This is a genomic window from Fodinicola feengrottensis (assembly GCF_039530045.1).
Lineage (GTDB): Bacteria > Actinomycetota > Actinomycetes > Mycobacteriales > HKI-0501 > Fodinicola > Fodinicola feengrottensis.
This window is the reverse complement of record NZ_BAAANY010000010.1, coordinates 195,581-248,900: the sequence shown is the minus strand read 5'-3', so window position 1 is coordinate 248,900 and position 53,320 is coordinate 195,581. Positions and strand designations below refer to the sequence as shown.

Annotated in this window: 58 protein-coding genes; 37 read left to right on the top strand and 21 right to left on the bottom strand. The window is 68.6% G+C overall.

Annotation, left to right across the window (positions count from 1 at the left end; translation table 11 throughout):
* A partial coding sequence (locus ABD301_RS17515; RefSeq protein ID WP_344311324.1) for a DUF222 domain-containing protein occupies window positions 1-574 on the bottom strand: 574 nt, incomplete at its 3' end.
* Between the two features lie 175 nt (window positions 575-749).
* Between ABD301_RS17515 and ABD301_RS17510 the strand changes: the two genes are divergently transcribed.
* On the top strand, window positions 750-1,103 hold the full coding sequence (locus ABD301_RS17510) for a VOC family protein (RefSeq protein ID WP_344311323.1): 354 nt from the start codon (window positions 750-752) through the stop codon (window positions 1,101-1,103).
* A 73-nt stretch (window positions 1,104-1,176) separates the two neighbouring features.
* Here ABD301_RS17510 and ABD301_RS17505 read toward each other — a convergent pair whose 3' ends face one another.
* Window positions 1,177-1,761, bottom strand: a complete 585-nt coding sequence (locus ABD301_RS17505) for a dihydrofolate reductase family protein (protein ID WP_344311322.1) — start codon at window positions 1,759-1,761, stop codon at window positions 1,177-1,179.
* An 11-nt stretch (window positions 1,762-1,772) separates the two neighbouring features.
* Between ABD301_RS17505 and ABD301_RS17500 the strand changes: the two genes are divergently transcribed.
* Window positions 1,773-2,447: a pyridoxamine 5'-phosphate oxidase family protein gene (locus ABD301_RS17500; RefSeq protein ID WP_344311321.1), complete on the top strand. Its 675-nt coding sequence runs from the start codon at window positions 1,773-1,775 to the stop codon at window positions 2,445-2,447.
* Between the two features lies 1 nt (window position 2,448).
* Here the strand turns inward: ABD301_RS17500 and ABD301_RS17495 are convergent, their stop codons facing one another.
* Window positions 2,449-3,642 (bottom strand): Gfo/Idh/MocA family protein, encoded by a 1,194-nt coding sequence (locus tag ABD301_RS17495; protein WP_344311320.1) that lies wholly within the window; start codon window positions 3,640-3,642, stop codon window positions 2,449-2,451.
* A gap of 53 nt (window positions 3,643-3,695) precedes the next feature.
* Here ABD301_RS17495 and ABD301_RS17490 point away from each other — a divergent pair, with 53 nt between their 5' ends.
* The gene (locus ABD301_RS17490; RefSeq protein ID WP_344311319.1) at window positions 3,696-4,559 is read left to right on the top strand and encodes a helix-turn-helix domain-containing protein; all 864 of its coding nucleotides are present in this window, start codon (window positions 3,696-3,698) and stop codon (window positions 4,557-4,559) included.
* Here ABD301_RS17490 and ABD301_RS17485 read toward each other — a convergent pair.
* Window positions 4,552-5,037 carry a carboxymuconolactone decarboxylase family protein gene (locus ABD301_RS17485; RefSeq protein WP_344311318.1) on the bottom strand — a complete coding sequence of 162 codons (486 nt, stop codon included), beginning with the start codon at window positions 5,035-5,037 and terminating at the stop codon, window positions 4,552-4,554. The genes ABD301_RS17490 and ABD301_RS17485 overlap by 8 nt on opposite strands.
* Window positions 5,038-5,175: 138 nt before the next feature.
* Here ABD301_RS17485 and ABD301_RS17480 point away from each other — a divergent pair, with 138 nt between their 5' ends.
* Entirely contained in the window at window positions 5,176-6,054 is an 879-nt protein-coding gene (locus ABD301_RS17480) for an RNA polymerase sigma-70 factor (RefSeq protein WP_344311317.1), read from the top strand.
* Between the two features lie 35 nt (window positions 6,055-6,089).
* On the opposite strand, the gene ABD301_RS17475 is transcribed toward ABD301_RS17480, so the two are convergent.
* Both ABD301_RS17475 and ABD301_RS17470 read right to left on the bottom strand, forming a co-directional pair.
* The gene (locus ABD301_RS17475) at window positions 6,090-6,794 is read right to left on the bottom strand and encodes a hypothetical protein (protein WP_163569097.1); all 705 of its coding nucleotides are present in this window, start codon (window positions 6,792-6,794) and stop codon (window positions 6,090-6,092) included.
* 22 nt (window positions 6,795-6,816) lie between these two features.
* On the bottom strand, window positions 6,817-7,257 hold the full coding sequence (locus tag ABD301_RS17470; RefSeq protein WP_163569096.1) for a nuclear transport factor 2 family protein: 441 nt from the start codon (window positions 7,255-7,257) through the stop codon (window positions 6,817-6,819).
* A 235-nt stretch (window positions 7,258-7,492) separates the two neighbouring features.
* On the opposite strand from ABD301_RS17470, the gene ABD301_RS17465 reads away from it, so the two are divergent.
* The gene (locus tag ABD301_RS17465; RefSeq protein ID WP_344311316.1) at window positions 7,493-8,086 is read left to right on the top strand and encodes a TetR/AcrR family transcriptional regulator; all 594 of its coding nucleotides are present in this window, start codon (window positions 7,493-7,495) and stop codon (window positions 8,084-8,086) included.
* Here the strand turns inward: ABD301_RS17465 and ABD301_RS17460 are convergent.
* Genes ABD301_RS17460 through ABD301_RS17450 form a run of 3 tightly spaced genes read right to left on the bottom strand, consistent with a single transcriptional unit; the run spans window position 8,083 to window position 12,037 of the window.
* On the bottom strand, window positions 8,083-9,402 hold the full coding sequence (locus ABD301_RS17460; protein ID WP_279580792.1) for a D-arabinono-1,4-lactone oxidase: 1,320 nt from the start codon (window positions 9,400-9,402) through the stop codon (window positions 8,083-8,085). The genes ABD301_RS17465 and ABD301_RS17460 overlap by 4 nt on opposite strands.
* Window positions 9,399-10,664, bottom strand: a complete 1,266-nt coding sequence (locus ABD301_RS17455) for an MFS transporter (RefSeq protein WP_344311315.1) — start codon at window positions 10,662-10,664, stop codon at window positions 9,399-9,401. The genes ABD301_RS17460 and ABD301_RS17455 overlap by 4 nt, the downstream gene beginning before the upstream one ends.
* Entirely contained in the window at window positions 10,661-12,037 is a 1,377-nt protein-coding gene (locus ABD301_RS17450) for a GH1 family beta-glucosidase (protein ID WP_344311314.1), read from the bottom strand. The genes ABD301_RS17455 and ABD301_RS17450 overlap by 4 nt, the downstream gene beginning before the upstream one ends.
* 130 nt (window positions 12,038-12,167) lie before the next feature.
* Here ABD301_RS17450 and ABD301_RS17445 point away from each other — a divergent pair, with 130 nt between their 5' ends.
* The gene (locus ABD301_RS17445) at window positions 12,168-12,839 is read left to right on the top strand and encodes a TetR/AcrR family transcriptional regulator (RefSeq protein WP_344311313.1); all 672 of its coding nucleotides are present in this window, start codon (window positions 12,168-12,170) and stop codon (window positions 12,837-12,839) included.
* 2 nt (window positions 12,840-12,841) lie between these two features.
* Window positions 12,842-14,062, top strand: a complete 1,221-nt coding sequence (locus tag ABD301_RS17440; RefSeq protein WP_344311312.1) for an amino acid deaminase/aldolase — start codon at window positions 12,842-12,844, stop codon at window positions 14,060-14,062.
* Between the two features lie 121 nt (window positions 14,063-14,183).
* Here ABD301_RS17440 and ABD301_RS17435 read toward each other — a convergent pair whose 3' ends face one another.
* Window positions 14,184-14,873: an IclR family transcriptional regulator gene (locus ABD301_RS17435; RefSeq protein WP_344311333.1), complete on the bottom strand. Its 690-nt coding sequence runs from the start codon at window positions 14,871-14,873 to the stop codon at window positions 14,184-14,186.
* 145 nt (window positions 14,874-15,018) lie between these two features.
* Here ABD301_RS17435 and leuC point away from each other — a divergent pair, with 145 nt between their 5' ends.
* From leuC to ABD301_RS17420, 3 genes are all read left to right on the top strand, one after another.
* The gene (gene leuC / locus ABD301_RS17430; RefSeq protein WP_344311310.1) at window positions 15,019-16,446 is read left to right on the top strand and encodes a 3-isopropylmalate dehydratase large subunit; all 1,428 of its coding nucleotides are present in this window, start codon (window positions 15,019-15,021) and stop codon (window positions 16,444-16,446) included.
* 3 nt (window positions 16,447-16,449) lie between these two features.
* Window positions 16,450-17,046: a 3-isopropylmalate dehydratase small subunit gene (gene leuD / locus ABD301_RS17425; protein WP_163569092.1), complete on the top strand. Its 597-nt coding sequence runs from the start codon at window positions 16,450-16,452 to the stop codon at window positions 17,044-17,046.
* Window positions 17,047-17,602: 556 nt separating this feature from the next.
* Window positions 17,603-18,088 carry an HU family DNA-binding protein gene (locus ABD301_RS17420; protein WP_344311309.1) on the top strand — a complete coding sequence of 162 codons (486 nt, stop codon included), beginning with the start codon at window positions 17,603-17,605 and terminating at the stop codon, window positions 18,086-18,088.
* A gap of 165 nt (window positions 18,089-18,253) precedes the next feature.
* On the opposite strand, the gene ABD301_RS17415 is transcribed toward ABD301_RS17420, so the two are convergent.
* Entirely contained in the window at window positions 18,254-19,165 is a 912-nt protein-coding gene (locus tag ABD301_RS17415) for an NUDIX hydrolase (protein WP_344311308.1), read from the bottom strand.
* A gap of 171 nt (window positions 19,166-19,336) precedes the next feature.
* A complete protein-coding gene (locus ABD301_RS17410) occupies window positions 19,337-21,520 on the bottom strand; it encodes an RNA degradosome polyphosphate kinase (RefSeq protein WP_425551957.1) in 2,184 nt (727 codons plus the stop codon).
* Window positions 21,521-21,641: 121 nt separating this feature from the next.
* On the opposite strand from ABD301_RS17410, the gene ABD301_RS17405 reads away from it, so the two are divergent.
* Complete coding sequence (locus ABD301_RS17405; protein ID WP_344311306.1) at window positions 21,642-22,181, top strand: hypothetical protein; 540 nt, start codon at window positions 21,642-21,644, stop codon at window positions 22,179-22,181.
* A 208-nt stretch (window positions 22,182-22,389) separates the two neighbouring features.
* On the opposite strand, the gene cofC is transcribed toward ABD301_RS17405, so the two are convergent.
* Both cofC and ABD301_RS17395 read right to left on the bottom strand, forming a co-directional pair.
* On the bottom strand, window positions 22,390-23,043 hold the full coding sequence (gene cofC, locus ABD301_RS17400; protein ID WP_344311305.1) for a 2-phospho-L-lactate guanylyltransferase: 654 nt from the start codon (window positions 23,041-23,043) through the stop codon (window positions 22,390-22,392).
* A gap of 99 nt (window positions 23,044-23,142) precedes the next feature.
* On the bottom strand, window positions 23,143-23,553 hold the full coding sequence (locus ABD301_RS17395) for a hypothetical protein (RefSeq protein WP_344311304.1): 411 nt from the start codon (window positions 23,551-23,553) through the stop codon (window positions 23,143-23,145).
* Here ABD301_RS17395 and ABD301_RS17390 point away from each other — a divergent pair.
* From ABD301_RS17390 to ABD301_RS17360, 7 genes are all read left to right on the top strand, one after another.
* Window positions 23,531-24,640, top strand: coding sequence for an efflux RND transporter periplasmic adaptor subunit (locus tag ABD301_RS17390; protein WP_344311303.1), 1,110 nt, complete (start codon window positions 23,531-23,533; stop codon window positions 24,638-24,640). The genes ABD301_RS17395 and ABD301_RS17390 overlap by 23 nt on opposite strands.
* Window positions 24,630-25,406: an ABC transporter ATP-binding protein gene (locus ABD301_RS17385; protein ID WP_344311302.1), complete on the top strand. Its 777-nt coding sequence runs from the start codon at window positions 24,630-24,632 to the stop codon at window positions 25,404-25,406. Before ABD301_RS17390 ends, ABD301_RS17385 begins: the two co-directional genes overlap by 11 nt.
* Complete coding sequence (locus ABD301_RS17380) at window positions 25,403-26,614, top strand: ABC transporter permease (RefSeq protein WP_344311301.1); 1,212 nt, start codon at window positions 25,403-25,405, stop codon at window positions 26,612-26,614. The genes ABD301_RS17385 and ABD301_RS17380 overlap by 4 nt, the downstream gene beginning before the upstream one ends.
* Window positions 26,615-26,642: 28 nt before the next feature.
* Window positions 26,643-27,272 carry a hypothetical protein gene (locus ABD301_RS17375; RefSeq protein ID WP_344311300.1) on the top strand — a complete coding sequence of 210 codons (630 nt, stop codon included), beginning with the start codon at window positions 26,643-26,645 and terminating at the stop codon, window positions 27,270-27,272.
* A 169-nt stretch (window positions 27,273-27,441) separates the two neighbouring features.
* The gene (locus ABD301_RS17370) at window positions 27,442-28,170 is read left to right on the top strand and encodes a lysophospholipid acyltransferase family protein (protein ID WP_344311299.1); all 729 of its coding nucleotides are present in this window, start codon (window positions 27,442-27,444) and stop codon (window positions 28,168-28,170) included.
* Window positions 28,167-29,168 carry an NAD(P)H-dependent glycerol-3-phosphate dehydrogenase gene (locus tag ABD301_RS17365; protein ID WP_344311298.1) on the top strand — a complete coding sequence of 334 codons (1,002 nt, stop codon included), beginning with the start codon at window positions 28,167-28,169 and terminating at the stop codon, window positions 29,166-29,168. Before ABD301_RS17370 ends, ABD301_RS17365 begins: the two co-directional genes overlap by 4 nt.
* Entirely contained in the window at window positions 29,165-30,310 is a 1,146-nt protein-coding gene (locus tag ABD301_RS17360) for a cystathionine gamma-lyase (protein ID WP_344311297.1), read from the top strand. Before ABD301_RS17365 ends, ABD301_RS17360 begins: the two co-directional genes overlap by 4 nt.
* A gap of 142 nt (window positions 30,311-30,452) precedes the next feature.
* Here ABD301_RS17360 and ABD301_RS17355 read toward each other — a convergent pair whose 3' ends face one another.
* Entirely contained in the window at window positions 30,453-30,992 is a 540-nt protein-coding gene (locus ABD301_RS17355) for a cupin domain-containing protein (RefSeq protein WP_344311296.1), read from the bottom strand.
* An 89-nt stretch (window positions 30,993-31,081) separates the two neighbouring features.
* On the opposite strand from ABD301_RS17355, the gene ABD301_RS17350 reads away from it, so the two are divergent.
* A complete protein-coding gene (locus tag ABD301_RS17350; RefSeq protein ID WP_344311295.1) occupies window positions 31,082-31,642 on the top strand; it encodes a TetR/AcrR family transcriptional regulator in 561 nt (186 codons plus the stop codon).
* A 16-nt stretch (window positions 31,643-31,658) separates the two neighbouring features.
* Here the strand turns inward: ABD301_RS17350 and ABD301_RS17345 are convergent, their stop codons facing one another.
* Together ABD301_RS17345 and ABD301_RS17340 are read right to left on the bottom strand one after the other, a co-directional pair.
* On the bottom strand, window positions 31,659-32,840 hold the full coding sequence (locus ABD301_RS17345) for a PucR family transcriptional regulator (protein ID WP_344311294.1): 1,182 nt from the start codon (window positions 32,838-32,840) through the stop codon (window positions 31,659-31,661).
* Between the two features lie 99 nt (window positions 32,841-32,939).
* Complete coding sequence (locus ABD301_RS17340) at window positions 32,940-33,815, bottom strand: esterase/lipase family protein (RefSeq protein WP_344311293.1); 876 nt, start codon at window positions 33,813-33,815, stop codon at window positions 32,940-32,942.
* Between the two features lie 196 nt (window positions 33,816-34,011).
* On the opposite strand from ABD301_RS17340, the gene ABD301_RS17335 reads away from it, so the two are divergent.
* Window positions 34,012-35,115 (top strand): D-alanine--D-alanine ligase family protein, encoded by a 1,104-nt coding sequence (locus ABD301_RS17335; protein WP_344311332.1) that lies wholly within the window; start codon window positions 34,012-34,014, stop codon window positions 35,113-35,115.
* Window positions 35,116-35,124: 9 nt separating this feature from the next.
* On the opposite strand, the gene ABD301_RS17330 is transcribed toward ABD301_RS17335, so the two are convergent.
* From ABD301_RS17330 to ABD301_RS17320, 3 genes are all read right to left on the bottom strand, one after another.
* Entirely contained in the window at window positions 35,125-35,529 is a 405-nt protein-coding gene (locus tag ABD301_RS17330) for a tetratricopeptide repeat protein (RefSeq protein WP_163569081.1), read from the bottom strand.
* A gap of 124 nt (window positions 35,530-35,653) precedes the next feature.
* Window positions 35,654-36,223, bottom strand: a complete 570-nt coding sequence (locus ABD301_RS17325) for a DUF3515 domain-containing protein (protein ID WP_344311291.1) — start codon at window positions 36,221-36,223, stop codon at window positions 35,654-35,656.
* Window positions 36,224-36,243: 20 nt separating this feature from the next.
* Window positions 36,244-36,477, bottom strand: a complete 234-nt coding sequence (locus ABD301_RS17320; protein ID WP_344311290.1) for an Lrp/AsnC ligand binding domain-containing protein — start codon at window positions 36,475-36,477, stop codon at window positions 36,244-36,246.
* Between the two features lie 72 nt (window positions 36,478-36,549).
* Between ABD301_RS17320 and ABD301_RS17315 the strand changes: the two genes are divergently transcribed.
* On the top strand, window positions 36,550-37,533 hold the full coding sequence (locus tag ABD301_RS17315; RefSeq protein ID WP_344311331.1) for a thiamine-phosphate kinase: 984 nt from the start codon (window positions 36,550-36,552) through the stop codon (window positions 37,531-37,533).
* On the top strand, window positions 37,530-37,997 hold the full coding sequence (locus ABD301_RS17310) for a GNAT family N-acetyltransferase (RefSeq protein WP_344311289.1): 468 nt from the start codon (window positions 37,530-37,532) through the stop codon (window positions 37,995-37,997). Before ABD301_RS17315 ends, ABD301_RS17310 begins: the two co-directional genes overlap by 4 nt.
* Before the next feature lie 213 nt (window positions 37,998-38,210).
* On the opposite strand, the gene rpmB is transcribed toward ABD301_RS17310, so the two are convergent.
* Window positions 38,211-38,402 (bottom strand): 50S ribosomal protein L28, encoded by a 192-nt coding sequence (gene rpmB, locus ABD301_RS17305; protein ID WP_163569078.1) that lies wholly within the window; start codon window positions 38,400-38,402, stop codon window positions 38,211-38,213.
* Window positions 38,403-38,594: 192 nt separating this feature from the next.
* Here rpmB and ABD301_RS17300 point away from each other — a divergent pair, with 192 nt between their 5' ends.
* The 15 genes from ABD301_RS17300 to ABD301_RS17230 all read left to right on the top strand — a co-directional run bounded on the left by ABD301_RS17300 (window position 38,595) and on the right by ABD301_RS17230 (window position 53,289).
* Window positions 38,595-40,253, top strand: coding sequence for a DAK2 domain-containing protein (locus tag ABD301_RS17300; protein ID WP_344311288.1), 1,659 nt, complete (start codon window positions 38,595-38,597; stop codon window positions 40,251-40,253).
* Between the two features lie 16 nt (window positions 40,254-40,269).
* Window positions 40,270-42,525, top strand: a complete 2,256-nt coding sequence (recG, locus tag ABD301_RS17295) for an ATP-dependent DNA helicase RecG (RefSeq protein ID WP_344311287.1) — start codon at window positions 40,270-40,272, stop codon at window positions 42,523-42,525.
* A gap of 36 nt (window positions 42,526-42,561) precedes the next feature.
* A complete protein-coding gene (gene rsmD / locus ABD301_RS17290) occupies window positions 42,562-43,125 on the top strand; it encodes a 16S rRNA (guanine(966)-N(2))-methyltransferase RsmD (RefSeq protein ID WP_163569077.1) in 564 nt (187 codons plus the stop codon).
* A gap of 20 nt (window positions 43,126-43,145) precedes the next feature.
* Window positions 43,146-43,652, top strand: a complete 507-nt coding sequence (coaD, locus tag ABD301_RS17285) for a pantetheine-phosphate adenylyltransferase (RefSeq protein ID WP_163569076.1) — start codon at window positions 43,146-43,148, stop codon at window positions 43,650-43,652.
* Window positions 43,653-43,676: 24 nt separating this feature from the next.
* A complete protein-coding gene (locus ABD301_RS17280; RefSeq protein WP_279580768.1) occupies window positions 43,677-44,306 on the top strand; it encodes an ATP synthase subunit B family protein in 630 nt (209 codons plus the stop codon).
* A 177-nt stretch (window positions 44,307-44,483) separates the two neighbouring features.
* Window positions 44,484-45,065, top strand: a complete 582-nt coding sequence (locus ABD301_RS17275) for a YceD family protein (RefSeq protein WP_279580767.1) — start codon at window positions 44,484-44,486, stop codon at window positions 45,063-45,065.
* 4 nt (window positions 45,066-45,069) lie between these two features.
* On the top strand, window positions 45,070-45,243 hold the full coding sequence (gene rpmF / locus ABD301_RS17270; RefSeq protein ID WP_163569074.1) for a 50S ribosomal protein L32: 174 nt from the start codon (window positions 45,070-45,072) through the stop codon (window positions 45,241-45,243).
* 18 nt (window positions 45,244-45,261) lie between these two features.
* Window positions 45,262-46,071, top strand: coding sequence for a ribonuclease III (rnc, locus tag ABD301_RS17265; RefSeq protein ID WP_163569073.1), 810 nt, complete (start codon window positions 45,262-45,264; stop codon window positions 46,069-46,071).
* A 164-nt stretch (window positions 46,072-46,235) separates the two neighbouring features.
* Window positions 46,236-47,111, top strand: coding sequence for a bifunctional DNA-formamidopyrimidine glycosylase/DNA-(apurinic or apyrimidinic site) lyase (gene mutM, locus ABD301_RS17260; protein WP_344311286.1), 876 nt, complete (start codon window positions 46,236-46,238; stop codon window positions 47,109-47,111).
* Window positions 47,105-48,157, top strand: a complete 1,053-nt coding sequence (locus tag ABD301_RS17255; RefSeq protein WP_344311330.1) for a bile acid:sodium symporter family protein — start codon at window positions 47,105-47,107, stop codon at window positions 48,155-48,157. Before mutM ends, ABD301_RS17255 begins: the two co-directional genes overlap by 7 nt.
* Window positions 48,120-48,605: an SRPBCC family protein gene (locus tag ABD301_RS17250; RefSeq protein WP_163569072.1), complete on the top strand. Its 486-nt coding sequence runs from the start codon at window positions 48,120-48,122 to the stop codon at window positions 48,603-48,605. The genes ABD301_RS17255 and ABD301_RS17250 overlap by 38 nt, the downstream gene beginning before the upstream one ends.
* A gap of 26 nt (window positions 48,606-48,631) precedes the next feature.
* A complete protein-coding gene (locus ABD301_RS17245) occupies window positions 48,632-48,922 on the top strand; it encodes an acylphosphatase (protein WP_163569071.1) in 291 nt (96 codons plus the stop codon).
* A 186-nt stretch (window positions 48,923-49,108) separates the two neighbouring features.
* Complete coding sequence (locus ABD301_RS17240) at window positions 49,109-49,312, top strand: hypothetical protein (RefSeq protein ID WP_163569156.1); 204 nt, start codon at window positions 49,109-49,111, stop codon at window positions 49,310-49,312.
* Between the two features lie 149 nt (window positions 49,313-49,461).
* Complete coding sequence (gene smc / locus ABD301_RS17235; protein WP_344311285.1) at window positions 49,462-53,034, top strand: chromosome segregation protein SMC; 3,573 nt, start codon at window positions 49,462-49,464, stop codon at window positions 53,032-53,034.
* Window positions 53,035-53,289, top strand: a complete 255-nt coding sequence (locus ABD301_RS17230) for a Smr/MutS family protein (protein ID WP_163569070.1) — start codon at window positions 53,035-53,037, stop codon at window positions 53,287-53,289.
* Window positions 53,290-53,320: the final 31 nt, after the last annotated feature.

Below are 53,320 nucleotides of genomic sequence, written 5' to 3'. Positions count from 1 at the left end.
CGTCTCTCCCGGTGTGCAGGTTTAGTTCGCGCCTGGGTTTCTCGTTTTCGCGTTCGGTGGGTGCGGGGCCGTCGGGGTCGAGGTGGTCGTGGATGCGTTGGCCGAGTTCGACGAGCCGGCGGGCGGGGTAGCTTTTCGCGTGTTCCACCAGGGAAGTCTCTGCGTCTTCGCGTTCTTTGATGTTGACGCGGGCGGGGAGTTTGTTGACGATGCCGATGATGGTGTCGATTTGGGAGTCCGCGAGCTCGTCTCGACGCATGGATTCACTGACAATGCCAAGCTTGGGTGCGAGTGTTTCACCGGTGAGGGTTTCGCTGTTGCACAGGTTCAGGGCTCGTTTGAGACGTCGACCGGCTTCGGTGGGCGATAGCAGCAGGTTGTCTTGGAGCATGCCGATGGTGGTTTCGTGCCCGAGAGCCTTCCCGACCTTGTTCTGGTGAATCGCCGCGACAATATCCAGCACCCGCGCTTGCCGGCGCCGGACGTCCTGTTCAGCTTCGCGCAGCAGGTCGGCCAGTTGCCGGGGGCGACACATCCAGAGCTCTGGAGTGGGGACTTCCTCGCCAGCGGCCATGACACTAATTCTACCGTCACCACTGACAGTTTGACCGCGTTTCGCCTATCAGGACATGCTCATTTTCTCAATGCCCCCAACAAAACGTAGAGCGTGCGCGTTCAAGGCCTAAGCACAACACAACCCGGCTATGTGTCGCTTCATCGTACGAGCGCGGTCCTGGCATGATACTGACATGGAACATGTGCTGGGAATTGGCGGATACTTCCTCCGGGCCACCGATCCGGCGGCGCTGGGTGCCTGGTATCGCGACTGCCTGGGCTTGGACACCGACGAGAACGGCATCTGGCGTCCGGAGGCCGGGGAGACGGTCTTCGCGACTTTCGAGTCCGGGACAGACTATTTCGGTTCTCGCGACCAACGCACGATGCTCAACTTCCGGGTCCGTGACTTGGCCGCGATGCTCGCTCAGTTGCGCGCCAAGGGCGCGGACGTGGCCGAGGAAACTCAGGAGATGGAGGGTGTCGGGCAGTTCGGCTGGGTCACCGATCCGGAGGGCAATCGGCTCGAGCTGTGGCAACCCAGCTGACTTCTGGCTCCCGGGCTACGCCTGGAACCAGGAGCCTGTTGAACCAGATGCAGGGGAGTCGACAACGACAAGATCACCGGCGTACGGGATAGCGCAGGTGTACGGCGCGCTTGCCCTGAATGACGGTCGGATCCTCGAGCAGTTGGTGGCCGCCGGCCAGCGCGCCGAAATAGCGGATACCTTCCCCGAAAATGACCGGTGCGAGACTCACCCACACTTCGTCGACCAGGCCGAGTTCCAGCGCCTGCCGGGCGACCGTCGTGCTCGCGATGCAGACATTCTTGTCGCCGGCGATCTCCTTGGCTCGGTCGACGGCCGCCCCGACACCGTTGACGAAAGTCGCCCGGGGCCACTTGCCCGCGTCGGACGGCAGTGAGTGCGTCACGACCACGACCGGCGCGCCGACGGGGTGGTGGTCTCCCCAGCCGTTGGTGATGTCGAAAAGGTGCCGACCCGCGACCAGTACGCCGGTGTTCGCGATGATGTCGCTGAGCATTTCGGCGCTCGCCGGATCAAGGGCGAACCCGATTCCCTCGTTGCCGCTGGGCACCACCACCTCGCCGGCGTCGTACCACTCGAACAACTCCCCAACTTGGTCATCTGGCTGGGCGATATATCCGTCTAGCGACATCGTCATGTGGGTGAAGACCTTGCCCATGGAACCCTCCGGTGATCGTCGACAGTGGAACAGACTGCCACCGACCACAAAACTCATCGCGACGCGGCGCGCAGCAGCTGGAAGCCGGCGTGGTCGCGGAGTCGCTGGCCGGCCACCGACAGATTGGGGCAGAATCCGTGGTGCCACAGATGCCGGTACGCCCGGTGGCGGAGATCGTCGGCGTACCAACCGAAGGAGGAGCGATGGCACTCGCTGCCGGTAGTCATGTGACCACCGCGGACCGTGTACGTGAACTGATCGCCGACCATAAATACTTGGCGTTGGGCACCGCCGACGCGGACGGAACGCCGTGGGTTAGCCCCATTTTCTTTTCCCATCAGGACTGTCGCGAATTCTTCTGGGTCTCCGGACCGGACACCCGGCATTCCCGCAACATCGCTCTGCGTCCGCAGGTCAGCATGGCGATCTACGACTCGCGGGTACCCATCGGGCAGGCCGAAGCCGTGTACCTCAGCGCGCGAGCCACAAAAGTGCCCGACGACGAAATCGAGGAAGCGGCCGCGATCTACCACCGCCGACTTCCGCGCGAGAAACATTTCACCCTCGCTGAGCTGCGTGATTCAGGGCTTTACCGGCTCTATCGGGCAACCGCCCTCGAACATTCCGTCCTCGTACGCGGCGGCGCCACCGGCGCCGACTCTCGAGTCACCGTCGACCTCGGGTAGGTCAGGCAGGGGCTTCGCCGAACTCCGGGATGTCCAGGCGGACGCCGCCTTTGAGCGCTGACTGGTGCGCGATGATGCCCGGCAAGGTGTAGCGGGCCGAAACCCAGGCGTTGACTGGCGGCAACGATCGGGTGTTCACCGCCGTCACGAAATCGTCGGCGAGGAAATGATGGCTGCCTTCGTGGCCGTTGCCCGCGGTGGCGAATTCCGTGGGCAACCGCGACCGGTCGTGTACGGGTGCGGAGCCCGACGTGAAGGCGTCGCGCAGAGCGGGCGCGACGTGGGCGAGGGAGGGGTCGTTGACATCTCGTACGGCACTGGGCAAAAGCTGATCGGTGATGTCCTCGACGCCGTTCTTGTCCTGCCAGAGGCTGACTGTCGCCAACTGCTCCATGCTGCCCTCGGTGCCGAAGAACCGAAAACGGGATTCCCTGATGTGAGACGGATAGCCGACCCGGCGGAATTCGTTCGTACGAAAGGATCCGCCGCCGGCTACCTCGAAAAGTCCGGTGGCGTTGGAAAAGTCGTTCTCGAACATGCTGACTTTCTGGTCGAAGACGCCGTCGCCGCGCTGGTCCACGACACCGATCGCGGACACACTGGTCGCGTACGTCTGCCAGGCACCGAGAATGCCGCCGATGGAATGCGTCGGATACATCAGCGGCGGATAGCTCGCGGTTGACTTCCACTGCTCGCCGCCGCTGTATTGGTACGCCTCGTAAAATCCGAGATCCATGTCGTGGATGTAGTCGCCTTCGGCGTAGAAAAGCCGTCCGAACGCACCCGCCGCGACCTGGTTGCGGGCATGCACGGTCGCCGGGTTGTAGTGGCTGGTCTCGCCCATCATGTACGTCAGACCCGTGTCGCGTACGGCGTCGATGATGTCCGCGATCTCCTGTTCCGTCACCGCCATCGGCACCGCGGAATAGACGTGTTTGCCGGCCCGTAGTGCCCGTACGACCAGCGGGCCGTGCAACCAGCGTTGGGTGAAGATCGCCACCGCGTCGACCTCGGAGTCCAGCACCACGTCGAATGACGGCAAGGCCCCGGCCAAACCATGGTCGGCGACCAGTCGCTCGGCGCGCTCGGGCAACAGGTCGGTCGCGAAAATGTCGCCCACACCCGGATGTAGGCGCCACAGCCGCGCGAACTGGCCGGCGAACTGGCCAGCTCCAACGACAGCAAGAGAAAACACGCTGAGCTCCTCGCTGGGGAACGAATCGTGGACGCCCTTGACGCTAGGAGCCTATGATCCGCGAAGTCTTCAGCGATGAAAGCGAGAAGGTCTTGGATCCTCAGGTCGCGTCCGGGGGACTGGTCGGGTGGGCCGGCGAGCCGGCCGTGATGCATGCCGCCCACCAGCACGATGACCTGGAGCTCAACCTGGTGGCCGACGGCGGCACGATGCTCTACCTGTTCGGTGGCGTCCCGGTCGAGGTCGGGCCTGGCTGCCTGGCCGCGTTCTGGGCCGCCGTGCCCCATCAGCTGGTGGCGAATTCCGCGACCCGCGCGCACTGGATCTACGTCCCGTTCGAGACGTTCCTGGGCTGGGGACTGCCGGATCAGCTGGTCACCCGCCTGCTGTCCGGCGTCCCGCTGGTGTCCGCGCCGGCGGCCGCCACCCCCACGGATCCGTCGCATTTCACCCAATGGGCTGCGGACCTGGCCAGCGCCGAGGTCGAGCGCCGGCAGATCGCGTTGCTGGAGGTCCAGGCGCGGGTCCGTCGCCTCGCGCTGGGTACGGTCGGCCAGCCCGTACGCCAGTATTCCGGGGCGGACCCGACGCTGCGCCAGGTCGTCGCGATGGTCCGGCACATCGCCGAACACTTCCGGGAGCCGCTCACGATCGCCGACATCGCCGCCGCCGTACGCCTGCATTCCAACTACGCGATGCCGCAGTTCCGCAAGGTCATGCACATGACGATCGGTGACTACCTGGTTCGGCGGCGGCTCGCCGAGGCCCGCCGCCTCCTGGTCACCACCGACCTACCGATCGAGCGGGTGGCCACTCGGTCGGGTTTTGGCTCTATCAGCCGCTTCTATACGGCGTTCACCACCACCTGCGGGATGCCGCCGGCGGCGTTTCGGCGGCACCATGATCCGGTCAGCTGACCAGAGTGTCGAACATCCCCGGCTGGTACGAACCCGCCGGCGTACGCACCATGACGTTGAGTCTGTTAGCCGCGTTGATCAGCGCGACCAGGCACAGCAGCGCGGCGGTCTGGTCATCGTCGTAGTGCTTGCGTACCTGCGCCCAGGTCTCGTCGGACACGCCGACGTGGGCATCCGCGATCCGAGTGCCCTCCTCTGTGAGCGCCAGCGCGGCCCGCTCGGCGTCGGTGAACACAGTGGCCTCCCGCCAGGCGGCGACCAGGTGGAGCCGGACCGCGGTCTCGCCGGCGGCCGCCGCGTCCTTGGTGTGCATGTCGGTGCAGAAGCCACAGCCGTTGATCTGGCTGGCCCGCAGGCTGACCAGCGCCTGGGTCGACTTGGGCAGCGGCGACTGGCCGATGACCATGCTGGTGTTGGCGAACCGCTTGCCGAACTTGGCGGCGAGCTCGTTGTCGAACAGGTTGAATCGGGGGTCCATGACTCGTCCTCACTCGTGGTCTTTGTGTGCGGTGGACGAACATGAGATGCCGGCTGTTCGACGGTTGTGACGGTGACCTACGCCACTGTCACAAGACGCTGGTGCTCGGCGTCTGATGGGAAAGCGAAGGAGCCACTTATGGATGGGGCCACCGAGGCATTCGTTGAGCACCGCAATCTGCTGTTCACCGTCGCGTACGAGATGCTCGGCTCGGCCGCTGACGCCGAGGACGTCCTTCAGGAAACCTGGCTGCGCTGGGCCGGCGTCGATCTCGACACCGTCCGGAACCAGCGCGCGTACCTGGTCCGGATCACCACCCGGCAGGCGCTCGGACGGTTGCGGACGCTGGGTCGCCGGAAGGAGTCGTACGTCGGCCCGTGGCTGCCCGAGCCACTGCTGACCACCCCCGACGTGGCCGAGGACGTCGAGTTGGCGGACAGCCTTTCGATGGCGATGCTGCTGGTGCTGGAGACCCTCACGCCCACCGAGCGGGCGGTGTTCGTGCTGCGTGAGGTGTTCGGGCTGGGGTACGAGGAGATCGCCGAAGCGGTCGACAAGAACGCGGCTTCGGTTCGCCAGATCGCCCATCGGGCCCGCGAACACGTCGCCGCGCGCCGGCCGCGTGGGGCGGTTTCCCGGGCCGAGACCAAGGACGCGTTCGAGGCGTTCCAGCGGGCGGTGGAAACCGGCGATCTGCAACAGCTGCTGGACGTCCTCGCGCCCGACGTGGTTTTCCTGGGCGACGGTGGCGGCGTCGTACAGGCCGTACGCCTGCCGATTGTCGGCGCCGACAAGGTGGGCCGGCTGCTGGCGGCCGGGCTGGGGCGGATCGCCACCACGATGTCGCTGCGGCCGGCGCAGGTCAACGGTTGCCCGGCGCTGCTCCTGCACCTCGACGGCGAGATCGACACCGTCATCGCGGTACGTGTCGACGACGGACTCATCACCGGCCTTTACGCCGTACGCAATCCCGCCAAGCTGTCCCGAATGGAGCACGAGACGACCCTGAGCCGCTAAGCGCGTGTCGGGTGAGGCGGTACGGGTCAATGGGACTAATGGGATAAGGACAATTTGCCAGAAATCGGTACTAATGGGACGCTGACCTGGTCAAGGATATGGCTGTGAGCTGCGGTAAGCGTGTTTTGAGCGTGCGGCGGCCGACGTATCCAGACCGAGAACCAGGGAGGACCGATGGAAGGCACGGAACGAAAGCGGTGGCCCAGGATCGTCACGTCCATCACTGTGGTGGCCGGCGCGTCTGTGGTGCTGGCGGCACTCGTCGGCGCGGGAATGTCCCGCGCGGGAGCGGCGTACGACCCCTGCCCGCCACCCGGCGCGTGCCAGCCTTGCCCCGTACCACCACCGACTGACACGGCGGCTCCGGCGCCGACCGACAGCACCCCGGCGTCCGCGATGCCAAGGCTCCGGGACAGCGACGACCCGTCGGCGCCGCCGGTCAGCGCACCGCCAGCGCCGCCCGAGAGCGTTCCGCCGGTGAGTGCACCGCCGGTGAGTGCCCCACCCGTCTCGGCCCCGCCGGTCAGTGCTCCGCCCGTGAGTGCACCGCCGTCGGCCCCGGGCAGCCCGTGCCCGCCGGCCTCGCCGCCGCCACCGTCCACTTCGGACTCCCCGGCGCCGCCGCCGGCCACCGACTCGCCGGCACCTCCGCCGGCCAGCGACTCGGCGGCACCACTGCCGCCTGCCGCTCGATAGAAAATCCCCGCAGCGAGGGTGACGTTTGATTGCTCAAACGTCACCCTCGCCTTTTTTTTTGGAACATCACTGACTTTCGTACGCGTCAACCAGTTCCTGTAGCCGACCGAATGCCACCGCGCTCGCCATCGGATTGGCGTAGTCGCGAGAATGTGCGATCAGGCCGTCCCGGACTGTTATCACCATGATGTAGTCACCGCTCATCGGCTTCCCGGTCGCGGTGACTGTCCGGTGCATAGTGAATTCGGCGATGACGACCTCCGGATCGGCGGTCTCGTGGATTCGTACCGGGTCGATGCCATCAATCGTCCACAGGCCCTCGATCGTCTTGGTACGGGCCCGGAACTCCTCCCGGCCGCCGTCCGAAACCCGCGGAAAACCGGGCGGGGCAAAAGGTATCTCGATGACCACGTCTTCTGCGTAGAAATCGACGAGCTCGTCGTACGCGCCTCGGGCCGAGGCCTCGATGAATCGCTCGACGACCTTGCGGGGGCTGTTGTCAACCATGGGATCTCCTGAGAAAAGGTCGGAATCAGGCGGTGAGTGCCGGAAGTTTCTCGCCGGTGCTGACCGTGACGCCGTACGCCTCGAATTCGACCACGACGACCTGGGGGTCGCCGCCGTTGTGCTTATGTCTCTCCTCGTCCCCCGAAAATGCAAGCGGAACGTACGCCCCGCTTCTTCAAATATACGGAACGCTCGCCCCGTTTGTCAAAAGCCGAGAAAAGGGGATACTCGGGTGATGGCGAAAGAGACCGCGGTTGCCGCTGCCGCGCCGGAAACTGCGGCCCCCCCGATGCGAGCCGACGCTCGCCGCAACCGGCTCCGAGTGTTGGCGGCTGCCGAGGAGGTCTTCGCCGAACAGGGTCTCGCGGTGCCGCTGGACGAGATCGCCCGCCGGGCCGGCGTCGGCGCCGGCACCGTCTATCGGCATTTTCCCACCAAAGAGGCGCTTTTTGAGGCGGTCGTCGCCGAGCGGGTGCAGGGGCTGCTGGGGGACGGGGAGGCACTGCTGGCGACGCCGGACGCGGGCGCCGCTTTCTTCGAGTTCTTCACCCGCAAGATCGAGCAGGCATCGCTGAACAAGGCGTTGGTCGACGCGCTCGAGTTGTCCAGCGGTTACGGATTTCGCGGCGGGTCCGAGCAGATCTGGAAGGTCGCCGGCCAGTTGCTCCGGCGGGCTCAGGCCGCCGGCGCGGTTCGCCCTGACCTGGATCTGGACGACGTGTGGGCGCTGCTGTTTGGCTGCCTGCGAGCCAAAGACCAGCTGCCCGATCCGAGCCGGGTCGGACACCTGGTCACCGTCGTCACCGACGGAATGCGCGCGAAGGTTTAGCTCCGACCGCCCAGCACCCGGTCGAGATAGGCGTTGGTGAACAGTCCGGTCGGGTCGAGCTTGTCGCGCAGCGCGACGAACTCGTCGAACCGCGGATAGCGCTCACGCACCGCGGACGCGTCGAGGCTGTGCATTTTGCCCCAGTGCGGCCGGCCTTGCACCTGACCGGCAATCGCTTCCACCGCGCGAAAGTACGGCCAGAAGTCGGTGCCAATGGGCAGGTGGACGGCGACGTAGCCGCTCTCCCGGCCGGCGGCCGTGGACAGTGCGATGTTGTCCGCCGCGGCCACTCGCACCTCGATCGGGAACGGAATCCGCAGGCCGGTGCTCTCGATCATGGACCGGATTTCGGTGACCACAGCCGCCAAGTCGGCGCGCGGCACGGCGTACTCCATCTCCACGAACCGCACCCGGCGAGCCGAGACGAAGATCTCCGAGGAGTAGTCGGTGAACGTACGGGCGCCCAGCGCGCGAGCGGTGAGCTGGTTCAGCCGCGGAATGCCAGCTGGCACCCGCCGGGACAGCCCGATCACGCCGGCGAAGGCCACGTTCGAGAGCAGCTCGTCGTCCACCATGGTTTTCCAGCGTGGCAAAGGCGAAAGCGGGGTGTCGTACGGCAGCCGGGTGTTGCGTTTGGTCAGCGCCACCTCGGTGTGCGGGAACCAGTAGAACTCGAAATGGTCGGTCCCGTCGGCGAGCGCGTCCAGACCGGACAGCACCTCGTCTAGAGGCATTGGTCCTTCTTCCGCGCAAATCGCGAAAGCCGGCTCGGTCTGGAAAGTGACCGTCGAAATGAGTCCCAGCGCGCCGAGCCCGACCCGGGCGGCGGCGAAGACCTCTGGGTTTTCCTTGGCCGTACAGGTCAGCACGGTGCCGTCGGCCACCACCAGTTCCAGCCCGCGGATCTGGGTGGCGATCCCGCCGAAGGTGGCGCCGGTGCCGTGCGTACCAGTGGAGACCGCGCCGCTGACAGTTTGCTTGTCAATATCACCAAGATTGGTCATCGACAACCCGGCTTGGCGCAGGATCGCGTTGAGCGTACGGATAGTCATACCGGCCTCGACGGTCACCAGGCCGGTCGCGCGGTCCAGCGCGACGAGTCCGGCATGCCGGTCGAAAGCCACCTGATGGCCTTCCGGCCGCCCGATCGCGGTGAAGGAATGGCCGCTGCCGATCGCCTTCAGCCGGCCACCGCCGGACCGGACCCGCGCCACCGTCGCGGCTATTTCGGCCGTACCACGCGGATGGTGCACGGTCACGCCGGTGGCGCGCTGGTTGCCGGCCCAGTTGGACCAGCGGGAGATGGGTGAAGTCATCGAACGCTCCGGATCGGGATGACGGCGAGGGCACCGAGCAAGGTGACGACCGCGGCGAGCAGGAACATGCCGCGATATCCGCCGAGATAGGTGATGGCCACCCCGGCCACCGCGGGCGCGAGCACCTGCGGCGCGGAGTTGGCGATGTTGATGATGCCGAGATCTTTGGCGCGGTCCTTGGCAACCGGCAGCACCTGGGTGATCAGCGCCTGGTCGACGCTCAAGTACATCCCGAATCCGAGGCCCAGCACCAGTCCGGTGATCAGGGTGGCCGGCCAGGTCTGCCAGCCGACCACGATCAGCGATCCGATCACCTGGACGATCGAACACCCGAAGACGAAGACCTTGCGCCGGCCCAGCCGGTCGCTGATGGCGCCGCCGGTGATGCAGGTGAGCAGGATGCCGGCGCTGAAAGCGGCCGTGACAATGAGAAAACCGGTCTGCGGATCGGGATAGTGCACGGCGTCGGTGAGGAAGTAGAGAATGTAGAGCGTCATCATGAAGTTGCCGAGCTGGACCAGGAAACGGCACGCCCAGGCCCAGGCGAAGTCCGGGTACGCTCGCGGGCTCACCCAGAAGCCGCGCAGAAATCGGCTCAGGGACCAGGCCGGCCGAGCCTGCGGGGGCAGCGGATCATCCTTGGTCAGCAACACAAACGGCAGCGCCAGCGCGATCAACAGAACGGCCAGCGCGGCGTACGCGGCAGATTGGCTGGCAATAAGGACAGTGACCAGCGCGATGCCGATCAGTGGGCCGATCACCTGCGGCAGGCTGGCCCACGCCGACACCAGGCCACGCTGTTCGGCCGGCACCCGGTCTGGCACCGCCGCGGTCAGCGTCGCGGTCATCGCGTTCAGGCAGAGTTGCACGGCCATCCAACAAATCGCGACGCCCAGCACGCTGGTTTGCAGGCCCACCAACACCACCGCGATCGCGCCGGTGATCATCGAGCACAGGGTCCACGGATGCCGGCGGCCAAAGCGGGAGACCGTACGGTCCGACAGCGCGCCGAAAAGCGGGTTGGCCACCACCGACACCGCGGCGCCCGCGCCGGTCACCCAGCTCAGCGCGATCACCTTGCCGGTCGGGTCCAGCGCGGCGATCTGGTTGGGCAGCAGGATTTCCACCGGCGTGAGGAAGGCCAGCCACAGCCCCACATTGGACAGTGACAGCAGGGCGATCCACAGCCGGGACACCCGGACTTTCGGCTCGGTCAACGCCACCGGATGATCGGCGAGTGGCACCGGTTGTACGGCGCTCACGAGGTCGCCTCGGATTGCTGCTTGATCAGATCTCGGTACCACTGGTAAGAGGCTTTGGGGGTGCGCTTGGCGGTTTCGAAGTTCACCTGCACCAGGCCAAAGCGTTTGGCGAAGCCCTCGGCCCACTCGAAGTTGTCCAGCAGTGACCACACCATCAGGCCGCGTACGTCCACACCGGCCTCGACCGCGTCGGCGACCGCGGCCACATGCGCGGACAGGAAGGCGATCCGCTCGGTGTCGTCACAAAAGTCTTCGGCGTCCGGCTTGTCGTCGTAGGCCGCGCCGGTTTCGGTGACGTACAAGGGCGGCAGGGCCTGTTGGTAGCGCTCTCGCAACATCTGCAGAGTGTCCCGCATCCCGACCGGCGCCACCGGCCAACCGGACGCGGTGTGCTCGTACCCGGGCGGATCTGTCAGTCGAAATGGCAGTGGGTCGCCGTCCTGCGGTGCGCCGGCACCAAGGACGGTGTAGTAGTTGACGCCCAAATAGTCCAGCGGGGTGGCGATTTCCTGCAGGTCGCCGGGCCGTACCAGGGCGCCGTGCGGGTCCATCCCGAACGCTTCCAGCCCGGCCGGATATCCGCCGAGCAGCACCGGATCGGTGAAAAGCCGGTTTTGGATCGCATCCAGCGCGGAAACGGCGGGGCCGTCGGCCGGGTCCGTGGATGCCGGTCGTACGGGTGCATAGCTGTTGATAAGGCCGACCTGCCGGGCGCCAGTGGTCCGCAGCGCCTGCGCGGCGAGGCCGTGGCCAAGCAGAAGATGGTGTGCCACCGAGAAAGCCTCGTCGCCGGTCAGCGTCTGGCCGGGCGCGTGCAGGCCGATCACGTGGCCCAGCGCGAAATGTTCGAACGGCTCGTTCATGGTCGCCCAGCGGCTCACCCGGTCGGCCAGCGCGGTGCCGATTTCCAGGGCGTAGTCGGCGAAAGCGTAAGCGGTGTCGCGAGCGGTCCAGCCGCCCGCGTCCTGCAGGTCCTGCGGCAGATCCCAGTGAAAGAGCGCGATCACCGGGTCGATTCCGGCGGCGAGCAACGCGTCGACAAGACGGTCATAGAAAGCGAGTCCTCGCGGATTGCCCGTACCACGACCGCCCGGAATCACCCGGGACCAGGAAATCGAGAACCGGTACGAGTGGACGCCGAGCCCGGCCAGCAGATCGAGGTCGTCCCGCCACCGGTGGTAGTGGTCGCAACCGGGGTCGGCGAGGTCGCCGCCGGCGATCCGGCCGGGCTCCGCGGCGAAGGTGTCCCACACCGATGGCGTGCGGCCGTCGGCGTCGCTCGCCCCCTCGATCTGGTACGCGGACGTGGCCACGCCCCAGTCGAAGTCCGCCGGCAGGCGGCCCGGTCCGTTGGCTGTCACAGTGGCTCTCAACAGGGCATCCTCTCGCCGCGATGCCGGCAAGTGTGAATGGGTCAACCGTCTTAGTCAAGTGTCCGAAACGCTTGACTAAGACGGTTGGCCGACCGCATTCTGGGATCCTGCGACGGACGAGGAGGCCCCCGTGGTACGAATCCCGGCCGAGGAGCGGCGGCGCCAGCTGGTCGCCGCCGCCTTCCGGGTGATGGCCGCCGACGGCGTCGGCGCGGCCACCACCCGGGCCATCGCCGCCGAGGCAGGCATGCCACTTTCCAGTTTCCACTACTGTTTCCGGTCCAAGAACGAGCTGCTCGGTGAGCTCGCGGAGCAGATGGTGGCCCGCGAGGTGCGGGCCGCGGCCGACGTGCTGACGCCCGAAGACGGTCTTGAGGTGACCATTCGCGGCGCACTCCGGGCGTATTGGCAGCTGGTCGAGGAAGCCCCTGGAGAGCATCAGGTGCTGTACGAGCTGACTCAGGTCGCGCTGCGTACGCCCGGGCTGGAGGACCTGGCTCAGCGGCAGTACGCGCGGTATCAGGCCGGCTGCCGGGAGATGATCGAGCGGATCGGAGTCGCGTGCGAGGTCGAGTGGCTGCTGCCTTTGGACGTACTGGCCCGGATGTTGGTGACGTTGCTGGACGGACTGACGCTGAATTGGCTGGTGGACCGGGACTCCGCGCAGGCCCTCGCGGTGCTGGACGCGAGCGCGGACCAGTTCGCCGCGCTCAGCCGGGCGAACCGACTGGCACCGTCGACGCGGGCCGCTCGGCCGGCCCGTCGAGAACGTCGCCGGCCGGCCGCGGCGGGCCGGGCGTGACGATGACTGTTACTTCTCCCGCAAATCCCGTCCCGCAGCTCAGCCGCGCCATCCTGGACGAGGCCACCGCTGGTCTCGCGCCCCCCTTCGCGGTGGTGGATGTGCCGTCGTTGCGGGCAAACGCGGCCGACTTGGTCCGCAGGGCCGCCGGCCGGCCGATCCGGGTGGCCAGCAAATCGGTGCGCTGCCGGGACATCCTGCGCCAGGTGCTGGCGATCGACGGTTTCGCCGGGATTCTGTCGTACTCGCTGGCCGAATCGCTGTGGCTGGCAGCGGATTTCGATGACGTGGTGGTGGCCTACCCGACCACCGACGCGGGATCGTTGCGGCGGCTGGCGATGGACGCGAGGCTGGCTGCCCGCGTCACATTGATGGTCGACAGCACCGAGCACCTGGACCTGATCGAGGCCGCGGTCGCCGGGATTTCCGGGCCACCGCTGCGGTTGTGCCTGGACCTGGACGCCTCCCTGCGGCTCGCCGGTGGCCGGGTGCACCTGGGCACCCGGCGCTCCCCGGTGCACAGCGTCGCCTCCGCTGTCACGCTGGCCCGCAAAATCGTGGACCGGCCGCGATTCCGGTTGGTCGGCATCATGTCGTACGAAGGGCAGATCGCCGGCCTGGGCGACCGGCCGCCGGGCAATCCCTTGCGTGGCCTCGCGATCCGGGCCGTGCAGGCGGCGTCCGCGGCCGAGCTGATGCAGCGCCGGGCCGCGGTGGTGGCGGCCGTGGCGGTGCTCGCCGACCTGGAATTCGTCAACGGTGGCGGCACCGGCAGTGTCGAGCGGACCGTACGGGAGTCTGCGATCACCGAGGTGGCCGCCGGGTCCGGCCTCTACGCGCCGCGACTTTTCGATGAATACCGGGCCTTCAAGCCTTATCCGTCAGCGCTGTTCGCGCTCGCGGTGACCCGCCGGCCGGCGGCCGGCATCGTCACCGTCGGCGGCGCCGGTTGGATCGCGTCCGGCCCGCAGTTGCCGAACCGGGTGCCGGCGCCGGTTTTCCCAGCCGGGCTGCGGATGATCGACTCCGAGGGCGCCGGCGAAGTGCAGACGCCCTTGCGCGGCGCTGCAGCCGACTCGCTGCGGGTGGGGGAGCGGGTCTGGTTCCGGCACGGCAAGGCCGGCGAACTTTGCGAGCACGTCAACGATCTGCACCTCATCGACGGCGGCCGGATTGTCGACACGGTGCCGACCTATCGCGGCGAAGGTCAGGCTTTCGGGTAGACGTAAGGCTGTGCGGGCAGGTGCAGTGCGGGCAGGTCCAGCGCGAGCTTGAACGCGGTGGCGATTTCCTGGTCCGGCGGAGAAGTGCTCATGTCACTACGGCAGCTGGCCTCCGGGCTTTCTACAGACCGGAAAGTCGGTGGCCGGCTCGTACGACCGAGACGGCGTGCCGGTCGCCGGGGCGGCGGCCGAGGCGCTCGATCGGGCCGGAAATGCTGACCGCGGCGATCACCCGGCCACCGCGGTCCCGAATCGGCGCGGACACGCTGGCCACTCCCGGCTCCCGCTCGCCGGCGGTGGCGGCCCAGCCGCGGCGGCGCACTTCGGCGAGCGTACGGCCGGAAAACCGGGCCCGTGGCAGCAGCGGCAGCACCGATTCCGGCGGTTCCCAGGCGAGCAGAATCTGCGCCGCCGAGCCAGCTGTCATCGGCAGCCCGGCACCCACCGGAACGGTGTCCCGCAGCCCGCTGGACCGCTCGGCGGCGGCCACGCAGATGCGTTCTTCGGCGCGGCGCAGGTAAAGCTGCGCGCTTTCGCCGGTCGCGTCCCGCAAAGCGGTCAACACCGGACCAGCGGCATTGAGCAGCACGTCGGGCGCGGAATTCGCCAACTCGCCGAGCCGCGGTCCCGGCCGCCACCGGCCCTGCGCGTCCCGAATCAACAGCCGGTGCACCTCCAACGCCTGCGCGAGCCGGTGCGCCGTCGCCCGCGGAAGACCACTGCGATCGACGAGTTCGGCGAGGCTGGCGCCGTCCACGGTGGCGGCCAGAATGGCGACCGCTTTGTCCAGAACGCCGACGCCACTGGCGATCGATCGGCCGACCGACCTGCCCGTACCGTCCGCGTTGGCAGGCGCACTGCCATTACCGGCGATGCCGGAGGTCGCTGTTCCGCTGGTAGTCTGTCCCACAGTACGAAATTATCATCCCACTATGCAGGATGACAAGCTGTGCACGATGACAAGACAGACGGGAATTGGCATGGGACGCACCCTCGCCCAGAAAGTCTGGGACAGCCACGTGGTTCGGTCCGCCGCTGGCGAGCCGGATCTGCTCTACATCGATCTTCACCTTCTCCATGAGGTGACCAGTCCGCAGGCGTTCGACGGGCTGCGGATGGCCGGCCGTCCGTTGCGCCGTGCGGATCTCACCGTCGCCACTGAGGACCACAATGTCCCCACTGTCGATTTCGACCAGCCGATCGCGGACCCGGTGAGTCGTACGCAGGTGGAGACGCTTCGGCGCAACTGCGAGGAATTCGGGGTGCCGCTCTATCCACTCGGCGACGCCGAGCAGGGCATCGTGCATGTGATTGGCCCGCAGTTGGGCTTGACGCAGCCCGGAATGACCGTGGTTTGTGGAGATAGTCACACTTCCACCCACGGCGCTTTCGGCGCGCTCGCCTTCGGGATCGGCACCAGCGAGGTCGAGCACGTGCTCGCCACCCAGACTTTGTCGCTGAAGCCCTTCAAAACGATGGCCGTCGAGGTTTCCGGTTCGCTGGCCGAGGGCGTCACCGCGAAGGACGTCATTCTCGCCTTGATCGCCAAGATCGGCACCGGCGGCGGCCAGGGATATGTCCTGGAATACCGCGGCGACGCGATCCGGTCGTTGTCCATGGAAGGCCGGATGACGGTCTGCAACATGAGCATCGAGGCCGGTGCGCGGGCCGGCATGATCGCCCCGGATGACACCACCTTCGACTATCTGCAGGGCCGCCGGCACGTGGCGCGAGGCGAGGATTGGGACGCCGCGGTGAAAGCGTGGCGCGAGCTGGCCACCGATGTGGACGCCGTTTTCGATGAGGTGGTGGAACTCGACGCGTCCGTGCTCACCCCGTATGTCACCTGGGGCACCAATCCCGGGCAGGGCCTGCCGCTGGGCGGGACGGTGCCCGATCCGGAGTCTTTCAGTGATCCCTCGGCCCGTTCCTCGGCCGAGCGGGCGCTGGCGTACATGGACCTCACTCCCGGCACCCCGCTCCGGGACATTTCCGTCGACACGGTTTTCCTCGGCTCCTGCACGAATGGCCGCATCGAGGACCTGCGGGCCGCGGCCGCGGTGATCCGTGGGCACAAGGTCGCCGACAGCGTGAGAATGCTGGTCGTACCAGGCTCGGCGCGAGTGCGGCTGCAGGCTGAAGAAGAAGGACTGCACGACATCTTTACCGCGGCCGGCGCCCAATGGCGTGGCGCCGGTTGTTCGATGTGCCTCGGTATGAACCCGGACCAACTGGCTCCGGGGGAGCGCTCGGCGTCCACGTCGAACCGGAATTTCGAGGGCCGGCAGGGCAAGGGTGGCCGTACGCACCTGGTGTCGCCCTTGGTGGCGGCCGCCACCGCGGTAACCGGGCACCTGAGCGCCCCGGCGGATCTGGAGGACTGAGCGATGGAAAAGATCACCGTGCACACCGGGCGGGCCGTACCGCTGCTTCGGTCCAATGTCGACACTGACCAGATCATCCCGGCGGTCTACCTGAAGCGGGTCACCCGGACCGGCTTCGCCGACGGGCTGTTCTCGGCCTGGCGCAACGATCCCACCTTTGTGTTGAACGACGAGCGCTACTCGGGCGCCTCGATTCTGGTCGCCGGCTCCGATTTCGGCACCGGCTCGTCTCGTGAGCACGCGGTCTGGGCGCTCATGGACTACGGCTTCCGGGTGGTGCTCTCGTCCCGGTTCGCCGACATCTTCCGTGGCAATTCAGGCAAGGCCGGTCTGCTGGCCGCCGTGCTGCACCAGAAGCACATCGAGCAACTGCAGAACGATCTCGTCGATGAGCCCGAGACTGAGGTCACTGTGGACCTGGCTGCCCGCGAGGTGCGGTGGGGTTCTGAGGGCGTGCCCTTTGAAATCGACGACTACACCCGCTGGCGGCTGATGGAGGGGATCGACGACATCGGCCTTTCGCTGCGGCACGTGGACGAGATCGACGCGTACGAACGAAACCGGCCGTCCTATCTGCCCCGGACGACCGTCGACGCCTGACCTCATCGGCTCCAGATGGTGCCCTGCCCGCGAAAGCGGCAGGGCACCTTCGCGTTTTCGGCGCCGCGTTTTGTCGGTCGGGACAGCGGCGGATCGCCGGGTCGGCGTCCGTCGGTCGGGCAGTCGCGGACGCCGAATCGGCCCGGTTGGGGGGATCTGAGGCCGCTGACACGGCCGCGACACGCCAGGACTGGAAAAATTTTTCCGTGGCACTTGGGGCGCGGTCGCGGCGCCGGTCCGATGGCTGTTCAAGGTTGGCCGTCGAGGGCATCGCCGGTGGTCCGGCCACTTTCCTTGCTTGAGTCGATTTTCCTTGTATGGTAATGATCCTGGGGCATGACTGGAACGCCCCGGCCGGTCTTTTGGGCCCTCGCAGGGTCACCGGAGCGTGCGCCCCGGTTTGCCAGTAAGGGCCCCGATCGGGCCCGCCGAGGCCCCCCAAACCGTTGCTGAGCAACGACTTCCGGCCGGCAAATATTTGTGTCTTTGGCGCTTTGGCCTTACGGTTCCCCGGTGAGCGGCCTCGATGGGGCCGGTATGTACCCTGGAGGGGACAATGGTTAACAAGGCCGAGTTCATTGAGGCGCTGACGACGCGCTTCGATGACCGCAAGACCGCGGCGAATGCTCTGGAGCAGATCGTCGACGAGATCCAGCGCACCGTGGCCAAGGGCGACCGGGTGGCGATCACCGGTTTCGGTGTGTTCGAGAAGCGCGTTCGCGCGGCCCGTACCGCCCGCAACCCGCGCACCGGCGAATCGGTGAAGGTCAAGAAGACCGCCGTTCCGGCTTTCCGTCCGGGCACTGGCTTCAAGACCGTGGTGGCCGACCCGAAGAAGCTGCCGAAGACCCCCGGCGCGAAGGCGACCACCAAGGCCACCGCCGTTGGTGCGAGCCGCGGACCGGCGCCGGTCGCGAAGAAGGCCGCCCCGGCCAAGAAGGCCGCTCCGGCCAAGAAGGCCGCCGCGACCAAGGCCACCGCCGCGAAGAAGGCTCCGGCCAAGAAGGCTCCGGCCAAGAAGGCCCCGGCCCGCAAGCGGTAACTCACCGCCGTAAAACGCAAACGCCGGACCGACCCACTGGGTCGGCCCGGCGTTTGCGTGAGTCACCAAAAAACTCTTGGCAATAGCTGCCTTTCCCGGCACGGTTCGGCCGTGTTTAGCCCGCTTCAGCCTAGCGGTCCTTTCACTGCCCGCCACGCTTTGTGGTTAGGACTTCTCCGGCTTCAGAGTCCGGTAGTAGTCGGCGGCGATCAGGCGGCGGCCGGTGAAGCTCAGTGCCCACACACTTCCCTTGCGGGACGGCACATCTTCGAGTGCTATGCCGTCGGCAGCGGCCAGTTCGGCGACCGTGTCGGGAATAAGCCCGCCCTGGCTGCAAATCGCCACCGGCTCGCCGGCCATCGCGAGAGCGCGTACGAGTTCGCCAGCACGCGTCGAGTTCCGGGCGTGCCGCTCCTCACCGAAATCGTCGTCGACGACCACCGGCAGCCCGAGCACTGTCGCAAGTGGACGGATGGTCTCCACGCATCGGACTTTGTCGGCCGAGATCACCCGTCGCGGGCCAAAACATGGCAACACGGTGGCCGCGCGCTTCGCCTGCCGGTGTCCGGTCGGGTCGAGCGGTCGCAGGTCGTCGGTGCCGCGCCACTGGGTCCGGTCGCCGGCGCTGCCGTGTCGTACGAGCAAAATCGTGGTGGTGTCCGGCTCGGCTTGCGCGAAGGCGGCGAGCACGGCCCGGTCGTGCCGGTACGAGACCGCGTCGGTCGCTTTCTCGACGGTCAGCCACCTCAGCTCGTCGACCTCGTCATTGGCCTGGAAATCGCCGTCAGCGGCGCGCATGGCCCAATAGTCGACGACCTTGCGGGCGATTTTCTCGCTGATCGACACCGGATATTCGGTACGAACCAGCCGCCGGCCAAGCGTCGGCGTGATGCCGGTCTCCTCGAGGACTTCCCGATATCCGGCGGTGAGGGAATGCTCGCCGGTGGCCAGCTTTCCCTTAGGCAGCGACCAGTCGTCGTAGCGCGGGCGGTGGACGAGGGCGATGACGGTGGCACCGCTGGGATCGCGGCGCCACAGCACCCCGCCGGCGGCGCGTAACTCGGGTCGCGGGCTCACTTGGCCACCATACGTCCAGCCGTGCCGCTCAGCCTGACCGAGGGCCACCGCAACGCCGGGCCGCGACAATGACGAACAGTGGCACCACAAAGTCGCGCAGGGTGGCTCTGAGCGGGCGTGGTGGCCGTACTGGAGCCGGCCGCCATCGTTGCGGTGATGGGCAAAGTCACCTCAGTCCGCGCGAGATGCGGTGCGGTGCAACAGTTCCTCCTGCGGATCGTGCAGCGGTTCGCCGCCCGGCCCGGTGCGCTGGCGCCACGTGTTGTCCGGCAGCAGGTCGAAACCACCGGTGTCCGCGGCCAGCAGCAGCTCGAAAATGTCGCCCAGGCGCTTGCGGGCGGTGGTGTCGGTGACCTGTACGAGGTCTTCCACCCGCCGGTCCAGGTTGCGGTGCATCAGGTCCGCTGAGCCGATCCAGAACTCCTGGCGGTAGGTCGATCGGTCCGGGCGGTCGGCACTTTCGGCCGGATTCGAGCCGTTCCCGAATCGCAGCACCCGGGAGTGTTCCAGGAATCGGCCGAGCACCGAGCGAACGGTGATGTTGTCGCTCAGCCCCGGCACGCCGGCGCGCAGCGCGCAGATTCCGCGAATGAGCAGATCGATGCGTACGCCGGCTTGCGAAGCCCGGTAGAGCGCGTCGATGATCTGTTCGTCCACAATGGAGTTGGCCTTGATCTGGATCAGTCCCGGCCGGCCGGCTTTCACGTGGCTGACCTCACGTTCGACCCGCCGGATAATGCCCGAACGGATGCCGTAGGGCGCGACCATCAGCGAGCGGTAGTGGGTCTGCCGGGAATATCCGGTCAGTACGTTGAAAAGGTCGGTGAGGTCGGCGCAGACCGCCGGATCCGCGGTGAACAGCCCCAGATCCTCGTAAAGTCGGGCCGTCTTGGGGTTGTAGTTCCCGGTGCCCACGTGTGCGTAGCGACGGATTTGCGAGCCCTCCTGGCGTACCACCAGGCAGACCTTGCAATGCGTTTTGAGGCCCACCAAGCCATAGACGACATGGCAGCCGGAGCGCTCCAGGGTTTTCGCCCAGGCGATGTTGGCCTGTTCGTCGAACCTGGCTTTCACCTCGACCAGCACGACCACCTGCTTGCCAGCCTCGGCGGCGTCGATCAGCGAGTCGACGATCGGGGAATCTCCGGACGTACGGTAAAGAGTCTGTTTGATCGCCAGCACATTCGGGTCGGCCGCGGCCTGCTCGATGAAACGCTGGACGCTGGTGGAGAAGGACTCGTACGGATGGTGCACGAGCACGTCGCCGTCCCGCAGGGTGGCGAAAACGCTGCGCGGCGTCTCGCCCTCGGCGAACCGCGGATGGGTGGCCGGCACGAAGGGTTTGTCTTTCAGATCCGGCCGATCGATGCCGTAGATCTGCCACAATGCCGTCAAATCCAGCAAACCGGGGACCCGCTGCACGTCCGCGGCGCTCACGTCCAGCTCTCGTACGAGCAGATCCAGGATCCGCTCGGTCATCGTCTCCTCGACCTCCAGGCGGACCGCCGGGCCGAACCGGCGGCGGGCCAGTTCTCTTTCCAACGCCTGCAAAAGGTCCTCGTCGCGGTCTTCCTCGACCTCCAGGTCGGCGTTGCGGGTGACCCGGAACACGTGCTGTTCGGCGACCTCCATGCCCTCGAAAAGCTGCGAGAGGTGCGCGGCGATGATGTCCTCCAGCGGCAGGAATCCGCCGTCCGTGACACTCACGAACCGGGGCACGTTGTTGGGCACCTTGACTCGCGCGAACCGCTCGATGCCGTCATCGGGATCCCGTACGGTCACCGCGAGATTCAACGACCGCCCGGAAATGTAGGGGAACGGGTGCGCCGGGTCGACCGCCAGTGGCGTTAGCAGCGGGAAAACCTGCTCGCGGAAATACGTGTGCAGGCGGTCCTGTTCGCTGGCGTCGAGGTCCTCCCACCGGACCAGTCGGACGCCTTCGGTTTCCAGCGCGGTCTGCACCTCGGTGGTGAAACAGGTGGCGTGCCGGGACGCGAGGTCCCGCACCTCGACCGAAATCCGTTCCAGTTGCTCGCGCGGCGAGAGTCCGTCGGGGGAGCGGACCGACAGCCCGGTCGACTGGCGGCGCTTGAGCCCAGCCACCCGAACCATGTAGAACTCGTCCAGGTTGGACGCGAAGATCGCCAGGAACTTGGCCCGCTCCAGCAGTGGGGTGTCCGGCATCTCGGCCAGCCGCAGCACCCGGGCGTTGAAGTCGAGCCAGGACAGCTCCCGGTTGATGAACCGGTCGTCGGGCAGCGGTGCCGGCGCAGGCCGGGTCGGCTGTTCGGGGCGGTCGGTCGGCTCGGCGGCCTGGTCAGCGGTCTGATCCGTAGTCGTACTCACGGCGGCCATCATCCCCCGACTTGGTGAACACCACACCATCAAGTCGCGAACGCTTCGGCCGCCGTCAGCGGCGTAAGTCACGTCCGCGATGATGGGGGACCCCACGCCGACTTGTTCAGGAGGATGCCGCATGTCCCATGTCAGACCGGAATCGAGCGCAGCCAGGTCCGGTCGGCGATGGATCGTGATGGCGGCGATCGCGGTCGTCGCGGTGATAGCCGTCGCGGCGGCGGCCTTCCTGTTCCTGCGTCCCAGCGGCAGTCCCCGCGCGGCGGCGCCGAGCACCCCGGTGGCCCCGACCGGCTCGGCCGCGGCGGTCACGCCGGCCAGCCCCACGCCCGGCCCGGTCCAGTCCGGCCCGTGCCCGCAGGCCGCGAGCACCCTCAAGCCGAAACTGATCGAGGCCGCCTACGCCGCGATCGGCGGCAGCGCGGTGGCCAAGAACGTGACCTTCGTCAACGGCCCGGTATGCGACGGCGGCTCGTACGCGTGGGGCCTGCTCAAGGCCCAGGACGCCGGCGGCGAACCGCTGGACCAGCTGGCGATGCTGTTCAAGGTGGACGGCGGCAAGGTCACCGTCCCGATATGGGCCGCCCAGTGCCTGCAGCCCGCCCAGTTCCCGGCCGGCGCCCCGGCCGGCTCCAAGCAGTCCCTGGCCTGCCAGGCATAGCGCTTTCGTACGCTCCGGCGGCTCGGCCCGCTCCCGCGGCGTTCCGCTCCCCATGACCTGCCAATGCCGTCGACTGCCGCACTTTGTCCCGCACTCGACGTCGAGTGCGGGACAAAGTGCGGCACTCAACGACCGAACCGACTAACTAAGCTCAACACCAATACGTGGGTACGACAGTTTCGCGCCGCAGTCGGTCAACGAAACCGACCTAGCAGGTGGCGGCGACCACTGACACGGCGGCGACGAGCATGCTCGTACGAGGGCCGAGGCCCAGTTCCGCGGCCGTGCCGAGATCGGCGAGCGTGTCCGTGTCCCGGCGCAGGGACGGCCACTCGCCGCCGAGTGCGACCGCGCCGGAAGCGACGTGGGCGGCCGCTGATCCGGAGCCGAAAGCGGGTCGAAGGGGCACTCCGGCCGACGCGGTGAGCAGCGCGGTGCCGGTGCCGGGGGTGTCGGCGACCACGGCGCGCTCGGCGATCCGGGCGGCGGCCAGGGCCGAGGCCAGCTCGGCTGGGCGCAGCGCCGGCCGGTCGCCGCCGAGGGCGGCCACGCCGTCCAAAGGGGCCAGCTCGGCGGCCACGGCGGCGCCGTACGTGAGGGCCGGGTTCAGGCCGGAATCCGGCACGTCCGGAACGCAGATCGCGCCGAGTTTGGCCAGTACTGGGCCGATTTCATCATCGTCCGTCACCACGATCACCCGGCCCACCGCGGCGCAGGCGAGGGCGGCCGCGACGGTGTCGGCGGTGATGGCTGTCACCAACTCGAGGTGACTGACTCCGGGCAGGCCTGGGCGCAGCCGGGTCTTGGCGTACGCGAGCCGTTTGACCGGTACGACGACCGACCATCGCAGTGACGACGACACCGTTTTATTGTCCCACTCGAGCGATGTGACAGGCCGGAGACGGCCTCTGGGAGTTCCCAGCCGGCCTCTCAGGGTCCGCTCAGTCGTTTCATACGGCATTCACAGGCTTGCTCCATAGAAACGTGGAATGCAACGTCGCATCCGGCTGAAGCCGGCATGGGTAATCGCGGGTGTCGTCGTAGTCGTTGTTGCAGTCGGGGGCGGGGCTTGGGCCGTCACCACCGGGTCGAGCGCCAGCAGCAAACCCACATATCTCACTGCGAAGGTGGCCAAAACCACCGTCTCGGACACGGTCCAGGCGACCGGTACGGCCCAGGCCTCGCAGACCGTCGCGCTGTCCTTCGGCGGGTCTTCGAGCTCCAGCGGCGGCTCGTCCGGTGGCGGTGCCTCGGGCGGTTCCAGCGGCGGTACGTCGGGGGCCAGCGGCTCCAGCGGCGGCTCGTCCGGCGGGGTGTCGGCGTCCAGCGGTGCGGCGAAGGTGACGGCGGTGTCCGTCGCGGTGGGCGACACCGTCTCGGTCGGCGAGCAGCTCGCGACCGTCGACGCGACCAGCCAGCAGGCGCAGCTGACGCTCGCCAAGGCACAGCTCGCGCAGGCCCAGGCTGGTACGAGTACGAACTCGACCGGCCAGAGTGCCAGCGGTGGCTCATCCGGCGGGGGCGGCGGTGGCGGCGGTCGTACGAGCACCACCAAACCGACCGGCGGCAAGCCGACGACGAAGCCGACCCCCAAGCCGTCCAGCAGCCCGAGCGCGCACCCGACGCCGAGCCCCACCGCCACCCCCACTGCCCGTCCGGCGATGAACACCGACTCGTACACAGTGGTCGATGTCGACACCACCGACGCCCAGCAGATCGCGATCCAGCAGGCCCAACAGGCCGTCGACCAGGCGCAGGCCGCGGTCGACGCGGCCACCCTAAAAGCGCCCTTCAGCGGCGTGGTGACCGCGGTCAACGTCAGTGTCGGCGTCCCGCCGCCCAGCTCCGACGCGGTGTCTGTACGTACCAGCACGATGACCGTGCAGGCGTCGGTGCCGGAGGCGGACGTCAGCCACATCTCGGCCGGCCAGTCCGCGAGCGTCACCTTCCCGGCACTGGGCAGCGGCTCGACCCCGTCGACCGTGGTGTCCCGGCCGGTCGAGGCGAACACCAGCAGCGGTACGTCGTCGGTGGTCACCTTCCCGATCTCGCTTAGCCTCTCTTCGCTGCCGTCCGGCCTGCTGCCCGGGATGTCCGCGGACGTAAACGTCACGGTCACCTCGCACGCCAACGTGCTCGCGGTGCCGACCTCGGCGATTGGCGGCACCGACGACGCGCCGACCGTGCAGCTCATGGGCGGCGACGGCCAGCCGGTCACCACGCCGGTGGAGATCGGCCTGACCACCAGCCAGTTCACCGAGGTCGTGGTCGGTCTCACGGTCGGCCAGACGGTGGTCACCGGCGTGGTCAACCCGCAGCAGTCGACCGGTACGACCACCGGCGGGACTGGTGGCGGACGTACCGGCTTCGGCGGTGGCGCCGGCCTCGGTGGTGGCGGCGGGGGCTTCGGCACCGGCGGCACCGGCGGGCGTCGTACGGGCGGCACCGGTGGCAACTGATCCGTACCAGGCCGGCTACCAGCCGGTCGACCTTCAGGCCACGTACGAATACCCGGAAATGACCGCGCCCCCGGCGCCGGTGCTGCAGGCGATCCAGCTGACCCGTGACTACCAGGTGGGCGACGAGATCGTCCGAGCCGTCCGCGAGATCGACCTCGCCGTGCACCGTGGCGAGTCGGTCGCGGTGATGGGCGCGTCCGGCTCCGGCAAGTCAACGCTGCTGCACCTGCTCGGCTTGCTCGACCGGCCGACCGGCGGGCGGCTGCTGGTCGACGGCGTGGACACCGTCTCGCTGACCGACGACCAGCTGGCGGGCCTGCGCAACCGGGCCATCGGGTTCGTCTTCCAGAGCTTCAACCTGGTGGCGGGGGAGTCGGCGCTGGAGAACGTCGCCGCGCCTTTGGTCTATGCGCGCGTACGCCGGGCCGAGCGCCTGGAGCGGGCGACCGCGGCTCTGCTGGAGGTGGGCCTCGCCGATCGGTTGAAGCACGACCCGTCGCGGCTGTCCGGTGGCCAGCGTCAGCGGGTCGCGATCGCTCGCGCCCTGGTCACCCGGCCGCAGCTGCTGCTCGCGGACGAGCCGACCGGCAACCTGGACACCACCGCCGGAGCGTCGATCCTTCAGTTGCTCGCCCAGCTGCACGCGGACGGCATGACACTGGTGATGATCACCCACGACCCGGGGGTGGCCGCGATGGCCAGCCGGGTGCTGCAGCTCACCGACGGCCAGTTCACCGACCCGGCGCTCGCTGCGGGGTGGATGTGAGCCTCTTCGAAGCGCTCCGGCTTGCACTGCGCAGGCTGAGCGTCAACAAGCTCCGGACCGCGCTGACCGCGTTGGGCGTCATCATCGGCGTCGCCGCGGTGGTCGCGCTGCTCGGCGTCGGCGACGGCGCCCGTACGCAGCTCACCCAGGGCGTCGCCAGCCTCGGCACCAACCTCGTCTCGGTCCAGGCCGGGGCCGCCACCACCGGCGGCGTCCGCGGCGCGGCCGGTACGGCGACCACGCTGACCACCGACGACGCGACCGCGATCGGCGGGTTGCCGGGCGTGTCCGCTTTCGCTCCGGAGGTCTCGACCAACGCGCTGGTCGTACGTGGCCAGTCGAACACCACCACGACCGTCACCGGCACCACCGCCGCGGAGTCGCAGGTACGCGGCTACACGCTGCAGGTCGGCACGTTCATGAGCTCGCTGGAGTACGACCGCAAACTGCCGGTGGCGGTTCTCGGGCCGACAACGGTGACGGACCTTGGTCTGACACCGGCGTCAGCGGTCGGCTCCAGCGTCAAAATCAACGGCATCCCGTTCACGGTCATCGGGGTCACCCAGCCCAAGGGCGGCGGCGGCATCAACCCGGACGACTACGTGCTCGTACCGCTGACCACCGCCGCCGACCGGCTGGTCGCCGGCGGGACGCTACGCTCGGTGTCCCTGTCGGTGTCCGACCCGTCGGTGACCACCTTCGTCAGCGCCGAGATCACCGCGCTGCTGCGCCAGCGGCACGGCATCGCCGGCACCGCGCAGGACGACTTCAGCATCGTCAGCCAGGACCAGCTGCTCGCGGTCGCCGACCAGCAGGCGTCCATCATCAGCAACTTCCTGATCGGCATCGCCGCCATCGCGCTGCTGATCGGCGGGATCGGCATCGCCAACACCATGTTGGTGGCCGTCCGCGAGCGGACCCGGGAGATCGGCACTCGCAAGGCCATCGGCGCCCGCCAGCGCGACCTGCGGCTGCAGTTCCTGGTGGAGGCGGTGCTGGTCACCATCGGCGGTGCGATCGTCGGGGCCGTCATCGGCGCGATCGCCACCAGCCTGGTCGGCCGCGCGATCAACGTGTCCGCGCACGCCAGCCTCACCGGCGTCGGGATCGCCGTCGCGGCCGCCGTCGTGGTGGGCATCCTGGCCGGCTACTGGCCGGCCCGGCAGGCCGCCCGGCTCGACCCGGTCGAGGCCCTCCGGCACGAATGACCTCGTCACAACAAGGAGAGAAAAGACCATGTCCCAGCCACCCGTGAACCCACCCACGCCGACCGGTCCGCTCGGCGGCCAGCCCGTACCTCCGCCACCTGCCGCCGCGCCGCAGCCCGGCCCGTATGCCGTCGCGCCGGCGCAGCCCGGCATCGTGGGCAGCACGGTGGGCGGCCCGAAGCCGGCTGGCGGCGCCCGCAAGCCGCTGATCATCACGGCCGCGGTCGTCCTCGCCGTGGTGCTCTTCGGCGGCGGTTTCGCGAGTGGTCGGTTCACCGCGCCGACCGGCTTGCAGCGCGGCCAGTTCCGCGGCGGGGAGGGCTTCCCGAACGGCGGCGGCACGCGCGGGGGCGGCGGTGCTGGTGGCGGGCAGGGCGCGGGACAGGGCGGTGGCGGCCAGGGTTTTGGCGGCGGCCGGAACGTGGCCCTCACCGGCACCGTCACCTCGGTGTCCGGCAACACCGTGGTGATCACCACCCGGGCCGGCAACGTGACCGTCACGCTCGCCGCTGGCGGCAAGGTCTACACGTCCACGCCCGGTGCGATCACCAATCTCAAACCCGGCGACAACATCTCGGTCGCCAGCCAGCCCGGCAGCACCGGCACCTCGCGTACGGCTTCGCAGATCACCGTTCTCCCGGCCCCCAACGGCAACTAACTGCCCGCTGTGGTTGTCCGCATGGCGCCGTGCGTGTGTCCAACGCACGCACGGCGCCTATGCGGACAATCCCGCGTACGCAAAGCTGGGCGCCCGCCTCGACAGTGGCGTACGGGGTGGGTGATGATCGGGCGATGCCGATGGGTGTGTCGACTGGGGTGACGGGCGCGTGACGCGGGTGCGGCGGGGTTTCTGGCTGGGACTGGCGATCGCCGTCCTCAAGCCGGCCATCTTGGTGATGACCAGGCACGAATGGCGCGGGCAGGAGCTGATCCCGCCGGACGGCGCGGTGGTGGTCACCAACCACATCTCCAAGATCGACCCGCTGGTGCTCGGGCACTTCATCGTGGACCTGCCCCGGAACCCGCGTTTCCTGGCCAAGGACACGCTGTTCCACAAACCGTTCATCGGGATGGTTTTTCGCGGCGCGCACCAGATTCCGGTCCACCGCAACAGTGCCGACGCGGCCAAGGCGCTGGCCGCCGCGGTCGACGCGGTGGCCGACGGCAGCCTGGTCCTGATGCACCCCGAGGGCACTTGTACGAAGGATCCCGACCTCTGGCCGATGAAAGGCAAGACTGGCGCGGCCCGGCTCGCGCTGCTGTCCGGCGCGCCGATGATCCCGGTCGTGCAGTGGGGCGCGCAACGCATCCACCACCCGGTCACCGGCAAGTTCCGGCCGCGGTGGCGTACGCCGGTCACCGTTGTCGTCGGTGAGCCGATCGACCTCAGCGAATACGCCGATCGCCCGGTGACCGTCGAGCTGCTGGACGAGCTCACCGAGAAGACCATGCTCCGGCTGCGCGAGATGCTGGCCGAGATCCGTGGCGTACCGGCGCCGACCGGTCCGCTGTTCACCCTGCCCAAGGCCGGCCGGAAGCGGGAAGCCACTTCATGACGACGCACAGCGCGGTGCTCGGAGCCGGCTCGTGGGGTACGACGTTCGCCAAGATCCTCGCCGAGGCCGGCAACCACGTGACGTTGTGGGCTCGCCGGCCGGAGGTGGCGGACGCGATCAACGCCTCGCACCGGAACGAGGAATACCTGCCCGGCATCGGGTTGCCGGCCACCCTGACCGCGACCACGGACGCCCAGGAGGCGATCACCGGCGCTGACCTGGTGGTGCTCGCGATCCCGTCCCAGACGCTGCGCGGGCAGCTGGAGGGATGGCGTGCGGCAATCGACGCCGAGGCGACCCTGGTGAGCCTGATGAAGGGCATCGAGCTCGGCACCACCATGCGGATGAGCGAGGTGATCGTCGAGGTCACCGGGGTGTCGCAAGACCGGGTCGCGGTCGTCTCGGGCCCGAACCTGGCCCACGAGCTGGCCGACCGGCAACCAGCCGCGACCGTCATCGCCTGCACCGACAGCGGCCGGGCGAAGCGGCTGCAGCGTACGACGACGACTCCTTATTTCCGCCCGTACACGAATGTCGACGTGCTTGGCTGCGAGCTCGGTGGCGCGGTGAAGAACGTGATCGCGCTGGCTTGCGGGATGGCCGAGGGGATGGGTTTCGGCGACAACACCAAGGCGTCGCTGATGACCCGCGGACTCGCCGAGACCGCTCGGCTCGGGCAGGCGCTGGGCGCCGATCCGCAGACCTTCGCCGGCCTGGCCGGGCTCGGTGACCTGGTGGCCACCTGCTCCTCGCCGCTGTCCCGCAACCACTCCTTCGGCGTACGGCTGGGCCAGGGCGCCAGCCTCGCCGAGGCGACCGCGGCCACCAGGACCGCGGAGGGCGTGAAGAGCTGCCGGTCGATCCTGGACCTGGCGATCAAGGCGGGCGTCGACATGCCGTTGACCGAACAGGTCGTCCGGGTCTGTCACGCCAGCGTGCTGCCGGCGGTCGCGGTGAAGCAGTTGATGGGCCGCGAGACCAAATCGGAGACGGCGTGATCTCGGTCGATGGCACCGCGCCGGACAGCACCTGGGGTGACGGCACTCGGGTGGTCACCGGTGGCGCGTCGCCGGCTGAGCCGGGCCAGCCGCTGATCCCCAGCCCGGTCTTCGCGGCGCCCTTCCACCTCGGTGACCAGCCGGTGGGTACGGCCGACGGCTACGCCCGGATCAGCCATCCGTCGATCCGTGCGTACGAGCGGGCGCTGGCCGGCCTGGACGGTGGCCCGGTGGTCGCCTTCCCCACCGGGATGGCGGCGATTTCGGCCCTGTTGCTGGATTTCCTGCGTCCGGGCGAGGTGCTCGTGCTGCCCAGTGACGGGTATTACACGACCCGTACCCTCGCCGCCAACCACCTGGCGCCCCGCGGTGTCGAGGTCCGTGAGGTGCCCACCGCCGGCGACTATCTGAGCGCGCTGGCCGGTGCTGCGCTGGTGCTGCTGGAGACGCCTTCGAACCCCGGCCTGGACGTGTGCGACATCGCCGAGATCGCCGCCGCCGCGCACCGCGAAGGCGCGCTGGTGGCGGTTGACAACACCACCGCCACCCCGCTCGGGCAGCTGCCGCTGGCGCTGGGCGCGGACTTCGCGGTCTACAGCGACACCAAGGCCATCGCCGGGCACTCCGACCTGCTGCTGGGCCACGTCGCCTGCGCGACCCAGGACCTCGCCGACCGGCTCTCGCTCTGGCGCCGGCTCGCCGGCGCGATGCCCGGCCCCTTCGAGGTCTGGCTCGCGCACCGCTCACTAGGCACCCTCGACCTGCGGCTGGGCCGACAGGCGCAGAACGCGCTCGCCCTGATCCCGGTACTGTCCGAGACCCCGGGGGTGACCGGCCTGCGCTATCCCGGCTGGCCGGCGGACCCCGCGTACGAGCTGGCCAGCCGCCAGATGCGCCGGCACGGCGGCGTCCTGTCCTTCGCCCTCCCCTCGGCCGCCGCGGTCGCCCGCTTCGTCGCCGCCTCCCACCTGGTCGCCGCCGCCACCTCCTTCGGCGGCCTGCACTCCACCGCCGACCGCCGCGCCCAATGGGGTCCCGGCGACGCCGTCCCCGAGGGCTTCGTCCGCTTCTCCGCCGGCTGCGAAGACCCAGCAGACCTCATCGCTGACGTAACAGCGGCCCTGGAACACGCGCTCACCTGATCTCGCCCCGAAGTCACCCTCCGGGACGCTCGGTGTTGATCTTGGTTAGTTGGCCCGTACATAACGGGCATCAGTCCGGAATGTCTTTTTCGTACCGACCAACTAAACAAGATCAACAACGCAAACCACCGATAGTGACCGGTCAGACCCGGTCCGCGCCGATAGCGACGCCGACGATCATGCAGGTCTCGGTGCCATGGTTGCGCCAGGCGTGCCGGGTGCCGTTCTGGACGACCACGTCACCGGCCCGCAACACCGTCCGCTCGCCGTCGTCGAGTTCCAGGGTGACCTCGCCGGAGACAATCAGGACGTAGTCGAGGCTGTCCGTGGTGTGCATCCCTGGCGCGTCGGGCTCCATGGCGGCCATCGCGCCCGGCATTTGCCGCTCCAGTTCGGCCAAAGCCGCGGCCGTGTCGACATTCGTCGGCGGGACCAGCTCGCCGGGCGGGATCGTGTTGATCATGAAACGCGATCCGTCTCGGGGCGGGTAGTATGCCTCGGCGCGGTGTGGCGAGCCGTCGTCCGGGAGCGTGGGTCGCTCATCGCGGCCCCACAGCCGGTAGGCCGCACAGTCGGGCATCAGCCCGGAAGTGATCGGCTCGACATCGCGGTCGTCGACGACGCGGGCCTTGCCTTGGAAGTCGTGGCCAGTGACCACTCGGCGAACCTTCATGTGCTCCATCCCTACCTCCTTAATACTGCACAGTATGGATACGCCACCGTATCCTGCAGTCGTCGAACTGGTCAATACGGTGGCGTATCCTGCTGGCCATGGTGAACGAGTCGACCCGGCTGTCCGCCCAGGACTGGGCGCGGGCCGCGCTGAAGGCGATGGCGGACGGCGGGTTGGCCGCGGTCGCGGTCGAACCACTGGCGCGGACGCTCGGCGTGACCAAGGGAAGTTTCTACGCGCACTACCGGAGCCGGGACGAGCTGATCGCGGCGGCTCTCGCGGAGTGGGTACGAAGTCACGGCGACGACGGACTTGTCGAATTCACCGCGATCGCCGATCCGGCGCGGCGGCTGCGCGAGCTCCTCGTCACTGTCGTGCACGCCGCTCGGCCGCTGGCGCCCTCGGTGCACCTGAGCCTGCTCGGCGACCGCAATGATCCTCGGGTCAGGGACGCGGTGGGTCAGGTGAACCAGGCTCGGCTGCGGGTCCTGACCAGCACCTACCGCGAACTCGGCCTGCCACCGGACCGCGCCGCGTCTCGGGCACGGGTCGCTTACGCGGCCATCCTCGGGCTGTCGCAGCTGGCCCAAACCGATCCAGCGGCCCCACGATCGGACGTGCTCGCCGACGAGGCGGTCGCGGTCTTCTTGTCGCCGTGACAGGCACCGCACGTCGTTACAATCGGATTCCGATTGTGCGCGCCGTGGTGATGTCGTAGGCCGTCATCGCCGCGGCGAGTTGTCGAGCGTCCGCTGGTTTTGTCGCGTCGTAGCCGGTGAGCGTACGAATGCGGCCGAGCCGGTAGGTGAGGGTGTTCCGGTGGATGTTGAGCGCTACAGCGGCCGCGCCGCGGTTGTAGCCGGTGGTGATGAAGGACCGCAGAGCCTCGATGAGATGCGGATGTTCCCGCAATGGCGCCAAAATATCGGCGAGGCTGGTGCGGGCCGGGCTCGGCTGGGCGAGTTGGTATTCGATGGCGAGGTCGGCCAACCAGTAGACGCCCGGTCCGCGGTGCAGATTTTCGGCCAGCGTAAGAATTTCGGTGGCCTCCTGGTGGGCGGCCGGGATACCGGAGTGGTCCGGCGCGGCCGCGGCGCCGGCCGTGCAGGATGACCGCGCGGCCTGGTCGATCCGGCCGAGCAGTTGGCCGACCCGGGCTGCCGGGCCGGGGACCAGCAGCACTCCGCCGTCTCGTTCGAAGGTTGCGAGAACGTCGTGCTCTGCGTCGAGTTTGCTTTGGACCGTACGGAAAAGCTCGGTGGCCGCTCGGCTGCCCGCCGCCGCCTCGACGCCCGGGAGGTGGAACACGACGACGTGATAGCGGTCCGCGAGCTTGCGTCCCGATCGCTCGGCGGCGCGGTGCGCGGGACGGCCGGCGAGCAGCGTACCGGCCAGGTTCTGCCGGCTTTCGCGCTGTTCCCAGTCGATCGCCTCGCGTTCGCGCAAATACGCGGCGGCGACCCTGGGCATCACGATGGTGAGGAAATCCAGGATCCTGGCGCCGAGATCAGGCAGATCCAGGCCGTCCTGCCGGATCGCGAAAGTCCACGCGTCGCGAGCCCCGAGCGGATAGATCTGCAGGACCGCGTCCAGCGGCAGGCCGTCCCTGGCCCGCTCGGCGCCCCATGCGACCGGGAGCGCCAGCTCTTCCTCAGTAGGTGCCCGTTTCGCAGCGAGGGTGCTGAAAAACAGCTCCAACACCGCGCGGGCGTTGGCGACCAGGTCTCCCTCCAGGACGCTCTGGGGGAGCAGTTGGTACGCCGGGATCTCGGTCGCGCAGTGCGCGATCATCTCGGTCGCGATCTCATCGATCAGCGGCCACAGCACGTCCGCCGCATTGGGTGGCTCCCACTCCATCCCGCATTGTCGCCATGCACAAACCCAGAAGGCAAGTCCTCGGTACGTTTAAAAGCCGGTCGCGATAGTCGCGACCGGCTGTGACGAAGGTGCGGGCGATCAGCCCGGCGAGCCCAGGACGCAGACCGCGATCGGCGTCGCGTTTGCCGGGTCGAGCGCGTTGTCGATCAGGTGCCAGACATTCAGGTCGTACGCCTCGCCGATGTGCCCGACCGGGTCGAAGGGGCAGAAATCCTGGACGTACCAGTTGGTGACCCCGGGCTCGCGGACGAAGGAATTCTCCGTCGGCGTCACGAGCTCGTCGGTACGAGACGTGAGGATCGTGTATTTCACGCCTGGCTGGGCGACCGGTCCGTCGTTGAGCGCCACGACGGCCGATCCGCCGGTCAGCTCGTCGGCGAACACCGGCATTCCCAGCGTTTTCACGATCTGGTCGAATTCGGCTTTGCCGCCGGGCAGGATTTTCTCCGCCAACGTCAGCAAACCCGAGGCGGTGGCGCCCTTGGTCGGCGGCGCGAGCGCGACCACCCGGTTGATGTGGCTGGAGATGCCCTCCATCTTGGTCACGTAAAGGGACTGCAGCCCGCCCTCGGAATGGCCGACGATGTCGACCTTCGCGGCACCGGTGTTGGCCCGTACCTGCTCGATGTAGTTCTTGATTTCCACCGCCGACTGGGCGATCGGCGCCAGCCCGCCGACCAATGGGAATTGCGGATAAGCGCCGTACGTCAAGGAAAACGTGCAGTAGCCCTTGCTGGCGAGATCGGCCTGGAAGAAGTTCAGATCTTCGTAGTAGGTGGCGAAAGTCCCGTGCAGCAACACGACCGGGTCCGGATGGGCAGCGCTTGGCCGGCACGAGAAGTCGTTGTTCCCACCGGTCGCTGCCTGCGCCGGCGCCGCCGCGGCGACCGCGCCGACGCCCAGCGCGAGGGCCACCGTCAGTGCCAGCCCCGCTCGTACGAACCACCGTTTCATGCTTCCTCCAGGGCCGGGACGTGCGCGGTTTAAGCACAGGATGCTCCCTTTGTGACCTGCGGCACTACTGGCAGTAGGCGCAGAAAACCGCGGCCGGGGTTTGTGCACGGTGACAGTCCGAGCAGTGGGCGGGGTCGAGTAGCCGACAGGCCGGCGGGGGCCGCCGGGTAGGGTCGCAGCGATGAGCGATGGACCGGTGGGTGGGCAGCGAAAGATCCGGGTCGCGGTGATCTTCGGGGGCCGCAGCACCGAGCACGGTGTGTCGGCCCTGAGCGCCTCCAGTGTGCTCGCGGCACTGGCCGGCAGCGACGAGATCGAGGTCGTACCGGTCGGCATCACCCGCCGCGGCCAGTGGATGCTCACCAGCGGCGACCCGAAGGAACTGGCCCAGAGCGGCCGGGAGATGCCCGAGGTGTTGACCGGCACCGAGGTCGTGTTGCCCGCCGACGCGCAGACTCGCGGGCTGCTCGCCGTACGCCCGGAAGAGGGCGTCGCGGCGCTGTCCGACGTGGACGTGGTCTTCCCGGTGCTGCACGGCGCTTATGGCGAGGACGGCACGATCCAGGGGCTGCTGGAGATGGCCGACATCCCGTACGTCGGGGCCGGTGTGCTCGCGTCCGCGGTCGCCATGGACAAGGAGTATGCGAAGAAGCTGCTCGCCGCCGAGGGGCTGCCCAGCGGCCCGTACGCGGTGCTGCGGCCGCACGAGAAGACGCTGAGTGAGAGCGAGCGGGAGCGGCTCGGCCTGTCGGCCTTCGTGAAGCCGGCCCGCGGTGGTTCCAGCATCGGCATCAGCCGGATCACCGACTGGTCCGAGCTGGAGACGGCGATCGCGACCGCTCGCGCGGTCGACCCGAAGGTCCTGGTGGAGGCCGCGATCATCGGCCGGGAGATCGAATGTGGCGTGCTGGAGGGCGAGGACGGCGGGCCGCCGGAGGCCAGCCTGCCGTCCGAGATCCGGGTGGTGGGGTCGCGGCAGGGTTGGTACGACTTCGACACCAAGTATCTGGACGACGCGACCGAGTTCGACATCCCGCCGAACCTGCCGGCCGATCTGATCGCGGAGATTCGCGAGACGGCGTGCCGGGCGTTCACCGCGCTGGACGGCGCCGGGCTCGCGCGGGTCGACTTCTTCCTCACTTCCGAGAACGAGCTGATCGTCAACGAGATCAACACACTGCCCGGCTTCACGCCGATCTCGCAGTTCCCGAAGATGTGGGAAGCCACCGGCCTCCCGTATCCGGCGCTGGTCGCCCGCCTGGTCCGTACGGCCCTTCGCCGCGGCACCGGCCTGCGCTGACCGGCTGAATCAGACCGAGTCGCGGACCATGCCTTCGAGGCGGTTCTGGGCGGCCTGGTAGTCGGGATGGTCGCGCATGGCGGCGGCGAGCCGTACGTGCCCCAGGGCTTCCGGATAGCGGCCCTGGCGCTCCAACGTACGACCAAGGACGAAGCGGGCCCAGTGGTCGGCGGGAGCGACCTCGACGAGCTGGCGGAGGGTCTCCTCGGCGCGGTTGAGCTGCGCGGAGTGGAAGTACGCCTGCGCGAGGGTGGTCAGCACCTGCGCGTTGGACGGGTGTTCGGCAGCCACCGGCTCGAGGATGCGGGCGGCCTCGGCGGGCTGGCCGGCGGTCCGGAAGAGCTCGGCGCGCGCGTAGACCTCGGCGGCGCTGTCGCTGCCGTTCCCGTTGGCGAAGGGCGCCTGGTGGGTCATGAGTCCTCCCTCGCTTGAAGTCCCGCTCACCAAGATCGACGCCCGGAGGGATCCGGGCGTCGATCGGCGAAGCTGACGTGGCGTATGGGTGAACAGTGAGTCTGCCGCCGGAATTCCGGTCGCGCTAGCGGCTCGGCGACGGATGTGGTGAAGCGCTGGCGGGGACGGTACGCGCGATCGGTGTCGACAGGGTGGCGATCGGGTCGGAGGGGTTGCCCTTGGCGGCCGGCACGGTGATCTCGATAGGGACCTCCCGGTCGACGCTGGTGAAGACGACGGTGCTGCCGACGGCGTGGCCGTACCAAGTCACCCCGTTGATCGCCAGCAGCTGCGCGTCGGGTGGGTACGTGACGGGCGCGACTCCGCAGCGCATGACGACCGGCGGATCACCCCAAGCGACCACTCGCTCCGGCGCCGTGGTCACCGCACGGGAGTGCTGGCCGTTGAGGGTGATCGGCAACGCGCCGATCGCTTTGCCGCAGACCGCGGTCGAGGCGGCCGACGCGCTCGGCGGCGCGGTGACCGGCACCGGACCAGAGGCAGCGGGGCTCGGGCTCGCCGCCGGCGACGGGACCGACGCCGAGCGGAAGGCGAAGAAGGCGAGTCCCGCCACCACGGCTACCGGCAGAGCGACGAAGGCCGCCGTACGGGCCGCGCCGCGGCGAGTGGGGGCAGGGGTGGACGGGGAAGGCACGCAAGCAAGAAAACCAGGTGCTAGAGATGCACCACCGAGCAGGTCAGGGTCCGCGTGATGCCCGGCACGTTCTGTACTCGACTCACTACCAAACTGCCCAGCTCGTCGACGGTCTCGGCCTCGGTGAGGACGATGACGTCGTACGGGCCGGTGACCGAGTCCACCTTCGACACGCCGCCGATATCGGCGATCGTGGCGGCGACGTCGCGGGCCTTGCCCACCTCGGTCTGGATCAGGATGTACGCCTGGACCACCGGGACGCTCCTTGTCGTCGACTCCGCTTCCAACGATCGGACGCTACCGTATGCGCGTTGTCCGGTGATCGGATGCAGGCACTTCGGCGGCCGGGAGGGTCAGTGTCGGTGGGGGAGCTCGGCGAGTTTGGCTTGATTGCGGGGATTTTGGCCAGGTTGCCACAGGGGGCGAGCAGCCTGTTAGGGCCCGGTGACGATGCCGCTGTGGTGCGCGCCACTGACGGCCGGGTGGTCGTCAGCACCGACCTGATGCTGGAGGGCCGGCACTTTCGCCGCGACTGGTCGTCCGGCCGGGACGTGGGCCACAAGCTGGCCGCGGCCAATCTGGCCGACATCGTCGCGATGGGCGCGACCCCGACCGCGCTGGTGGTGGGGCTCGCGTGCCCAGCGGACACCGCGGTGGACTGGGTGAACGACTTCGCCGACGGGCTGCGCGAGGAGTGCGCCCTGGTGGGCGCTTCGGTGGTCGGCGGGGACGTCTCGCGGGCGGATGTGATCATGCTCTCGGCGACCGCTTTGGGCGACCTCGCCGGGGTGCCGCCGGTGACCAGGGCCGGCGCACGGGCCGGCGACGCCGTCGCGGTCGCTGGCAGGTTGGGGCACGCGGCGGCCGGCATAACGGTGCTTACCCGTGGATTCCGGTCGCCTCGAATGTTGGTGGAGGCCCATCGTCGGCCGCAGCCGCCGTACGCCGCCGGGCCGCAGGCCGCCGCGGTGGGGGCGACCGCGATGTGTGACGTGAGTGATGGCCTGCTCGCCGACGCCAGCCACCTGGCGGATGCTTCCGGGGTGTCGATCGACCTGCGTTCGGGCGCCTTCCCGGTGCCCGAACCCATGGCGAACGCGGCGAACGCGCTGGGGCACGACGCCCTGCGCTGGATCCTGACCGGCGGCGACGACCACGCGCTGCTGGCCACCTTCGCGCCGGCGGTGCCGCTGCCAGCGGGCTGGATCCGGGTCGGAGAGGTCCTGGAAGCCGGCGAGGACGGGCCTGCCGTGACCGTCGACGGCGGCCCGTACGACGGCCCCCAAGGTCACGACCACTTCGCCCGATGACGCTCGCGCACATCCGCGTCGAGGCGGTGGCGTACGACGACGTGGTCGCCGCTGGACTGCGGGCCGAGTTGATGGCGGACCTCAGCTGCCGCTACGGGGACCAGGACGGTGATGCCACCGCCGTACGCTCAGCGGAGTTCACGCCGCCCCTGGGCGTCTTCCTGGTCGGCTGGCTGGCCAACCGTCCGGTGGGGTGCGCTGGCTGGCGTACGGTTGGCGAGAACGCTGAGCTCAAGCGGATGTGGGTGCGTCCCGAAGCGCGCGGCAAGGGCCTCGCGAGGACCCTGCTCGCGGCCGTCGAGGAGTCCGCTCGGCAAGCCGGCCGGGCAAGGATGATCCTGGAGACCGGACTGGCCCAGCCGGAAGCCATCGCGCTGTACGAAAGTGCCGGCTACCAGCGGATCCCGGACTTCGGCCACTACGCCAACGAACCAGCCGTCCGCTCGTACGGCCGCAGCCTCTAAGCCCAGACGGGCTCGTACCGAGGGCCGAGCGCCGGACAGCCAATAAGGAACGCGTCCAGAGGCCCCTGATTCGTGCCGTGAGCGGCATTGACGATCGCGGCCCGCAAAATACTGCGGAAAGAAATACGAAGTGCCGTTGGTGACGACCCACGATCGCGGGCCGCTGTCCGCGGGCCCGTCGATCGACTTCAGAAAACTCCGGAAACCGGAGTGTTAGCCGCGGGAGACCTTGCCGGCCTTCAGGCACGAAGAGCAGACATTCAGCTTCTTGGTGGTGCCGCCGCCAGCGGGGGTCCGCACCGACTGGATGTTCGGGTTCCAGCGCCGGTGGGTCCGACGGTGGGAGTGCGAGACCGACATGCCGAAGCCCGGCCCCTTGCCACAAACGTCGCACACGCTAGCCACTTTGCAACTCCAGAACATTAGGTTCGAGCTCAGACGATAAGAAGGCCCGCGTCACAACTCGCCGCAGGCAACCGGTCAAGCCTAACCGGCCGTACGAGCGATGGCCAAACCGGGTCGCCCCCAGCCTCCACGCGCGAGGGGGATCGCGAGGGGATGAGGCATGAGCGAGGCTCGCGGATAGGCTCTGACACCGTGTTGACCAGCCCGTCTCCCGCAGCCGCCGATGGCGTGTTCGACGCGGCCCACGCGCGCCGGTGGTGTGCGGCGGGGCTGGCCAAGCTGCGGCGGCACCGAGACGAGATCAACGGGCTGAACGTGTTCCCGGTGCCGGACGCGGACACCGGTACGAACCTGGTGCTCACGATGCGGTCGGCGTGCCGGTCGTTGGCCGACGCGGGGGAGTCGGACCGAGTCGGTGAGGTTCTCCGGGCGGCCGCCCGCGGTGCGTTGCTGGGGGCGCGCGGCAACTCCGGGGTGATCGTCGCCGAGTTTCTGCGTGGGCTGGCCGACGCGCTCGCCGGTCACACGGTGGCCACGCCGGTGGAGTTGGCGGCGGCTTTCGGTACGGCCGCGGACGCCTGCTTCGCGGCGGTCGAAGAACCGCTGGACGGGACGATCTTGTCGGTGGCGCGCGCGGCTGCCGAAGCGGCCATAAAGACCACCACCGATCTGGTCGAGGTCTGCGAGGCCGCCGCGCGTGGAGCCGCCGAAGCCCTCGCTCGTACGCCCGACCAGCTCGCGGCGCTCGCCGGCGTGGTCGACGCTGGCGGCAGGGGATTGGTGGTGCTCCTGGAGGCGTTGAGCGTGGTCGCGGCCGGCGGCTCGATCTTGGCCGAGGAGCCCGAGCCCGAGGACGAGCCGGCGCCGGCCGGCCGGCCGGTCGCACCTGCGTACGAGGTCCAATACCTGCTGGACACCGACGCGCCGGCGGTCGAGGTGCTGAGGCGACAGTTGGCGGCGCTGGGTGACTCGCTGGCCGTCGTACGGGCCGATGCCGAGCGCGGGACGTGGAACGTCCATGTCCACGTGGACGACGTGGGTGCCGCGATCGAGGCAGGCGTGGAAGCCGGTCGGCCGCACCGGATCTCGGTCACCCGGTTCGCCGACCAGCTCGACCACGCACCGCACGCCGGGCACGTCCACCAGCCCGAGCCGCCACCTGGCCGCGCGGCACTGTTGATCATGCCCGGCCCGGGCCTCGCGGACGTGCTCACCGAGGCTGGCGCGACCGTCCTGCAAGTGCCCGAGAGCAGGCCGCTGACCAGCGACGACGTACGAGCCGCAGTCGATGCCACCGGCGCCTGGGAGGTCATCGTGGTGTGCTTGAGCGGCAAGAACACCGCCGAGGCCGGTTACGCGCCGGTCGAGGCGGCGGCCGCGAGCGCACGCTCCGATGGCCGGCTGATCGCGGTCGTACCAGTCGCCTCGCCCGTCCAGGCGCTGGCTGCGGCCGCTGTCTACGACCCGGTCAGGCGGTTCGACGACACCGTTATCGCGATGGCCGAGACGGCCGGCGCGACCCGCTGGGCCGAGCTGGTGGTGGCCGCGAAGGAGTCCCTGACGGTCGCCGGCCGGGCCCGCGCCGGGGATGTGGTGGCGCTGGTGGAGGGCGAGGTCATCGCGGTCACCGACGGCCCGGCCGCCGCGGCCCTGGCAGGCGCGCTGACCGATCTGGTGGACCGGCTGCTGGGCGCCGGGGGCGAGCTGGTCACCGTGGTCACCGGCGCGGACGCGACCGAGGGTCTGGGTGCGTTGGTTGAGGAGCACGTACGAGCCCGCTGGCCGCTGGCCGAAGTCCAGGTGATCGACGGCGGGCAGCCCTCCCGGCCCGTTCTTGTCGGGGTGGAATGACAAACTCTTAGCCGTTATGCATTCGATGGAGACGCCGCTGCGGACCGTGCTGGGGAACAGCACGGCTAAGAAGCTTGCCGATCGGCTGGACATGCACACGGTCAGCGACCTGATGCACCACTTCCCCCGGCGCTATGCCGAGCGTGGCGAGCACACCGATCTGGGTTCCCTGGAGGTGGGGGAAGAGGTCACCGTGCTGGCGCAGGTGCAGGCGATGAACGAGCGGCAGACGTTCACCTCGCGGGCGAAGGGGAACTCCCGGCTGCAGATCGCCGAGGTCACCGTGGGGGACGGCCGGAGCAAGCTCAAGCTGACCTTCTTCAACCAGAAGCAGCGGATGAGGCAGCTCCAGGTCGGCACGTGGGCGCTGTTCGCCGGCAAGGTGACCCGTTTCAACAACAACCTGCAGATCACCAACGCCGAGTTCAACGCGTTGGATCCGCTGGAGTTGCTCGACCCGGATTTCGCGGACAATCCCGAGGCGGCCGCCAAGGAGGCCGTGGAGGTGTTCGCCGGCGAGCTCATCCCGGTCTATCCAGCCACCGCGAAGGTGCAGACCTGGGCGATCGCGCGATGTGTGCAGGTGACGCTGGCGACCATGGAGCCGCCGCTGGACCCGCTGTCGGTGGCGCTGCTGCGGCGCCGCGGCCTGCTCGACCTGAACACCGCGCTGCGGGAGATCCACCGGCCCTCCAGCCGTGGCCTGCTGCAGAGGGCGAAAAAGCGGCTGGCCTTCGACGAGGCGCTGGCCTTGCAGATCACGCTGGCCCAGCGCCGGCATGAGGCGCGAGCGCACCCGACGGCGCCACGCCCGGGCGTACGAGGTGGATTGCTGGACGCGTTCGACGCGCGGCTGCCGTTCACCCTGACCGGGGGCCAGCGGGAGATCGGCGAGGTGGTGTCGCGTGAGCTCACCGACTCATATCCGATGCACCGGCTGCTGCAGGGCGAGGTGGGCTCCGGCAAGACCGTGTGCGCGCTCCGGGCGATGTTGCAGGTGGTCGACTCGGGCGGGCAGGCCGCCCTGCTGGCACCGACCGAAGTGTTGGCGAGCCAGCATGCCCGCTCGCTGCGCAAGCTGCTCGGACCGTTCGCGATGGCCGGTGAGCTGGGCGCCGTCGAGCACGCCACCCGCATCACGTTGGTGACCGGGAAGAGCTCTATGACGGCCGCGGCCCGGCGAAATGCCGAGCTGGAAGTCTTCAGCGGCGAGGCCGGCATCGTGGTGGGGACGCACGCGCTGCTGACCGACGCCGTCCAGTTCGCCGACCTCGGGCTGGTGGTCGTCGACGAGCAGCACCGCTTCGGCGTCGAGCAGCGGGACGCCCTGCGCGCCAAGTCCAAGCTGCCCCCGCACGTGCTCGTGATGACCGCGACCCCGATCCCTCGGACCGTGGCGATCACCGTCTACGGCGACCTCGAGGTGTCGGCCCTGGCTGAGCTGCCGGCCGGCCGCGCCGGCATCACCACACACGTCGTGCCGGCCGGTGACCAGCGCTGGATGGACCGGACCTGGAAGCGGGTCCGGGAAGAGGTCGCCGCCGGCCGCCAGGCTTACATCGTCTGCCCCCGGATCGGCGAAGAGACCGGCGGCACCGGCGGGCCCGAGGATGACCTGGAGATCCCCGCCGATCTCGATCAGGAGCAGTCCGAGAAGCGTGAGCTGCTGGCCGTGCTGGATGTCGCGCCGATGCTGATGGAGGGCCCGCTCGCCGGGCTGCGCTGCGCGATCCTGCACGGCCGGATGTCCGCCGACGAGAAGGAGGCGGTGATGACCGCGTTTGGCGCCGGCAAACTCGACGTACTGATCGCCACCACCGTCATCGAGGTCGGCGTCGACGTGCCCAACGCCACCGTCATGGTGGTGCTCGACGCGGACCGCTTCGGCGTGAGCCAGCTGCACCAGCTGCGTGGCCGGGTCGGCCGCGGTGGCGCGCCCGGGCTCTGCCTGCTGGTCACCGGGACGGCCCCGGAAACCCCGACCGGGCAGCGGCTGAAGAGCGTCGCTGAAAACATTGACGGCTTCAAGCTGGCCAGGATTGACCTGGAGCAGCGTCGCGAGGGCGACGTGCTGGGCGCCCTGCAGTCGGGGCGGCGATCGCAGCTCAAACTGCTGTCGCTGCTGCGCGATCACGACCTGATCCAGGAGGCCCGAGACGAGGCCACCGCGATTGTGGAGGCAGACCCGAGCCTGTCTGACCACCAGCCCCTGGCCGCCGCCGTGCGCGCCTTCCTGGACCCCGACTCCGCCGACTACCTGTCCAAGGGCTGACCGGCGAGCCGGACCAAGGTCAGTAGGCTCGCGGACGTGACCAGGATCGTGGCCGGGAAGGCTGGGGGGCGGCGGCTGCGGGTGCCGCCGGGGCGGCACACCAGGCCGACCGCGGATCGTACGAGGGAGGCCCTGTTCTCCTCGCTGGACTCGTTGGTCGACCTGGAGTCGGCCCGGGTCCTGGACCTGTACGCGGGGTCCGGCGCGATCGGGCTGGAAGCGGCCTCGCGGGGTGCGCCGGAGGTCACGCTGGTCGAGAGCGCGAGGCCGGCGCTCGCGATCCTGCGGGCCAACATCAGCGAGCTCGGGCTCACCGGCATCGCCGTCGAGGCGCTGGCGGTCGAGCGGCTGGCGGCGACCCCGGCCCCGCACGCGTACGACTGCGTCTTCGCCGACCCGCCGTACGCGCTGCCGGCCGACGATCTCGGCAAGGTGATCACGGACCTGCATGACAACGGCTGGCTCGCCCCGGCGGCGGTCGTGGTGGTGGAGCGGTCGTCCCGGGATCCGGAGTGGGTGTGGCCGGAACCACTGGGCGCCATCCGTCGGCGCACGTACGGCGAATGCGCGCTTTGGTACGGTCAGGCCGTCCCAGCCTGAGCGCAACGGGAGGTCTCGCGGTGCGGCGTGCGGTGTGCCCCGGTTCCTTCGATCCGGTCACCAACGGACACCTGGACATCATCGGCCGCGCCTGTCGGCTGTATGACCAGGTCGTGGTGGCCGTGCTGATCAACCAGAACAAGCAGGGGCTGTTCCCGGTCGAGGAGCGCATCGAGCTGCTGCGCGAGGTGACGTCGTCGTACGGCAATGTCGTGATCGACTCGTTCCGGGGGCTGCTGGTCGACTACTGCCGGACCAACGACATCCCGGTGGTGATCAAGGGGTTGCGGGCGGTCAGCGACTTCGACTACGAGCTGCAGATGGCTCAGATGAACCACGGCCTCGCCGGGGTGGAGACCCTCTTCATGCCCACCAACCCGCTGCACTCTTTCTTGTCCTCCAGTCTGGTCAAGGACGTGGCACGCTGGGGCGGTGATGTCTCGGAGCACGTGCCGGACGCCGTCCGCAAGCGGCTGGTCGAGCAGTTCGGCCGGTCCGGCTCCGAGTCGGGCGGTGCGCCGGCCTGACCGGCGCAGGGGGAAACGGAACCAATGAGCGACATCGACCAGACCGGCAGACACCAGTTCTTCCAGGCAGGAGACCAACCCGTGGACGGCCTAGACGGCTCTGACCTACCCACCGGGGCACTCCCGTCGATGCCGATACCGGAGCGCCGGGCCAGCACCGAGGACTCGCTGGACCGGATCGACGAGCTGACCGCGATGGTGGAGCACGCCCGTGGGGTGCCGATGTCGTCCAACTGCATCGTCAACCGTGGCGAGATGCTGGGCCTGCTGGACGAGCTACGGGTCGAGCTGCCGACCGAGATCCGCCGCGCGCAGGCCCTGCTGGAGGAGCGCGACAAGCTCATCGCCGCTGGTCAGCGCGAGGCCGACCGGATCATCGGGGAGGCGCACGGCGAGCACGCCCGACTGGTGTCCACCGCCGAGGTGACGGTGGCCGCGCAGCACGAGGCGAACCGGATCCGGACCGAGGCCAAGGCCTCGGCCCACCGGCGCCGCGAGGAGACCGACCAGCTCATCGACACCGCGCTGGCCAACTTCGAGCAGACCCTGCAGCGCAACCTCGCCTTCGTCGAGCGCAGCCGGGACAAGCTGAAGGCGCTGTCCGAGATCGGCCCGTACGAAGCGGATGACGAGGCCGGGCCGCTGCCCTTCTGAGGAGCCGGTTTCGACGCTCGGGAGCCGTTGGGGTAGCCTCGTTCTTCGGTTTGCATTCAGACCGTCACGTGCGTTGCCAATCGGAGAAGTCGCCAAGAAACCGCTATGCCCGAGAACAGAACTGGTCAGACTCAGAGCCGCGCCGGCGTTGATCACCGGTCGCCGTTCGTTGTTGGCGTGCGCCAATTCGATCGGCATCCCGGCGAAATGCGGCTTTTCCAGGTGGACGTGCCCGCTCCGGCGGGTCTCGGGCTGGACATGATCGCGGTTCCCGAAGGTGCCCTGCTTGACCTGGATCTGCGGCTGGAAGTGGTGAGTGAGGGCGTGTACGCGTCCGGCACTGTGACCGCGCCGCTGGCTGGCGAGTGCGGCCGCTGCCTGGAGGCGATCGACACCGAGGTGGTGGTCGACGTGCAGGAGCTCTTCGTCTTCCCGGACAGTACGACCGCCGAGACCACCGACGAAGAGGAGCTTCCCCGGCTGAAGGACGACACGATCGACCTGGAGGAAGTGGTCCGCACGGCGATCGTGCTGGCCCTGCCGCCCAACCCGTTGTGCCAGCCCGACTGCGCGGGCCTGTGCCCGGACTGCGGTGGCCGCTGGGATGATCTGCCGGATGACCACAGCCATGACCTGGCTGACCCGCGTTGGGCCGCGCTGCAGGCGTTGACCAGCCCGGACGCACCAACCGGACCGCCGCCGACGGCGGTCGCTGATTCCACGGGCGACCAGCGCCCGGACCGCTTGAAGGAGAACTAAGACCGTGGCCGTCCCGAAGCGCAAGATGTCGCGCAGCAACACCCGTTCGCGTCGCTCGCAGTGGAAGACCACGGCGGTGGCGACACAGCCGTGCCCGCAGTGCCACTCGCCCAAGCTCCCGCACACGGCGTGCAGCGTCTGCGGTCAGTACAACGGCCGCCAGGTCATCGCGGTCTGACCGGCGGCCCCGGACCTTATGCCCGTAGCCAACGGACAGGACATCGGCGTTACTCGCAGCGGCGGTCAGAAGAAGGGCGAGCGGCCGTCCGCGGACCTGCTGGCCGCCGCCATCGGCGTACCGATCGGCGACGAACTGCTGATGCGGGCGTTGACGCATCGCTCGTACGCGTACGAGAACGGCGGTCTGCCGACCAACGAGCGGCTGGAGTTCCTCGGCGACTCGGTGCTCGGCGTCGTCGTCACCACGCGTCTTTACCGGGACTACCCGGAGCTGCCGGAAGGCCAGTTGGCCAAGCTGCGCGCCTCGGTGGTGAACATGCGCGCCCTGGCCGCGGTGGCCCGCAAGCTCGGGCCGGGCGGCCTGGGTGCGCACGTCTACCTCGGCAAAGGCGAGGAGGCCACCGGTGGTCGGGACAAGTCCAGCATCCTCGCGGACACCCTGGAAGCGGTCCTGGGCGCGGTGTACGAGCAATATGACATGGACACCGCGACGATGGTCGTCCTCAAGCTGTTCGGGCAGGTCATCTCGGACGCCGCCGAGCGTGGCGCCGGCCTGGACTGGAAGACCAGCCTGCAGGAGCTGACCGCGAACGACTCGCTCGGCGTCCCTGAGTACAAGGTCACCGCGACCGGTCCGGACCACGACAAGACCTTCTCCGCGGTCGCCGTGGTGCACGGCGAGGAAGTCGGCTCCGGCAGCGGGCACAGCAAGAAGGAAGCCGAGCAGGAGGCCGCCGAGGCCGCCTGGCGGCTGTTGCGCTCCCGGCAGCCCGACGCCGCGTCCGTACCAGCCCTCGCCGACGGCGCCGCCCATCACGTCCGCTGACACTCGCTTCACTCTTTTACCGCATCGACGCGATGCGTGCGTTTGGCGCACGCATCGCGTCGATGCGGTAAAGGCTGGAGTCGTTGCGGACGTGGGTAGCGAGATTGGCCACAGCGGCTGGTACGCGCGAGCTGCCGCGGTAGCGGGGCGGATACAGTTTCGCGGTGCCCGAGTTGCCGGAAGTCGAGACCGTAAGAGCTGGGCTGCAGCAGTGGGTGGCCGGTCGGACGGTGGCCGCCGTCGAGGTGCTGCATCCGCGGGCGATCCGGCGCGAGGCCGGTGGCGCGGTCGGGTTCGCCGAGCGGATCGTCGGGCGGACGGTGCTGTCGGCGCAGCGGCGCGGGAAGTATTTGTGGCTTCCGCTGGATTCCGGTGACGTGGTCGTCGCGCACCTGGGGATGAGCGGGCAGTTGCTCGTCCAGGCGGCGGACTCCGAAGACGAGAAGCACCTGCGGATCCGGTGGGATTTCACCGACGGCGGCCGGCAGTTGCGGTTCGTGGACCAGCGGACTTTTGGCGGTATGTTCGTCGACGCCCTCGTCCCGTACGAGCTGGCGCTGTCTTCGGAAGTGCCGGAGACGCTGCAGCACATCGCCCCCGATCCGCTGGAAGAGGTCTTCTCCGAAACGGCGTTCGCGGCCGCCGTACGGGCGCGTACGACCGGCATCAAACGCGCTTTGCTGGACCAGTCCCTGATTTCCGGCGTCGGCAACATTTACGCGGACGAGTCGCTGTGGCGGGCGAAACTGCATTACGCCCGGCCGACCGAAACCCTGACCAAGCCGGCGATCGGTCAGTTGCTGGGACATATCCGCGACGTGATGGCCGAAGCGTTGAAACAGGGCGGCACCAGTTTCGACAGCCTTTACGTGGACGTCAACGGGAGCAGCGGATATTTCGACCGCTCCCTGAACGCGTACGGGCAGGAGGGCCTGCCGTGTCCGCGCTGCGATACGCCGATCCGGCGCGATCCTTTCATGAACAGATCGAGCTACAGCTGCCCGCATTGCCAGCCGCGGCCCCGCCGGGCGCACTGGTGAAATCCCTACCGGACCTGGTTCGCCGGCTGCCGGTGGATCCGTTCATCCTGGCCATTCTGGCCACCGTCGGGCTGGCCGCGTTGCTGCCGGCCAGCGGGATCGGGACGGCGATTGCCAGCCGTGCCACCACTGTCGTGATTGGACTGTTGTTCTTCCTGTACGGCGCGAGACTGTCGACTCAGGCGGCATGGGAGGGCATCAAGCACTGGCGGCTGCACGCGGTGGTGATGGCGTCGACGTTCGTCCTGTTTCCGGTGTTGGGACTCGCCGCCCGGGTGCTCGTCCCGAGCGTGCTTACTCCGCAGCTTTATGCCGGCGTCCTGTTTTTGTGTGTGTTGCCGTCCACTGTGCAGTCATCGATCGCGTTTACCTCGATAGCGGGCGGAAACGTGGCTGCCGCGATCTGCAGCGCGTCACTGTCCAATCTGGCCGGTGTGGTGATCAGCCCGCTGCTGGTGGGCACCTTCCTGGCCGCGAGCGGTGGCATCAACGCATCGTCCATTCAGGACATCGCGCTCCAGTTGCTGGCGCCTTTCCTGCTCGGTCAGGTGGCCCGGCGGTGGATCGCCGACTGGGTGCAGCGCCATCACAAGGTGCTGAGTCTGGTCGATCGAGGCTCGATCCTGCTCGTCGTCTACACCGCTTTCAGTGCCGGGGTGGCGGCCGGGATTTGGCATCGGCTGTCCGGCTGGCAGCTTTTCGCGCTGTTGCTGGTGGATGTCGTGCTGCTCGCCGTGGTGCTGACTGTCACCAGCCTGTCGGCGCGGGCGCTGAAATTCTCCCGCCCGGACCAGATCACCATTGTTTTCTGCGGCTCCAAGAAAAGCCTCGCCACCGGGCTGCCGATGGCCAATATCCTGTTCGCGGCGCACGGGGTCGGGTTGGTCGTGTTGCCGTTGATGCTTTTCCACCAAATCCAGCTGATGGCCTGCGCGTGGCTCGCGCGCCGGTACGCTGCGAAGGCGGGGCGGCCGGCCGGGGCTGCCAGCGAACCCGAGGTGGGGACCGATGCCGACACGTACCAGCGAGCCGACCGCGAGCGCTGAGATCACCGTCGCCGCCACGCCTGACGAGGTCTACGCGTTGGTCAGCGATGTCACCCGTACGCCTGAATACGCGGTCGAATGCGTCCGGTGCGAGTGGGTCGGCGGCACCGGCCCGGCCGTCGGGGTCCGGTTTCGTGGCAACAACCGGCACGGCAACCGGCGGTGGACGACGATTAGTGAGGTCGTCGCGGCCGAGCCGGGCGCCCGGTTCGCCTTCGAGGTGGTCACCGTCGGCACCCGGGTGGCGCGCTGGGAGTACGAGATAGCCGCTGCCGACGGCGGTGCGCGCGTCACCGAGAGCACCTGGGACCAGCGGCCCGGCTGGTTGCGGATCGCCAGCATCGCGGCCACCGGGGTGCGGGACCGGACGGCCGAGAACAACCAGAACATCCGCCGCACGCTGGAGCGCCTCAAGGTGATCGTCGAGAGTAATGCGAGTCACGCATGAGAAGTTTCTGAAGAGGAGCGAGGCAGGTGGCGGAGTCCGCGGACGACGTTGTACGGCTGACCGCGTGGGTGCGCGGCTACGTCCAGGGCGTCGGTTTTCGTTGGTGGACACGGGCTCGAGCACTCGAGCTCGGGTTGCGCGGGTGGGCGTCGAACCTCGACGACGGCCGTGTGGAAGTGGTCGCGGAAGGGCCCAAAGCGGACTGTGAGCGACTGCTCGAGGTGCTCGGCGGTGGTCGTACGCCCGGCCAGGTCGAGGCTGTCGTGGAGCGCTGGTCGCCCGCTCGTGGGTTGGCGGTAGGATTCAGGGAGCGCTGATCGGCCCAATCCTGGAATTTGGGGAGTTTGTGCTGGTCGCGCGGGGTGTGACCGGGCAGTGGGGGGATGAACTTGACCGGTCGTGCCGCCCGGCGGACACTGGAGTGACCGCCTTGGAGTACAGATAACTGCCAAGGTCAAAAAGTCTGCGCCCGCAACCAGCTGGCGCTGCAACAAGGAGTCATGATGGCGAAGGCCCTGCTCGGCCACATCGGTACGGCGCCCGATCGGCGCTTGGCCGATGAGGTACATCGGCTGCGCGCTCGGGTACGCGCGATGGAGTTCGAGGTCGCTCGGCTGCGTGCCGACAATGACCGGCTTCACGCGGCGGTGTCCGCAGCTGACGATCAGATCCGACTTTCGATACTCGAAGAGCCCGCGCTCACCTGATTTCTCGTCCTTCCAGGTAGCCTGCGCGACAGGCCCTTTCCCCGCCGGTGCACCTCCACTCACTCGGCGTCGGCCTCCAAAAGGAAGTTCACCCGGCCTGATCGCGGCCGGGCAGAGCTGTTGAGTCGACTGCTACGTCCGGAGAGTTTGTGCACCTCAAAAGCCTTACCCTGAAGGGATTCAAGTCCTTCGCGTCGGCGACGCACCTGCGTTTCGAGCCCGGCATCAACGCCGTGGTGGGGCCTAACGGCTCCGGCAAGTCGAACGTGGTGGACGCGCTCGCCTGGGTGATGGGGGAGCAGGGCGCCAAGTCGTTGCGCGGCGGCAAGATGGAGGACGTGATCTTCGCCGGCACCGCCGGCCGGGCGCCGCTCGGGCGGGCCGAGGTCACCCTGACGATCGACAACACCGACAGCGCGCTGCCGATCGACTACACCGAGGTCTCGATCACCCGTCGGATGTTCCGGTCCGGCGAGAGTGAGTACGAGATCAACGGCACCAAGTGCCGTCTGTTGGACGTCCAGGAGCTGCTGTCCGACTCCGGCATTGGCCGGGAAATGCACGTCATCATCGGCCAGGGCAAGCTCGACTCGGTGTTGCAGGCCAAACCCGAGGACCGGCGCGGCTTCATCGAGGAGGCCGCCGGCGTACTGAAACACCGCAAACGCAAGGAAAAAGCGGTCCGCAAGCTGGAGGCGATGGGGGCCAACCTCAACCGGCTCACCGACCTCACCGCGGAGCTGCGCCGCCAGCTCAAGCCGCTGGGGAAACAGGCCGAGGTGGCCCGCCGGGCCGCCACCGTGCAGGCGGATCTGCGCGACTCCCGGCTCCGGCTGTTGGCCGACGATTTCCTGACTTTGCGCGGAACACTGGAAAAAGAGGTGGCCGACGAGGCCGCCATCCGGGACCGCCGCGGGATCGTCGAGCGGGAGTTGGCACAGCGGCGCGAGCGCGAAGCCGAGCTGGACATCGCGGTCGCCGACGTGGCGCCGGCGCTGTCCCGCGCGCAGGAGACCTGGTATCGGCTGTCAGCGCTGGCTGAGCGGTTCCGGGGCACCGCGCAGCTGGCCGAGGAGCGGGTCCGGTTCCTGGCCGGCGAGGCCGAGGAGATCGCCTCCGGCCGTGATCCGGAGGCGCTGGACCGCGAAGCCGCCGCCGTACGGGAGCAGGAGGCCGAGCTCACCGCCCTGCAGGAGACTGAGGGCGAGCGGTTGGAAGACGCCCTCGACTACCGCAAGGACATCGAACGGCGGCTGTCCGAGGCCGAGAAAGCGCTGGTCGCGGCCGTACGATCGGTCGCAGACCGGCGGGAGGGCCTGGCCAAACTGACCGGCCAGGTGAACGCGGCCCGCAGCCGTACGTCCGCCAAGGCCGACGAGATCGAGCGGCTGTCGGCCACCATCGCGCAGGCGGTCGAGCGGGCGCAGCAGGCGCAGGGCGAGTTCGACACGCTGCAGTCCCAGATCGATGGGCTGAACGAGGGCGAGCTGGGCCTGGACGAGCGGCACGAGGCCGCCACCGAAGAGCACCAGACCGCGAAGGCGCGCGTCAACGAGCTGCGCGATGCGTTGCGGGCAGCCGAAAAATCGGCCAGCGAGTGGAAGGCCCGCGAAGAGGCGCTCGCGCTGGGCCTGCGTCGCAAGGACGGCGCCGCCGCGCTGCTCGCCGCCGGCGACCGCGCCCCGGGCCTGCTGGGCAGCATCGCCGCGTTGCTGACCGTGGACACCGGCGCCGAGGTGGCGATCGCGGCCGCCCTCGGGCCGATCGCGGACGCGGTGGCCGCGGCCACCGCCGACGACGCGATCACCGCCCTGAAGCTGTTGCGTGCGGAGGATTCCGGTCAGGCCGGGATCCTGATTGGCGGAGCCGGTGCGCCGGTGGATCGGAACAGCTGGCCGCCGCTGCCGGCCGGCGCCCGTTGGGCCGTCGATGCCGTGCAAGCCCCCGAACACCTCCGACAGGCTCTGCTGCGTTCGCTGGACCGGGTCGCGCTCGTACCGGATCTGCCTGCAGCGCGCGCTCTGGTCGCTTATCACCCGGCCGTACGAGCCGTCACCGCCGAAGGTGACCAGCTCGGCGCGGACTGGGCCGCCGGCGGATCGGCTTCGGCGCCCAGCCTGATCGAGGTGCAGGCGGCGGTGGACGAGGCCGAGCAGCACCGCCGTGAGTACGGCGACCAGGTCAGCCGCCTGTCCGCCGAGCTGGAGGCCGCAACTGGTGCCGCGACGGCGACAAAAGCGCAGGTGGAGACGGCTCTGCAGGGGTTGCACGAGTCGGACGCCCGGATGAACGCGGTGACCGAGCAGCTCGCCCAGCTGGGCGCGGCGGCCCGGTCCGCGACCGGCGAGGCGGAGCGGTTGACCGCGGCCCGGCGCAAGGCCGAAGAGGCCCGCGACCAGGACCTGGAGGCCCTCACCGCGCTGGAGGAGCGGCTGTTCATGGCCGAGGACACGCCCGTCGACGACGAGCCGTCCAGCGATGAGCGGGACGACCTGAACGCCGAGGTGGTGGTGTCCCGGCAGCGCGAGATGGAGGCGCGGCTCGCGGTGCGTACGGCCGAGGAGCGCGTCCGTGCGTTGCACGGCCGGGCCGAGTCGTTGGAGCGGGCGGCCGCCGCCGAGCGGGCCACCCGGGAGCGGGCGCAGCGGGCCCGTGCGGCCCGCATCCGCGGCGCCGCCATCGCCAAGACCGTCGGGATCGCCGGCCGGGAGGCGGCCACCAAGGTCGCCATGTCGCTGGAGATCGCCTCCGCCGAGCGGGATGCGGCCAGTGAGCGGCGGGCCGCGGTGGACGCTGAGCTGGTGAGCCTGCGGGCTCGTACGCGCGAGCTGTCCAGCGAGCTGGACCGGCTCACCGACGCCGTCCATAAGGACGAGATGGCCCGCGCTGAGCAGCGCATGCGGATCGACGCGCTGGAAACCAAGGCGGCCGAGGACCACGGCATCGAGATCGAGACGCTGATCACCGAATACGGCCCGGAGCAGCTGGTGCCGCCGTCGCTGGCCGAGGTCGCCAAGGCCGAGACCGACGGCAAGGAGGCGCCTGGCCCGAAGCCGTACGATCGGGCTGTCCAGGAGAAGCGGGCGGCCCGCGCCGAGCGGGACCTGGCGCTGTTGGGCAAGGTGAACCCGCTGGCGTTGGAGGAGTTCGCGGCACTGGAGGAGCGGCACACATTCCTGTCGACGCAGCTGGAAGACCTGAAGAAGACGCGTAAGGACCTGCAGACCGTCATTAAAGACGTGGACGAGCGGATCCTGGAAGTCTTCACCGAGGCCTACAACGACGTGGCCGCGGAATTCGAGATTGTTTTCCGCACTTTGTTCCCCGGCGGCGATGGCCGGTTGATTCTGACCGACCCCGACGACATGCTGCTGACCGGCATCGAGGTCGAGGCGCGCCCGCCCGGTAAGAAGGTCAAGCGGCTGTCGCTGCTGTCCGGCGGCGAGCGGTCGCTGACCGCGGTTGCCTTGCTGGTGGCCATTTTCCGGGCCCGCCCGTCGCCTTTCTACGTGCTGGACGAGGTCGAGGCCGCCCTGGATGACACCAACCTGGGCCGCCTGCTCGTTCTTGTCGAGCAACTGCGCAACACCTCGCAGCTGCTGATCATCACCCACCAGAAACGTACGATGGAGATCGCCGACGCACTGTATGGCGTGTCCATGCGCGGCGACGGCATCACCCAGGTGATCAGCCAGCGGATCCGCGAACCCGAGCCGGCATAGATGAAACTAAAACTCGATCTGCACGATATTTACAACAAAGGTGACCAGATCGAGAAAGCGCTGCAGGACATCATGGCTGAGGCCGTCACGAAGAAGGCACCCCTGGTCGAGATCATTCCCGGCAAGGGGTCCGGCCAACTGAAGAAGCGAGTGCTGCGTTTCCTGCAACAAAAGGAAGTCAAGGCCCTCTACCACCGGATCGAAAAGGACTCCGACAACTTCGGTCGAGTCTTCGTCCACTTCCGCTGGAAATAGGCGCGGTTTATCGAATCCAGTCCCGTACAAA

Bases quoted from the DNA above. Each gene is read 5' to 3' on its own strand.
- ABD301_RS17465 (WP_344311316.1), top strand. From the start codon at position 7,493: ATGGCGAAAGAGACCGCGGTTGCCGCTGCCGCGCCGGAAACTGCGGCC.
- ABD301_RS17405 (WP_344311306.1), top strand. From the start codon at position 21,642: ATGTCCCATGTCAGACCGGAATCGAGCGCAGCCAGGTCCGGTCGGCGA.
- leuD (WP_163569092.1), top strand. From the start codon at position 16,450: ATGGAAAAGATCACCGTGCACACCGGGCGGGCCGTACCGCTGCTTCGG.
- ABD301_RS17375 (WP_344311300.1), top strand. From the start codon at position 26,643: ATGTCCCAGCCACCCGTGAACCCACCCACGCCGACCGGTCCGCTCGGC.
- ABD301_RS17365 (WP_344311298.1), top strand. From the start codon at position 28,167: ATGACGACGCACAGCGCGGTGCTCGGAGCCGGCTCGTGGGGTACGACG.
- rnc (WP_163569073.1), top strand. From the start codon at position 45,262: ATGCCCGTAGCCAACGGACAGGACATCGGCGTTACTCGCAGCGGCGGT.
- ABD301_RS17315 (WP_344311331.1), top strand. From the start codon at position 36,550: ATGCAGGCACTTCGGCGGCCGGGAGGGTCAGTGTCGGTGGGGGAGCTC.
- recG (WP_344311287.1), top strand. From the start codon at position 40,270: ATGCATTCGATGGAGACGCCGCTGCGGACCGTGCTGGGGAACAGCACG.
- ABD301_RS17355 (WP_344311296.1), bottom strand. From the start codon at position 30,992: ATGGAGCACATGAAGGTTCGCCGAGTGGTCACTGGCCACGACTTCCAA.
- ABD301_RS17480 (WP_344311317.1), top strand. From the start codon at position 5,176: ATGGATGGGGCCACCGAGGCATTCGTTGAGCACCGCAATCTGCTGTTC.
- ABD301_RS17240 (WP_163569156.1), top strand. From the start codon at position 49,109: ATGGCGAAGGCCCTGCTCGGCCACATCGGTACGGCGCCCGATCGGCGC.
- ABD301_RS17490 (WP_344311319.1), top strand. From the start codon at position 3,696: ATGATCCGCGAAGTCTTCAGCGATGAAAGCGAGAAGGTCTTGGATCCT.
- ABD301_RS17340 (WP_344311293.1), bottom strand. From the start codon at position 33,815: ATGAAACGGTGGTTCGTACGAGCGGGGCTGGCACTGACGGTGGCCCTC.
- ABD301_RS17460 (WP_279580792.1), bottom strand. From the start codon at position 9,402: ATGACTTCACCCATCTCCCGCTGGTCCAACTGGGCCGGCAACCAGCGC.
- ABD301_RS17345 (WP_344311294.1), bottom strand. From the start codon at position 32,840: ATGGAGTGGGAGCCACCCAATGCGGCGGACGTGCTGTGGCCGCTGATC.
- ABD301_RS17485 (WP_344311318.1), bottom strand. From the start codon at position 5,037: ATGGACCCCCGATTCAACCTGTTCGACAACGAGCTCGCCGCCAAGTTC.
- ABD301_RS17310 (WP_344311289.1), top strand. From the start codon at position 37,530: ATGACGCTCGCGCACATCCGCGTCGAGGCGGTGGCGTACGACGACGTG.
- ABD301_RS17470 (WP_163569096.1), bottom strand. From the start codon at position 7,257: ATGGTTGACAACAGCCCCCGCAAGGTCGTCGAGCGATTCATCGAGGCC.
- ABD301_RS17250 (WP_163569072.1), top strand. From the start codon at position 48,120: ATGCCGACACGTACCAGCGAGCCGACCGCGAGCGCTGAGATCACCGTC.
- ABD301_RS17350 (WP_344311295.1), top strand. From the start codon at position 31,082: ATGGTGAACGAGTCGACCCGGCTGTCCGCCCAGGACTGGGCGCGGGCC.
- leuC (WP_344311310.1), top strand. From the start codon at position 15,019: ATGACAAGACAGACGGGAATTGGCATGGGACGCACCCTCGCCCAGAAA.
- ABD301_RS17280 (WP_279580768.1), top strand. From the start codon at position 43,677: ATGAGCGACATCGACCAGACCGGCAGACACCAGTTCTTCCAGGCAGGA.
- ABD301_RS17505 (WP_344311322.1), bottom strand. From the start codon at position 1,761: ATGGGCAAGGTCTTCACCCACATGACGATGTCGCTAGACGGATATATC.
- ABD301_RS17330 (WP_163569081.1), bottom strand. From the start codon at position 35,529: ATGACCCACCAGGCGCCCTTCGCCAACGGGAACGGCAGCGACAGCGCC.
- ABD301_RS17230 (WP_163569070.1), top strand. From the start codon at position 53,035: ATGAAACTAAAACTCGATCTGCACGATATTTACAACAAAGGTGACCAG.
- ABD301_RS17440 (WP_344311312.1), top strand. From the start codon at position 12,842: ATGACTGTTACTTCTCCCGCAAATCCCGTCCCGCAGCTCAGCCGCGCC.
- ABD301_RS17510 (WP_344311323.1), top strand. From the start codon at position 750: ATGGAACATGTGCTGGGAATTGGCGGATACTTCCTCCGGGCCACCGAT.
- ABD301_RS17420 (WP_344311309.1), top strand. From the start codon at position 17,603: ATGGTTAACAAGGCCGAGTTCATTGAGGCGCTGACGACGCGCTTCGAT.
- ABD301_RS17410 (WP_425551957.1), bottom strand. From the start codon at position 21,520: ATGGCCGCCGTGAGTACGACTACGGATCAGACCGCTGACCAGGCCGCC.